General features: G+C 65.9%; 58 protein-coding genes. 24 read left to right on the top strand and 34 right to left on the bottom strand.

The window, feature by feature from the left end:
* Positions 1 to 64 precede the first annotated feature (64 nt).
* The 4 genes from BR07_RS0121765 to BR07_RS26000 form a co-directional block, all read right to left on the bottom strand.
* Positions 65 to 1,579, bottom strand: a complete 1,515-nt coding sequence (locus tag BR07_RS0121765) for a PucR family transcriptional regulator (protein WP_027507202.1) — start codon at positions 1,577 to 1,579, stop codon at positions 65 to 67.
* A 41-nt stretch (positions 1,580 to 1,620) separates the two neighbouring features.
* The gene (locus tag BR07_RS0121760) at positions 1,621 to 3,039 is read right to left on the bottom strand and encodes an aspartate ammonia-lyase (protein WP_027507201.1); all 1,419 of its coding nucleotides are present in this window, start codon (positions 3,037 to 3,039) and stop codon (positions 1,621 to 1,623) included.
* The gene (gene hisD / locus BR07_RS0121755) at positions 3,036 to 4,358 is read right to left on the bottom strand and encodes a histidinol dehydrogenase (RefSeq protein WP_027507200.1); all 1,323 of its coding nucleotides are present in this window, start codon (positions 4,356 to 4,358) and stop codon (positions 3,036 to 3,038) included. Before hisD ends, BR07_RS0121760 begins: the two co-directional genes overlap by 4 nt.
* A 187-nt stretch (positions 4,359 to 4,545) precedes the next feature.
* The gene (locus tag BR07_RS26000) at positions 4,546 to 5,190 is read right to left on the bottom strand and encodes a hypothetical protein (RefSeq protein WP_051613698.1); all 645 of its coding nucleotides are present in this window, start codon (positions 5,188 to 5,190) and stop codon (positions 4,546 to 4,548) included.
* 96 nt (positions 5,191 to 5,286) lie between these two features.
* On the opposite strand from BR07_RS26000, the gene BR07_RS25995 reads away from it, so the two are divergent.
* A complete protein-coding gene (locus tag BR07_RS25995; protein WP_051613697.1) occupies positions 5,287 to 6,492 on the top strand; it encodes an MFS transporter in 1,206 nt (401 codons plus the stop codon).
* 105 nt (positions 6,493 to 6,597) lie between these two features.
* Here the strand turns inward: BR07_RS25995 and BR07_RS25990 are convergent, their stop codons facing one another.
* Complete coding sequence (locus BR07_RS25990; RefSeq protein WP_037187357.1) at positions 6,598 to 7,554, bottom strand: LLM class flavin-dependent oxidoreductase; 957 nt, start codon at positions 7,552 to 7,554, stop codon at positions 6,598 to 6,600.
* A 229-nt stretch (positions 7,555 to 7,783) separates the two neighbouring features.
* Here BR07_RS25990 and BR07_RS27830 point away from each other — a divergent pair, with 229 nt between their 5' ends.
* On the top strand, positions 7,784 to 7,915 hold the full coding sequence (locus BR07_RS27830; RefSeq protein ID WP_269320112.1) for a hypothetical protein: 132 nt from the start codon (positions 7,784 to 7,786) through the stop codon (positions 7,913 to 7,915).
* 12 nt (positions 7,916 to 7,927) lie between these two features.
* Positions 7,928 to 8,734, top strand: coding sequence for a DeoR/GlpR family DNA-binding transcription regulator (locus BR07_RS25985; RefSeq protein WP_051613696.1), 807 nt, complete (start codon positions 7,928 to 7,930; stop codon positions 8,732 to 8,734).
* Positions 8,735 to 9,452: 718 nt separating this feature from the next.
* Here the strand turns inward: BR07_RS25985 and BR07_RS0121725 are convergent.
* Positions 9,453 to 9,689: a hypothetical protein gene (locus BR07_RS0121725; protein ID WP_027507198.1), complete on the bottom strand. Its 237-nt coding sequence runs from the start codon at positions 9,687 to 9,689 to the stop codon at positions 9,453 to 9,455.
* 223 nt (positions 9,690 to 9,912) lie between these two features.
* On the opposite strand from BR07_RS0121725, the gene BR07_RS0121720 reads away from it, so the two are divergent.
* Both BR07_RS0121720 and BR07_RS0121715 read left to right on the top strand, forming a co-directional pair.
* Positions 9,913 to 12,021, top strand: coding sequence for a site-specific DNA-methyltransferase (locus tag BR07_RS0121720; protein WP_027507197.1), 2,109 nt, complete (start codon positions 9,913 to 9,915; stop codon positions 12,019 to 12,021).
* The gene (locus BR07_RS0121715) at positions 12,021 to 14,576 is read left to right on the top strand and encodes a DEAD/DEAH box helicase (RefSeq protein WP_027507196.1); all 2,556 of its coding nucleotides are present in this window, start codon (positions 12,021 to 12,023) and stop codon (positions 14,574 to 14,576) included. Before BR07_RS0121720 ends, BR07_RS0121715 begins: the two co-directional genes overlap by 1 nt.
* Before the next feature lie 103 nt (positions 14,577 to 14,679).
* On the opposite strand, the gene BR07_RS27195 is transcribed toward BR07_RS0121715, so the two are convergent.
* Entirely contained in the window at positions 14,680 to 14,868 is a 189-nt protein-coding gene (locus BR07_RS27195) for a hypothetical protein (protein ID WP_155957164.1), read from the bottom strand.
* A 184-nt stretch (positions 14,869 to 15,052) separates the two neighbouring features.
* Here BR07_RS27195 and BR07_RS27190 point away from each other — a divergent pair, with 184 nt between their 5' ends.
* The 4 genes from BR07_RS27190 to BR07_RS25980 all read left to right on the top strand — a co-directional run bounded on the left by BR07_RS27190 (position 15,053) and on the right by BR07_RS25980 (position 20,089).
* Positions 15,053 to 16,051: a hypothetical protein gene (locus BR07_RS27190; RefSeq protein WP_155957163.1), complete on the top strand. Its 999-nt coding sequence runs from the start codon at positions 15,053 to 15,055 to the stop codon at positions 16,049 to 16,051.
* Between the two features lie 689 nt (positions 16,052 to 16,740).
* Positions 16,741 to 17,622: a hypothetical protein gene (locus BR07_RS0121705; RefSeq protein ID WP_155957162.1), complete on the top strand. Its 882-nt coding sequence runs from the start codon at positions 16,741 to 16,743 to the stop codon at positions 17,620 to 17,622.
* A complete protein-coding gene (locus BR07_RS0121700) occupies positions 17,622 to 19,601 on the top strand; it encodes a type IV secretory system conjugative DNA transfer family protein (protein ID WP_037187311.1) in 1,980 nt (659 codons plus the stop codon). Before BR07_RS0121705 ends, BR07_RS0121700 begins: the two co-directional genes overlap by 1 nt.
* Complete coding sequence (locus BR07_RS25980; protein WP_197027868.1) at positions 19,601 to 20,089, top strand: DUF4913 domain-containing protein; 489 nt, start codon at positions 19,601 to 19,603, stop codon at positions 20,087 to 20,089. The genes BR07_RS0121700 and BR07_RS25980 overlap by 1 nt, the downstream gene beginning before the upstream one ends.
* Before the next feature lie 6 nt (positions 20,090 to 20,095).
* On the opposite strand, the gene BR07_RS0121690 is transcribed toward BR07_RS25980, so the two are convergent.
* Positions 20,096 to 21,133 carry a hypothetical protein gene (locus BR07_RS0121690; protein ID WP_155957161.1) on the bottom strand — a complete coding sequence of 346 codons (1,038 nt, stop codon included), beginning with the start codon at positions 21,131 to 21,133 and terminating at the stop codon, positions 20,096 to 20,098.
* Positions 21,134 to 21,242: 109 nt separating this feature from the next.
* Positions 21,243 to 26,096: a MobF family relaxase gene (gene mobF, locus BR07_RS26440; protein WP_051613694.1), complete on the bottom strand. Its 4,854-nt coding sequence runs from the start codon at positions 26,094 to 26,096 to the stop codon at positions 21,243 to 21,245.
* 331 nt (positions 26,097 to 26,427) lie between these two features.
* On the opposite strand from mobF, the gene BR07_RS0121680 reads away from it, so the two are divergent.
* The 9 genes from BR07_RS0121680 (at position 26,428) to BR07_RS0121635 (ending at position 30,991) form a co-directional block, all read left to right on the top strand.
* Entirely contained in the window at positions 26,428 to 26,796 is a 369-nt protein-coding gene (locus BR07_RS0121680; RefSeq protein WP_155957160.1) for a hypothetical protein, read from the top strand.
* Between the two features lie 17 nt (positions 26,797 to 26,813).
* Positions 26,814 to 27,431 carry a hypothetical protein gene (locus BR07_RS27485; RefSeq protein ID WP_197027867.1) on the top strand — a complete coding sequence of 206 codons (618 nt, stop codon included), beginning with the start codon at positions 26,814 to 26,816 and terminating at the stop codon, positions 27,429 to 27,431.
* A gap of 286 nt (positions 27,432 to 27,717) precedes the next feature.
* Positions 27,718 to 27,993, top strand: coding sequence for a hypothetical protein (locus BR07_RS0121665; RefSeq protein ID WP_027507190.1), 276 nt, complete (start codon positions 27,718 to 27,720; stop codon positions 27,991 to 27,993).
* 192 nt (positions 27,994 to 28,185) lie between these two features.
* Positions 28,186 to 28,560, top strand: a complete 375-nt coding sequence (locus BR07_RS27720) for a hypothetical protein (RefSeq protein ID WP_037187308.1) — start codon at positions 28,186 to 28,188, stop codon at positions 28,558 to 28,560.
* On the top strand, positions 28,557 to 29,555 hold the full coding sequence (locus BR07_RS27715) for a hypothetical protein (protein WP_027507189.1): 999 nt from the start codon (positions 28,557 to 28,559) through the stop codon (positions 29,553 to 29,555). Before BR07_RS27720 ends, BR07_RS27715 begins: the two co-directional genes overlap by 4 nt.
* A 131-nt stretch (positions 29,556 to 29,686) precedes the next feature.
* On the top strand, positions 29,687 to 30,103 hold the full coding sequence (locus BR07_RS27710; protein WP_231476477.1) for a thermonuclease family protein: 417 nt from the start codon (positions 29,687 to 29,689) through the stop codon (positions 30,101 to 30,103).
* Between the two features lie 198 nt (positions 30,104 to 30,301).
* Complete coding sequence (locus tag BR07_RS25960; protein WP_027507187.1) at positions 30,302 to 30,487, top strand: hypothetical protein; 186 nt, start codon at positions 30,302 to 30,304, stop codon at positions 30,485 to 30,487.
* On the top strand, positions 30,484 to 30,675 hold the full coding sequence (locus tag BR07_RS0121640) for a hypothetical protein (RefSeq protein WP_027507186.1): 192 nt from the start codon (positions 30,484 to 30,486) through the stop codon (positions 30,673 to 30,675). The genes BR07_RS25960 and BR07_RS0121640 overlap by 4 nt, the downstream gene beginning before the upstream one ends.
* Positions 30,676 to 30,691: 16 nt before the next feature.
* Positions 30,692 to 30,991, top strand: a complete 300-nt coding sequence (locus tag BR07_RS0121635; RefSeq protein ID WP_027507185.1) for a hypothetical protein — start codon at positions 30,692 to 30,694, stop codon at positions 30,989 to 30,991.
* 14 nt (positions 30,992 to 31,005) lie between these two features.
* Here the strand turns inward: BR07_RS0121635 and BR07_RS27185 are convergent, their stop codons facing one another.
* Genes BR07_RS27185 through nrdH form a run of 4 tightly spaced genes read right to left on the bottom strand, consistent with a single transcriptional unit; the run spans position 31,006 to position 32,544 of the window.
* Positions 31,006 to 31,500 (bottom strand): hypothetical protein, encoded by a 495-nt coding sequence (locus BR07_RS27185; protein ID WP_155957159.1) that lies wholly within the window; start codon positions 31,498 to 31,500, stop codon positions 31,006 to 31,008.
* On the bottom strand, positions 31,497 to 32,093 hold the full coding sequence (locus BR07_RS25955; protein ID WP_081821479.1) for a DnaB-like helicase N-terminal domain-containing protein: 597 nt from the start codon (positions 32,091 to 32,093) through the stop codon (positions 31,497 to 31,499). The genes BR07_RS27185 and BR07_RS25955 overlap by 4 nt, the downstream gene beginning before the upstream one ends.
* A gap of 17 nt (positions 32,094 to 32,110) precedes the next feature.
* Positions 32,111 to 32,260 (bottom strand): hypothetical protein, encoded by a 150-nt coding sequence (locus tag BR07_RS27180; protein WP_155957158.1) that lies wholly within the window; start codon positions 32,258 to 32,260, stop codon positions 32,111 to 32,113.
* Positions 32,261 to 32,301: 41 nt separating this feature from the next.
* A complete protein-coding gene (gene nrdH / locus BR07_RS0121615; protein WP_027507183.1) occupies positions 32,302 to 32,544 on the bottom strand; it encodes a glutaredoxin-like protein NrdH in 243 nt (80 codons plus the stop codon).
* A 228-nt stretch (positions 32,545 to 32,772) separates the two neighbouring features.
* Between nrdH and BR07_RS0121610 the strand changes: the two genes are divergently transcribed.
* A complete protein-coding gene (locus BR07_RS0121610; RefSeq protein WP_155957157.1) occupies positions 32,773 to 32,952 on the top strand; it encodes a hypothetical protein in 180 nt (59 codons plus the stop codon).
* A 152-nt stretch (positions 32,953 to 33,104) separates the two neighbouring features.
* Here BR07_RS0121610 and BR07_RS0121605 read toward each other — a convergent pair whose 3' ends face one another.
* On the bottom strand, positions 33,105 to 34,061 hold the full coding sequence (locus BR07_RS0121605) for a DUF4192 family protein (protein ID WP_027507181.1): 957 nt from the start codon (positions 34,059 to 34,061) through the stop codon (positions 33,105 to 33,107).
* A 38-nt stretch (positions 34,062 to 34,099) separates the two neighbouring features.
* Positions 34,100 to 34,240, bottom strand: a complete 141-nt coding sequence (locus tag BR07_RS27175; RefSeq protein ID WP_155957156.1) for a hypothetical protein — start codon at positions 34,238 to 34,240, stop codon at positions 34,100 to 34,102.
* A gap of 543 nt (positions 34,241 to 34,783) precedes the next feature.
* On the opposite strand from BR07_RS27175, the gene BR07_RS0121595 reads away from it, so the two are divergent.
* Positions 34,784 to 35,890: a hypothetical protein gene (locus BR07_RS0121595; protein WP_027507180.1), complete on the top strand. Its 1,107-nt coding sequence runs from the start codon at positions 34,784 to 34,786 to the stop codon at positions 35,888 to 35,890.
* Between the two features lie 14 nt (positions 35,891 to 35,904).
* Here the strand turns inward: BR07_RS0121595 and BR07_RS0121590 are convergent, their stop codons facing one another.
* The gene (locus BR07_RS0121590; protein ID WP_027507179.1) at positions 35,905 to 36,222 is read right to left on the bottom strand and encodes a hypothetical protein; all 318 of its coding nucleotides are present in this window, start codon (positions 36,220 to 36,222) and stop codon (positions 35,905 to 35,907) included.
* 175 nt (positions 36,223 to 36,397) lie between these two features.
* Entirely contained in the window at positions 36,398 to 36,592 is a 195-nt protein-coding gene (locus tag BR07_RS27170; RefSeq protein ID WP_155957155.1) for a hypothetical protein, read from the bottom strand.
* Positions 36,593 to 36,745: 153 nt separating this feature from the next.
* On the opposite strand from BR07_RS27170, the gene BR07_RS0121580 reads away from it, so the two are divergent.
* Positions 36,746 to 37,120, top strand: a complete 375-nt coding sequence (locus tag BR07_RS0121580) for a histone-like nucleoid-structuring protein Lsr2 (RefSeq protein ID WP_027507177.1) — start codon at positions 36,746 to 36,748, stop codon at positions 37,118 to 37,120.
* 242 nt (positions 37,121 to 37,362) lie between these two features.
* Here BR07_RS0121580 and BR07_RS25950 read toward each other — a convergent pair whose 3' ends face one another.
* The 6 genes from BR07_RS25950 to BR07_RS0121550 form a co-directional block, all read right to left on the bottom strand.
* The gene (locus tag BR07_RS25950; RefSeq protein ID WP_051613693.1) at positions 37,363 to 39,033 is read right to left on the bottom strand and encodes a ParB/RepB/Spo0J family partition protein; all 1,671 of its coding nucleotides are present in this window, start codon (positions 39,031 to 39,033) and stop codon (positions 37,363 to 37,365) included.
* Between the two features lie 137 nt (positions 39,034 to 39,170).
* Positions 39,171 to 39,425, bottom strand: a complete 255-nt coding sequence (locus BR07_RS0121570; protein WP_155957154.1) for a hypothetical protein — start codon at positions 39,423 to 39,425, stop codon at positions 39,171 to 39,173.
* Positions 39,426 to 39,457: 32 nt separating this feature from the next.
* Positions 39,458 to 39,754 carry a hypothetical protein gene (locus tag BR07_RS0121565; RefSeq protein WP_037187298.1) on the bottom strand — a complete coding sequence of 99 codons (297 nt, stop codon included), beginning with the start codon at positions 39,752 to 39,754 and terminating at the stop codon, positions 39,458 to 39,460.
* 471 nt (positions 39,755 to 40,225) lie between these two features.
* Complete coding sequence (locus tag BR07_RS27165) at positions 40,226 to 40,399, bottom strand: hypothetical protein (protein ID WP_155957153.1); 174 nt, start codon at positions 40,397 to 40,399, stop codon at positions 40,226 to 40,228.
* A complete protein-coding gene (locus BR07_RS0121555) occupies positions 40,396 to 40,722 on the bottom strand; it encodes a hypothetical protein (RefSeq protein WP_027507174.1) in 327 nt (108 codons plus the stop codon). Before BR07_RS0121555 ends, BR07_RS27165 begins: the two co-directional genes overlap by 4 nt.
* Positions 40,723 to 40,773: 51 nt before the next feature.
* Entirely contained in the window at positions 40,774 to 41,265 is a 492-nt protein-coding gene (locus BR07_RS0121550; protein WP_027507173.1) for a hypothetical protein, read from the bottom strand.
* Positions 41,266 to 41,760: 495 nt separating this feature from the next.
* Between BR07_RS0121550 and BR07_RS0121545 the strand changes: the two genes are divergently transcribed.
* Positions 41,761 to 42,834, top strand: a complete 1,074-nt coding sequence (locus BR07_RS0121545; protein ID WP_155957152.1) for a hypothetical protein — start codon at positions 41,761 to 41,763, stop codon at positions 42,832 to 42,834.
* A gap of 38 nt (positions 42,835 to 42,872) precedes the next feature.
* Here BR07_RS0121545 and BR07_RS0121540 read toward each other — a convergent pair whose 3' ends face one another.
* Positions 42,873 to 43,427 (bottom strand): recombinase family protein, encoded by a 555-nt coding sequence (locus tag BR07_RS0121540; RefSeq protein ID WP_081821485.1) that lies wholly within the window; start codon positions 43,425 to 43,427, stop codon positions 42,873 to 42,875.
* Between the two features lie 369 nt (positions 43,428 to 43,796).
* On the opposite strand from BR07_RS0121540, the gene BR07_RS0121535 reads away from it, so the two are divergent.
* Entirely contained in the window at positions 43,797 to 44,168 is a 372-nt protein-coding gene (locus BR07_RS0121535; RefSeq protein WP_027507170.1) for a histone-like nucleoid-structuring protein Lsr2, read from the top strand.
* Positions 44,169 to 44,313: 145 nt separating this feature from the next.
* Here the strand turns inward: BR07_RS0121535 and BR07_RS0121530 are convergent, their stop codons facing one another.
* The 5 genes from BR07_RS0121530 to BR07_RS0121510 all read right to left on the bottom strand — a co-directional run bounded on the left by BR07_RS0121530 (position 44,314) and on the right by BR07_RS0121510 (position 48,428).
* On the bottom strand, positions 44,314 to 45,303 hold the full coding sequence (locus BR07_RS0121530; protein WP_027507169.1) for a hypothetical protein: 990 nt from the start codon (positions 45,301 to 45,303) through the stop codon (positions 44,314 to 44,316).
* A gap of 128 nt (positions 45,304 to 45,431) precedes the next feature.
* Positions 45,432 to 45,797, bottom strand: a complete 366-nt coding sequence (locus BR07_RS26435; protein ID WP_155957151.1) for a hypothetical protein — start codon at positions 45,795 to 45,797, stop codon at positions 45,432 to 45,434.
* A 69-nt stretch (positions 45,798 to 45,866) separates the two neighbouring features.
* The gene (locus BR07_RS0121520) at positions 45,867 to 46,034 is read right to left on the bottom strand and encodes a hypothetical protein (RefSeq protein ID WP_155957150.1); all 168 of its coding nucleotides are present in this window, start codon (positions 46,032 to 46,034) and stop codon (positions 45,867 to 45,869) included.
* Between the two features lie 89 nt (positions 46,035 to 46,123).
* Complete coding sequence (locus BR07_RS25940; RefSeq protein WP_155957149.1) at positions 46,124 to 47,200, bottom strand: GGDEF domain-containing protein; 1,077 nt, start codon at positions 47,198 to 47,200, stop codon at positions 46,124 to 46,126.
* Positions 47,201 to 47,765: 565 nt separating this feature from the next.
* The gene (locus BR07_RS0121510; protein ID WP_027507167.1) at positions 47,766 to 48,428 is read right to left on the bottom strand and encodes a hypothetical protein; all 663 of its coding nucleotides are present in this window, start codon (positions 48,426 to 48,428) and stop codon (positions 47,766 to 47,768) included.
* 312 nt (positions 48,429 to 48,740) lie between these two features.
* On the opposite strand from BR07_RS0121510, the gene BR07_RS26430 reads away from it, so the two are divergent.
* Positions 48,741 to 49,481 carry an ANTAR domain-containing protein gene (locus tag BR07_RS26430; RefSeq protein ID WP_051613690.1) on the top strand — a complete coding sequence of 247 codons (741 nt, stop codon included), beginning with the start codon at positions 48,741 to 48,743 and terminating at the stop codon, positions 49,479 to 49,481.
* Positions 49,482 to 49,947: 466 nt separating this feature from the next.
* Here the strand turns inward: BR07_RS26430 and BR07_RS25930 are convergent, their stop codons facing one another.
* From BR07_RS25930 to BR07_RS0121475, 5 genes are all read right to left on the bottom strand, one after another.
* Positions 49,948 to 50,787: an SMODS domain-containing nucleotidyltransferase gene (locus tag BR07_RS25930; RefSeq protein WP_231476476.1), complete on the bottom strand. Its 840-nt coding sequence runs from the start codon at positions 50,785 to 50,787 to the stop codon at positions 49,948 to 49,950.
* Positions 50,788 to 51,282: 495 nt separating this feature from the next.
* On the bottom strand, positions 51,283 to 52,644 hold the full coding sequence (locus tag BR07_RS0121490) for an MFS transporter (RefSeq protein ID WP_081821476.1): 1,362 nt from the start codon (positions 52,642 to 52,644) through the stop codon (positions 51,283 to 51,285).
* Between the two features lie 474 nt (positions 52,645 to 53,118).
* Positions 53,119 to 54,030, bottom strand: coding sequence for an SMP-30/gluconolactonase/LRE family protein (locus BR07_RS26820; RefSeq protein WP_197027866.1), 912 nt, complete (start codon positions 54,028 to 54,030; stop codon positions 53,119 to 53,121).
* Positions 54,027 to 55,631 (bottom strand): AMP-binding protein, encoded by a 1,605-nt coding sequence (locus BR07_RS26815; protein WP_081821475.1) that lies wholly within the window; start codon positions 55,629 to 55,631, stop codon positions 54,027 to 54,029. Before BR07_RS26815 ends, BR07_RS26820 begins: the two co-directional genes overlap by 4 nt.
* A gap of 937 nt (positions 55,632 to 56,568) precedes the next feature.
* A partial coding sequence (locus tag BR07_RS0121475; RefSeq protein WP_027507164.1) for an SDR family NAD(P)-dependent oxidoreductase occupies positions 56,569 to 56,914 on the bottom strand: 346 nt, incomplete at its 5' end.

The following is a 56,914-nucleotide window of genomic DNA, read 5'->3' as shown; positions in this document are numbered from 1 at the left end:
TTCCGGCGAGAACCGACACACCTCGGGAAGTGTTGGTCGGCGTGGTGTGACCGCCCGCGAGGCGTCACCGAGTGCGGGGCGTGGTTGCCCTCGGTGTGTTGTCGAGCAGGTCGAGTCCCTTGACTGCCAGCAGCAATCGTTGCCGGGTGGCGGGTTCGTCCAGGGAGCGGTGCAGGAGCGACGAGATGCGCTCGAGGCGGTTGTAGAGGGTGCGGCGCTGAATGTAGAGCGCGGCCGCGGCGTCGCTCTTGCGTCCGTCGCAGTCGAGGTAGGCCCGCAGGGTGGGCATCAGGGGGTTCGTTACCGAGGCGTCCCAGGCCAGGATCGGGCCCAGCTCGTCGTTGACGTAGTTGGCCAGTTCGGGACCGTCGGCGAGGGAGACGAGGACCCGTTCGACGCCGAGGTCGTCGAACCGGAGCACGGGTCGGTGGGTCAGTGAGCGTGCCACGGCGGCGGCGCTCTGTGCCTGTGTCACGGCCGCGGTGAGGTGCTCGGCCGTCGTCGATCTGCTCAGTCCGGCGCCCCCTGCAGCGGATTTCAGGAGTGTGGCGGCGTCGGAGCCGGTCGTGGCCACGTCGGGAACGACGGCGAGGATGTAGTCGCCGAGGTCGGCCGAGATGAAGGGGACGGAGATTTTGTCGTCGCCCGGGGCGGTGTTGACGACCATCACGGTCAGTGAACCCGAATCGAGTCGGTACCCGATCTCGCGGGCGCGGCGGGCGAAGTCGGTGCCGGTGATGTCGCCGAGCATCAGGCGGGTGATGAGGGTGGTGCTGCGCTGGTCGTCGGTTGCTTCCCTCGTGCGGTCGGTCAGCAGCGAGATGGCGATGGTGGTGGCGGCGCGTTCGACGGCGAAGTGGTCGAGGGCGCCCGCCTCGCGGTCGTCGGACCGCAGGAGGTGCAGCCATCCCCAGGGTTGTCCGCGCATCACCACGGGCCTGCGAAAGCAGTCGTCGTCGCGATGCAGTGATCGGGCGTGCTGGTCCCAGTTGTCGACGGTGTGATTGTCGTCGGCCGTCTTTCCGACGTAGGCGACGACGTGGTGCAGCAGGTTCTCGAGGACGACCGAGGTGCCGGTGTGCCGGGAGAGTTCCCGGACGATGGTGAGGTAGTCGGCTCCGTCGAGCAGCAGCGCCGAGAACGACTCCTCGATGGCCCGTTCGCGGGTCAGCTGGTCCACGCGGGCTTGTGTGAGCAGCTCGTGCACGGCGGCCGAGACCTGAGCGAACGGGACCTCGGTGGCGAGGGCGACGATGGGGAGGTCGAGCGCCGCCGCTTCGGCGACGGCGACCGCGGGAACGGCGTCGAAGGCCCGCCCCGATTCCTCGATGACCAGAGCCGCAGCGCCGGCGTGCGCGACGTCGCGGATGTAGGTGCGCTGCGAGTGCTCCGTCGTTCCCATGCCGAGTCCGGCGGTCAGGAGCAGTTCGCCGCCGGAGAGGAACTGGGCGATGTCGGGCAGTTCGGAGGCGTGCACCCAGCGAACCTCGCGGTCGAGCCGGTCGGGTGCCGACAGCACCCGTGCGCCGGCGCCGTCGAGGGGCGGCAAGGCCAGAACCGAGGCCACGGTGAGCTCCATGAATCGACCCTAGACAGCGTCGCCCGTCCCGTGGGGGAGGGTCACGCGCTGGGTATCACTTTGGACGGGGCGACGGTTTTGACCAGGTTGTGCGGCGCCAGAACCGTCGCGAGACGCTCGGGGGTCATCAGACCTCGTTCGATGACGAGCTCGGTGACCGTTCGGCCTGTGGCCAGGGCGCAGGCTGCGATCTCGCTGGCGGCGCGGTAGCCGATGTACGGGTTCAGGGCGGTCACCACGCCGATCGAGGAGTCGACCATCGAGGCCAGACGGGCGAGGTTGGGTTCGATGCCGTCGATGCAGCGGTCGGCCAGGAGGGAGCACGCTCGGCGCAGGATTTCGATCGAATCGAACAATGCATGAGCGATCACCGGTTCGAAGGCGTTGAGTTGCAGCTGCCCACTCTCGGCGGCCATCGTCACCGTCAGGTCGTTGCCGATGACGCGGTAGGCGACCTGGTTGACCATCTCGGGAATGACGGGGTTGACCTTGCCCGGCATGATCGACGATCCGGCTTGCAGGCTCGGCAGGGTGATTTCTCCGAAACCGGTCCGGGGACCGGAGGACAGCAGGCGCAGGTCGTTGCAGATCTTCGAGATCTTCACCGCTGTTCGCTTGAGGACGCCGGACAATTGGACGAAGACTCCGGCGTCCTGGGTGGCCTCGACGAGATCCTCGGCGGTGACCACCTCGAACCCGGTAATCGACCGCAGGTGCGCACACACGCGTTCGGCGTACCGCGGATGAGCATTGAGCCCGGTCCCGATCGCGGTGCCGCCGAGGTTTATCTCGGAGATCAATCCCGTCGAGTCCTTCAGCCGTGCGATGTCCTCGTTCAGCATCCCGGCCCACGCGCCGAATTCCTGACCCAGCGTCATCGGCACTGCGTCCTGCAGCTGCGTCCGGCCCATTTTGACGATGTCGTTGAAGTCGTCGCTCTTGCGCGCGAGCGAGGATACGAGCGCACTGAGGTCCGCTCGCAGTGCGACGATCGCCGACTGCAGGCCCACTTTGATCGCCGTGGGGTAGACGTCGTTGGTGCTCTGCCCGAGGTTCACGTGGTCGATCGGATGAATGCGGTCGTACTGCCCGCGGCCTGATCCGAGCAGTTCCAACGCGCGGTTGGCCACGACCTCGTTGGCGTTCATGTTCGTCGACGTGCCGGCTCCACCCTGGAGCACGTCGACGACGAAGTGGTCGTGCCACTGTCCTTTGCGAATCTCCTCGCACGCGCGGTCGATGGCGTCGGCGACGTCGGCCGGCAGCAGTCCGAGTTCGCGGTTCGCCCGCGCCGCGGCCTGTTTGACCGAGGCGAGGGCGGCGACGAGGTCGGGGTGCACGGAGATCGGTGTGCCGGTGACGGGGAAATTTTCCACGGCACGGTCGGTGTGAGCGCCGTAGAGGGCGTCGGCCCTGACCTGCCGATCACCGAGCATGTCGTGTTCGACGCGGTAGGTCATCCGATCGACGACCGCGTGGGCAGTTCGGCCCAGTCGAGCGGCGCCCCACCGAACTTCGCGGCCCGCAGGTCTCCGCTGCGGGCGTGCCCTTCGAAGCGCTCAAGGCGGGAGAGGCGGCCGCAGATTTCGCCGATGCGGGCGCTGGCAGCGGGATCGCGGACTTCCTGGTAAGTCAGCGTCTTGAGGAACTTGCCCACCCACAGTCCCCCGGTGTAGCGGGCCGCGCCGAGCGTGGGAAGAACGTGATTGGTCCCGATCACTTTGTCGCCGTACGGGACACAGGTCCCTTCGCCCAGGAAGAGGGCGCCGTAGTTCCGCATGGCGTCGAGCGCATCCCGCGGGGATTCGGTGAGGATCTGCACGTGCTCCGAGGCGAACCGGTCGGCGAGCGTGTAGGCCTCGGCGATGGTGTCGGTGACGTGCACCTCGCCGTGATCGCGCCAGGCCGGCCCGGCGATGGCGTTGGTCTGCAGACCGGGCAGCAGGTCCTCGATGTGGTCGAGCACCGCGCGCCCGAGCGCCTCGGAGGTGGTGATCAGCACGCAGGGGGAATCCGGCCCGTGCTCGGCCTGGCTGAGCAGGTCGACCGCGACGGTGAAGGGGTCGGCGGACTCGTCGGCCACGATCAGCGTTTCGGTGGGCCCGGCGAACAGGTCGATGCCGACTTCCCCGAACAGTTGCCTTTTCGCTTCGGCGACGTACGCGTTGCCGGGGCCGGTGAGAATGTCGACGGCTCCGATGGTTTCGGTTCCGAGCGCGAGGGCTGCGATGGCCTGGACCCCGCCGAGAACGTAGATCTCGTCGGCGCCGGCGAGGTGCATCGCGGCGACGCTCACCGGCGGCGGGGTGCCCTGATTGGGCGGGGTGGTGGCGGCGACGCGCTCGACTCCGGCGACTTTCGCGGTCAGTACCGTCATGTGGGCGGACGCGGTCAACGGGTACCGTCCCCCCGGCACGTAGGCGCCGGACGCGTTCACCGGCACGTTGCGCTGTCCGAGATACACACCGGGGAGGGTCTCGACCTCGAAGTCCTGGAGCGACTCGCGTTGGTGGCGGGCGAAATTCCCGATCTGCTTCTGCGCGAATCGGAGGTCGTCGAGCACCGTCTCGGGCACAGAGGACACGATCGCGGACACCTCGTCGTTCGAGAGGCGGAACTGCTCGGGCGACCACTTGTCGAACGCTTCGGAGTACCGACGCACCGCGGCATCGCCGGAGCTGCGGATGTCGGCGATGACGGCGGCCACCGTGTCCACGACGGCAGGGTCGCTGGTGCGGACGTGCTGCGTCCCGCCGGCAGCCTTGAGAACGAACGACATGACACTCTCCTCGAATCGTGGAACTCACCGAACCCGGTCTTGCGATGTGAGTTCCGACGACTGGGTCGGCCCCTTCACCGGGCGTGATCCCACGATCTCGCGTCGGCCAGTCCAGGCACAGATCCAAGAGGGGAACTCGGGGACCGGAAGAGGACACAAAGTGTGTACCGATCGAGTGGTGAGCCGTTCAATCCCGCATGCGGTAGACCACCGGACCGCCGTTTCGGCTCGACCGGCCGTCGACGATGACTGATGCCCGCTCCCACGGTCGGTCACGGTCGAGGAAAGCCCGCTCGGCCGACGCCCACGCCGCAACGAATGCAGGGTCCTCCGGCTGCCCGTCGCTTCCGCCGCGGGAGGCGACCCGTTGCGTCGAGGTCGGTTCATCCAGGTCGATCCACACGGAGCCGTCGAGAACGTCGGCGAATGCGAGTCGGCTCGATCCCACTCCTGCGATCAGAATCAGGCCCGCTTTGTTCGGAACGGTGATCGCGCCGGGCCTGCCATGCCTCTCCCACGCCGGCGGTCGGAACGTCACCGGGGTGCCCCGCTGGCGGATCGGGTCGAGCAGTCCGCTCCGTGCGATGGCTGCCCAATCGAAGAAGGATTCGTTCCAGGCAATGTCGTCGGTTTCCACGACGGAGACCGTTGCGGGGCCGCTGTTCGCCAGTCTCCTCGCCAGTGTCGATTTACCGGAACCGCTTCGGCCGTCGATGGCTACGACGGTCGGTTCTCCGCTCCCACGGCGCCGCAGCCGCTGCAGGGCACTCACCAGTGTCGACAGCGGATCAACCCTCCAGGGTTCGGCCGACGACGTGATCGCAGTGTGCATGATCGCTCCCCGGGGTTCTCGAGATGTGCATTGCGGGGTGCTGTCCGAACTCGCAGGATCGGACGTTTGCTCGCGACGAAAGGCTGCACCCATCCGATGACCGATTACCTGCCGACCCGACGGCCGACTCGCGTCGCCGCGGGCCTACTTGCGCTGGCCTTGGGCACCTTCGCCCTGGGTACGAGCGAGTTCGTCGTGATGGGGATGGTGTCGGTGCTGTCCGCATCCCTCGAGGTGAGCGTATCGGCGACCGGTGCGGTGGTGACGGCGTACGCGGTGGGGGTCGCCGTCGGAGCACCGTTGATGATTCTGGCGCTCAACCGAGTACAGCGGCAGCGGGCTCTGCTGATTCTGCTGGGGATATTCGTCGTCTCTCACGTGGCCGCAGCATGCGCTCCGACCTTCGAGTGGCTGGTTGTGCTGCGGTTCGTCGGTGGCCTGCCCCATGGCGCGTTCTTCGGATTGGCGGCCGTGGTGGCCACGTCCCTGGTGCCACCGTCTGCTCAGGGACGAGCCATTGCCGTGGTGATCGCCGGGTTGACGGTGGCGAACGTCGTGGGCGTGCCGGCTGCGACGGCCTTGGCGCAGCATGCCGGTTGGCGCGCCTCGTTCGGCGTCGTCGCCGCGCTGGGCGCTCTTGCGCTCGTCACAGTGGCTACGAGCGTGCCCGCCGACCTCGAGGTGCCGCTCCCGTCGATTCGTGACGAGTTCGGCGGGTTGTTCAATCGTCACAGCCTGCTGACCATTGCGACAGTCGCGGTGGGCTTTTCGGGCTTGTTCGCCGTATACGCCTACATCGACCCGCTGATGACGCAACACTTCGGGCTCGACGAGGCGCACCTGCCCTGGGTTCTTGCGGTCGTCGGAATCGGGTTCACGGTCGGAACGCTCATCGGAGGGTGGGCGACCGATCGCAGTGTCCGGTGGGCGCTGATCTGTGGACTCCTGGTCTTCGCGATAGCGCTGGCAGTGTTACCTCTGGTCGGGAGCGTCGCCGCCGCGGTAGCTCTACTTTTCGTCATCGGCGGGGCGTCGTTCGCGGCGGAGCCGCCGATTCAGAAGCGACTGATCGATCAGGCTCCGGACGCACCGACGGTGGCCTCGGCGACCAATCAGTCCGCGTTCAATGTGGCCAACGCTATCGGCGCCGCCGTCGGTGGCGTGATCATCGCCTCGGGTTCGAGCCCAGTGGTTCTCGGGCCCATCGGCGCAGCATTCGTCGTGGTCGGCCTCGTTCTTGCCATATTGTCGCTGGCCAGCGACCGCAACTCGCGCGACCGGAACGGTCTAGCTGCCCGATGAGGATGCCGCGTCACCCCGAGGCGCCGAATGGTCGACGCGCCCTCTCCCACGCCCGAATCGGGGCCCTCGAACGGTGGTCGTATGTCAGGGGACGGACGCGTCGATTCACGGTGCCCGCTCGGGTCGAACCAGAGCGCGTACCTCACCGAAACCGTCGAGAGCGCGCATCGGGTCCGCTCCCGGCGGCAGAACCAGAACGATGCTGTCCGCTCCCGCCGAGTGCAGCGCGTCGATGCGGCCGGCGACCGCGGTCCGATCCCCGACGAGGGCCAGACAATCGATCCACTCGTCGGGGAGTGCCGTGACGAACTCGGCGTCCGAGGCGCACCGACCTCGGAGATCTGCGACGTCGTCCGCGAACGGGAGGCCGGTCAGGTGAGCTCGGGAGCCGGGCCGTGCGATGTTCTTCAGGCCTGGTCGAACAGCGTTCCTCGCCGCGCTGACATCTGCGTCGACAGATGCGAAGTTGTATGCCACGACATGGTGTTCGTCGTTGCCGGTGTCCCGCGTGGCGGAGCGAATGTAGTGCTCGGTCGCAGGTTCGGCGAGAACGATGCCGTCCGCACATTCGCCGGCCAGCGCCAGCGATTTCGGCCCTCGTACGCCCGCGAGTACCAACGGCGGACGCGTCAACGGGTTCTCAAGGACCACGTCGGTCAGGTCGACATACCTACCGCGCGTGGTGACTGCGGTCTTGCTACCGAGGATCTCTCGGACGGCAGTCAGGTGTTCGCGCAGGAGTGCCAGCGGGCTCGACGGCCAGGTTCCCGCTTGCTCCATCCAGACCTGCATTCCATGCCCGAGCCCGAGGACGAATCGACCGGGATGCAGTTCTTCGAGGAACGAGGACTCCAGAGCAGTGGCCACCGGGTTACGGAGCGACGCCGGGGCGATTCCGATGCCCACCGTGATCGTGGCGGTGCGCGCCAGGGCTGCGGCCGCTTGCGTGAATCCCCCGCGGTAGAAGCAATCCTCGACGACCCACACCTGATCGAGCCCCACCGCTTCGGCCTTCTCGACGAACGGTGACCACAGCTCGATCGGAATGTCCCGGGGAAGCACGACGCCAACGGTCGGTCCGTGATCGCGCGACGCAGTACCTGCGTCCCCGCGCTCGATCGAGCTCATCTGGTTCTCCGTCCAGTCGTCGGATGCGACCGCCGCCGGTTCCAAGAGCATCGGTCCTCGAACCGCGACCACGCGTCGCGAACGATCATATTTGATGATCGAACAATCGTCACTTACGATCATATACCGGTATTTCTGCAGGCTCGATCGGAACGGGACCATCTTGACCACTCTCACCACGCTGATCATGATCAACGTGACCAGCATGTACATGCTCTTCGCGCTCGGAGCCGTCATAGCGACGCGATGCACCGCCCGTCCGCCGGACAGCGTCGATCACCGGCAGCAGTCGTAGGATCATCGTTCTGTGCGATACACGACCACTGCGGCACGCCAACAGGAGATGGTGTCCTATCTCCAGAGGCACGGTCGGACCGCCGTGGCGACCCTGGCGAACGAATTCGACGTCTCCGAGATCACCGTCCGTCGCGACCTGGCTGCGATGTCGAACCGAGGTCTGATCAAGCGAACCCACGGCGGCGCCGTGGGACTCGCGAGCCGAGGGGCGGAACTGCCGCTGGCCGCTCGCCGGCATCGAAACCAGCACGTCAAATCGATGATCGCGGCGGCAGCACTCGAACACGTTCTCGACGGCCACACGATCGCCCTCGACGGGGGAACGACGACGGGCGCTATTGCCGAACAGATGACGGGTCGGACCATCACCGTCATGCCGATGTCCGTACCCCTGATCGCGCCACTGTGCGTCGACGACGGCCCGACCGTGATCCTGCCCGGTGGCCTGGTGCGGCGATCCGAGGGCACACTCGTCGGACCACTTGCACTGGCGTCGTTGTCCCGCCTGCGCTTCGACGTCGGGATTCTCGGCACGTGCGCGGTCGACAGGGACGGCACCGTCCTCGCTCACGACCTCGACGACGCCGAAATCAAGCGGGCCATCGTGACGCTGTCGGATCGGGTGATTCTCGTCGGCGAGAGCTGGAAGTTCATGCGACGGGCGGCGGCCCCCGTGTGCGACCTCTCAGACATCGATGTGATCGTGACCGACGATCAGCTGACCGTGGAGTCTTCCGAGCTCATAGCGAATGGAGCACCCGACGCGCAGGTCATCCGGGTGCGGACCGAGGATACGGCCGACCCCGACGATCGGTAGCGCGGCTTGCATTCCTCGACAGACAGGTCAACGCGGCCACCCAGCATCGACACCCGTCAACGCGGACGTCGAGCGAGCGCCCGCCGCCCGAACTTCTTGTGCGCGGTGACACCGCACCGCAACGACAGACCCTGGCAACCCAGCAGCTCGACCAGCGGACTATGACCAATCAAAGATTTACTGCCGATAATTGAGATTATGACATACTCGCTGATCAGGCAGCATCTAGCCGCTGCGGCTCGCCGGATAGGTTGCCTGCGTCCGCGCGGTTAGCCACGCCTTGTTCGCCGCCCGGCGGACTTAGACGCCGCCACTTTCGCATGCCCTACTGGCTTCACCGGGAACTTGGCCGCAGCCTTCGATGCCAGCCTTTTTGCCGGAGCCTTTCGGGCTGTAGGTGCAGTCTTCGCCGGACCTGGCGCCGACACCAGTTCGCCGAGGGCCGGGCCGAAACGTTGCCTAGCCGCCTCGCCTGTTGTACCCAGAGCACCACCGATCGCGCGCCAGGCGACCTTAGCGCCGCGCGCGTTTGCTACCCACACCTCAACGTTCTTGCGTGCGTTCGCTTCTGTGACAACGGCCTTGCGGAGTCCGTCGAGCGGATCGGTCACGGTCGTACTGGTCGGCTCGAACGACGACTCGAACATTGCAGCAAGCTCGTCAGCGTGGCCGAGGATGTCTTCGGTACTACGTCGTGCCATGTGCGTCACCTCTCTGGTTATCGCAGGTACTTCGGTCGGGCAGGTCGAAAGGCGTGGATGATGAGCATCCGGTCATCGGTACTGAATACGTAGCCGACCTCGATGAGCACCGCATCGGTGGTGGGACCCACGACCATCGTGAACCCCTCATCGCCGACGTGCGTGATCATCACGTTTCGAACCGCATGCAGGATGTCGTCGTCACCCTCACCATGCTTGTAGGCACTGGGGGCGATGATCGGCAGCTGTTGCACGTTCACAAGTTACCTTGCTAAATCCTTGATGACAAGTAACCTTGCTACTAGCACGCCTTCCTCGGACTGCGGGCAGAGCGCCGTGCGAGTCGGCCAACGGCCAAGGAATCACCCCGCCTGGTCCGATCCCACACGCCCCGCGGTTAGAGTCCTGAAGAAGCGACTGGGGCGCCGCACAATAATGCCCTGTTCAGGACCATCTATGTAGAGCGTGAGGAAGAGGATGTCGAGACTGACGGATCTGCTGCGCGCCGTGAAGCAGATAGATCCTCAGCTTGGGTCAGACCTCGAGATCGAGGTCCAGCCACTCCAATCCCGACTACCGTTTGGACTCAACTTCGAACGGCACGCCCCTGAAGCCGTCGAGCTACCGGGCCACAAGGTCCGACGTGGCAGCAAGGTGCGGATCCTCCCACCGAGGGGTGCGGTCGAGCGAGGAGACCAGCGCCTGTGGCGCGTGGACAGCCTCACCGGAGACTCCGCCGTCGTCTCGCTCATGGAGTCTTCACGCGATGAAACGGTCACCGTTCTCCTGGAGGACCTCATCCTCGTCGCGGAGTTTCGCGAAAGGATCTACCCAGGTCTACGCGCAGACGGATCGGTAGAACGAGGCCACGACAAACCGTTCCACACGGTCATCAGCGGAGAAAATTTTCATGTGTTGGAACAGTTGTCCTTCACGCACGAGAATGCCATTGACGCTATATACATCGATCCGCCTTACAACACAGGCGCACGCGACTGGAAATACAACAATGACTATGTGGAGGGCGACGACCTCTACCGCCATTCTAAGTGGCTAGCATTCATGGAGCGACGGCTCCAAGTAGCTAAGCGGCTACTCAACCCGAACAGTTCTGTACTGATCGTAACCATAGACGAAAAGGAATATCTGCGGCTCGGCCTGCTACTGGAGCAAACATTCCCGCATGCACGAGTACAGATGGTAAGCGTAGTGATAAACCCGAACGGCGTGGCCCGTTCAGCCGAGCTAGCACGCGTGGAGGAGTACATCTACTTCTGCTTTCTCGGGGATGCTGCACCTGCCGCTTCGCTGGATTCGCTGCTAGATCAAGGAACGCGTCAGCGATCCACGGTTCGGTGGGAGTGGCTGATGCGTGGGGGCTCCAATTCTCGTCGCATCGACCGGCCGAATCTGTTCTACCCAATCTTCATCGACGAAGCCGGACAAGCAATCGCGGAGGTTGGCGAACCCATCCCTGTCACTGCCGATCCGCAGGACACCCCTGATAGGCCGGGCCTCCTCACACTGTGGCCGGAGCGCAGCAACGGCGAGCAGGCGAACTGGCGCACTTCACCCGAGTATTTGCGGGAGCTACTGGAGGCCGGCTACGCGCGCCTCGGAGAGAAAGACCGACGCACGGGGCGATGGTCCATTCTCTACCTGGGCAAAGCTCAGATAGCACGAATCGCCTCCGGTGAGATCAACGTGGTGGGTACAAACGCGCGAGGCTACGTCGAGCTCGAATCCGACCCGACTCAAGTCCGAAGGACCGTTAAGACGGTATGGAACCGGCCTCAACACTCAGCTGGAGAACACGGTTCTCGGATGCTGCGGAGCATGCTTCCTCAACGTAGCTTCCCGTTCCCGAAGAGCTTGTATGCCGTAGAGGACGCACTCAGAGTCGCCGTCGGCAACAAGCGTGACGCGACTGTCCTGGACTATTTCGCCGGGTCAGGAACGACCGCTCACGCCTTGATGCGACTGAATAAGCAAGACGGCGGCCACCGACGAGCGATTCTCGTCACCAACAACGAGGTGTCGGTGGACGAGCAGCGTGGATTGCGCGCAAAGGCCTTACGACCCGGCGATCCGGATTGGGAACAATGGGGCATCTGCGATTTCATAACCAAGCCGCGCATTCGAGCAGCAATTACTGGCGCCACCCCCGATTTCATACCAATCCAGGGTGATTACAGATTCACCGACATATTCCCCATGTCCGACGGATTCGAGGAGAACGCAGCGTTCTTCACGCTGACGTACGAGTCCCCCTGGCGGGTGAGTACGGATCGAGCGTTCGCCGCCATCGCACCGATGTTGTGGCTGCGCGCTGGAGCAGAAGGTCGCCGGATCGACGCGCTGGCCGACGGCTGGGATGTGGCAGACACCTACGCAATCATCCGGGACCTCGACCAGTCGAGTGACTTCATCGATGCGGTCCGATCCGCCGAGCGTGTCCGTCTCGCCTACATAGTCACCGACGACGACGGTCGCTACCAGCAGATTGCCAACGACCTCCCCGGCCTGGAGACGGTACGACTCTACGAGGATTACCTCCGCAACTGCGAGAGCACCGGGGACTTCTGATGCGCTTCACTCTGAAGGACTATCAAGCCGATGCTGTCGGGGACACCCTGCGCGAGCTCGCGTCGGCACATGACTTCTACCGAAGCGCGAGCAAACGCGTGTCCTCCGTCGCGCTGACCGCTACCACCGGCGCCGGGAAGACAGTCATGGCCGCTGCCGTTATCGAAGCACTGTTCTGGGGTAGCGATGATTTCGAGGTCGTTCCCGATCCGACAGCTGCGGTGCTGTGGTTCAGCGATGACCCGTCGCTCAATCAGCAAACTCGTTACCGTCTCGAGCAGGCGTCAGACCGACTACGCACTCGCTTGGTGACGGTCGAACATCCGTTCCGATACGCACGGCTCCAACCCGGCAAGGTCTACTTCCTCAACACCTCGAAGCTTTCTCGGAACAGCTTGCTCGTGCGGGGGCAGGAGGGCATCGACACCCTGCCCGGCCTGGATTCACATCCGGACCTTGTCCCGTACACGATCTGGGACACACTGCGGAATACCATCAACGACCCGAACATCACGCTTTACATGGTGTTGGACGAAGCTCACCGCGGGATGGGGCGCCGCGCGACCTCCGATACGCCCACAATCGTGAAGCGTCTCATCAACGGTCAGAGTGGTGTGCCACCGATGCCGATCGTGTGGGGGATCTCCGCCACCGTAAAGCGTTTCGAAGAGGCCATGCACGCTGCGGACGTGCACGACAACCGAGTTCACCTTGGAACAGTTGTCGTAGATCCTGTACGGATCCAGGACTCGGGTCTTTTGAAGGACGACATCGTCCTCGATTTCCCCTCGGAGACCGGAGACTTCGACACCGTGCTCCTGCGGCGTGGTGTGCGGAAGGTGAAGGCTATGTCGGCGGCGTGGTCGAGCTATGCCCTGGCGCAGCGCGATGACGCTGAAGTGAAACCGCTGCTTGTTCTACAGGTGCCCAACAAGCCATCCCCGTCTGAGGTCGCGTCGGCGATCGACGTCATCCGAGACGAATGGCCGGAACTCGTCGGCGAGTCCTTCGCCCATGTCTTCGGTGAGCACACCGCCCAGACGTTCGGGCGCTACAGCGTCGCCTACATCTCGCCTGAGCGAGTGCAGGACGCCGACCATGTCCGTGTTCTTCTCGCGAAGGATGCCATCAGCACCGGGTGGGATTGTCCCCGCGCGGAAGTCATGGTGTCTTTCCGCCCGGCGAAAGACGAGACGCACATCACGCAGCTGCTGGGACGGATGATTCGGACGCCGCTCGCGCGCCGCGTGGAGGGAGATGACCTCCTCAACAGCGTCGAGTGCATCCTCCCTCGCTTCAACAAGGCAACTGCCAGTCTGGTGCTCGAGAAGATCATGGGCAGCGACGTGCTCGACGGAGATGGTGACGTCGGGCCGAGGGTCTTGATCGACCCGCAACTCATGTCGGCGAACCTTTCGGTGCCGGCCGAGGTGTGGGAGTTATTCGGTGACCTTCCGACCGAGACACTGCCACGTAAGCATTCGAATCCGATCAAGCGACTGACCTCTCTTGCTCAAGCGCTATCGACAGACAAGCTGGTCCCCGATGCCGGCCACATCGCCCATGACCGGTTGCACGGGGTGCTAGACGGCCTTGGCGCCCAGTATCGGAGGGAACTGGCTGCCGCGAAGGCCGACGTGCTCACGGTGAAGGGTGGGACCGTCCATGGACACCGCGGCATGCGGAGCGACGGGTCCTGGACTGAGGAAGCCGATGACCGCGCCATTCAGGAGGCTTACCGGCACGGCGCTCGTATCATCACACCGGACCTCGCGCGCACGTACGTGGATCACCTGGCCGACGACTCCGACGACGAGGACGTACTACGGGACTCACACGTACAAGTTGCGAGCCTGGCGAAGCTGCCGCAAACCAGGTCTGCGCTCGACAGTGCTGCCGATGCACTGTCCGCGGAATGGTTGACCCAGCACCGGGTCGCCGTCAAGGCGTTGAGGGAGGCGCGCCAGAGCCTCTACGCCGAGATCACGGCGATGAGCACGGACCCCCAGCTCACCTCGATGATTCTGCCGAAGAACAGACACGAAGAGACCAAACACATGGTCGGCGACCTGGTGCAGAACTTCGAGGTGCGTCCTCTTCATCTCCTCGCAGATGACACTGGGTTGTTCCCGATCGGCAAACTCAACCCCGAGGAGATCAAGGTCCTCGACTCCGAGTTCGCGAACGGAGACCTCCTGGCGTGGTACCGCAATCCCACGGCGGGACGTGACTCCATGAGCATCTCCTACCAGGACAGGCACGGTGACTGGCGTACGTTGCGGCCGGATTTCCTCTTCTTCATCGACACCGCCAGCGGGGTCAAGGCAAACATCGTCGACCCACACGGCGCATGGTTACCGGACGCACTCCCCAAACTCCGAGGGATGGCCCGATTCGCTGAGGTACACGGCGAGCGCTTCCACCGCATCGAGTCCATTTCCCGGATCGACGGCCAACTACGGGTCCTCGATTTCCATCAGGCTGATGTGAAGGCTGCGGTCCTACAGGCTCCTGATGCCGAACACGCTTACCGGCAGGCATCGGTGGCGTACTGATGCCACATTCACCCTCGTCAGGCTCGTAGTGCCGTGGGCACCACGAGGCCGAGACACCAACAAGTATCCGCGCAGCCGTGGTGCTATGCACGTCGGCGGAGGCTCAGGCTTGAGGCCGACGCATCAGCAGGGCGTGTAGCACCCGGATCGCGACCGAACGGCGCGCATCGTCTTTCGAACCCAATGCGATTCCTACGGATGCAGCGATCAGGAGCTGGCGACCGATCACGAACGCCAGCAGCACAGGCATGCTGCCGACTACGTCAATTGCACTCAGTACAGAAGATGACATGTGAATTCCTTCGGTCGGCGATGAGCGGTACGACTCAGTTCTCACAGACCGGAGTCCATCCGGCGATAGCGTTGGGCCACTGTGGCGACATAGAGGGCGGTCAGAGCGGTGCACCGGAAATCCGGCCGCCGGAAATCCGGTGCCGGACAGTCCCCCAGCGACGTGGAGAACGAGAGGACCTTGCATGAAGGACGACCCGGTGGCCCACTTCGCGCAAGCCCTGTGTGAACTACGGGCCGAACATGGTGATCCCCCAGCTAGCACTCTGAACAGAAGGGCCAGAGAGCGCACGAATGGCCGCAATTCACTTCCCTCGTCGTCATTGAGTGACTGGTTTAGGGGAAAGTCTGTTCCGTCCAGCGTGGAGAAGTTCAAATTACTCGTTGCGGCAATTACGCAAAGCGGCGATATCCCGGCATCGCTCGTGCATCTTTACCGCCAAGCCAACAATGAAAAGTCGGCCCGCACGAAGGTCCGCGAACCAGCGCCTGAGATCTCAGATGCCATTGAAGAAACTCCCCAACCTAGTCGAGTTCCGGCCCTGTACATGTTGCATTACGCGAACATCCCTCGACTTTCGCAGTTGTTATTCAGCCACGGAATCGCCCTCACATTACCGCCGATACCGCACCCCGCAGAACGCGAAATGTTGTCGTTCTTACAGGTGATGCAAGAAATTACAGTCCACATGGCACAGATCGAATTACCGACACGGCGATTCACCCAAGACCTGAATCTTCGAACGTTGAAACCAGGTGATTTGCTCGTTTTCAACAGGCGTGTGCATACCTTGAACGGACCAGCGCCACACGAGAACCGGCCTCTCACCAATGATTTGACCAAAGATCCAGTGATTTACATAAAGAAAAGTGGAGTTCGTATTGTTATGCCGTACGACCCGCGGTATGTCACAACCGATACCGCCTACTCCGAATTTTCCGCTGGTGCCACTCAGATGGTCGGGCTGTGTGTCATAAAACGGCGTGCAAATAAAGAGGACCCACCACATGGTCCGAAATTACCTCGAGTGCAGTATGTAGCGACTCCACTATTGTTGGGAATTTCCATCTCCGACGAGAATAATTTGGACCTCACAGAGAAGATCGCTTATGAGGCCCACTTCCGCGACGGGTCATCCGCCTGGTTTGGGCCATGGAACGACAAGAGCGAGGAAGACAAATAAGGCGAAGTCTGCGGGGTTGCTTTCGCAGAATGCAGCGGGACGGCGGAAGGTGACCTACACCCTCCGTTGGTAGGTGCCGCCCGGCTCGGCCGATTCGCCCTGCCACCGACTCGGCTATCGCGGCCGATCCGATGGGGCACAGCGGTGCGTCAACTGGTGACAGGTCACCTGACAACCCCTTATCGGCGTTCCAAGCTCCGACAGTTGATCCACGCGCGGTGCGCGTAGGTGCGCTATCGTTTTGGGTGTTCGACCGTCGATGAGGGTCACGGTCGAGCGTCCATCACCAGTGCGTACGCGGTGTCGGCACCTGTATGTGTCGCACGATGCGCGTGTGTGCTGATTCGACGCTCCCGAAAGGCCCTCGCTCCCATGAAGTTTTGCTCGTTCCCCCTGCCGTCCTCGGTCGGTTCGTATTTGCCCGTTGTCGTGTCGGCCATGGGCGGAGCACAGTCGTGACCGGGCGTATGTCGTTCGTCGACGATGCTGTCCTGGACCGCTCTCTCCCGCCCGGTCTCGCCGATCAGGTGCGCGAAGCCGTGCAGCCACTCGGTGATTGTGCAATCTGCGGTACCGCACTCGGAGAGAGGCCTGTGCGGTTCGGTGTCACCCCGTTTCCGGGGTCGACCCATGTCGATGTCCGCCATGCCACCTGCGGGCCGGCCGATCCGGAAGCGTCGATACATGTGGTGACGCCGACGACGTATCGCATCGCGCCGATGCGGGTTCCGGTGACGTCCGGCGGCGAGGTGCGGAACGTGTCGGCGCTGTTGGTGAACCCGTCGATCGACGGGTGGCTGATCGCCGACGATGCACGGTCGTTGCTCGACGGGTACCACGAGCGTGGGTTCACCGCCGGCGACGAACAGGTGCTGCCCGTACCGTCCGACGAGGTGTCCTGGCGCATCGACGACGACGGCACGATCGTCGTCGCGGACGGTGTCGCCGCGCAGTACCGACTCACGGACCCCCCACCCGCGTTCGTCGAACGGATCATGCGCGAGGGCGGTTTCGCCCTGGTGGTGTCCTACACCGTCGGTGTCGAGGCGGCCTACGCCAACGGCGCTGTGCAGATCGGTGACCTGATCCGGGAGCCGGACCGGCTCGCCCAGGCGTGGGTGCCCGCCGATCCCGACACTAACGGTGACGACGGTGCGGTCCTCGCTCATCCAAGCGAGGCCAGGAGCGGCAAGACCGACCACGGCCCCGCCGCGAAGATCCCCGTCCTTCAGCGTTTGAACTGGACTGTGACCGCGGCGTGCGTGTTGGTGCTCGTGTCGGTGGCGGCGGCAATGGGAGTCGACTTCGGCGGTTGGTGGGTCGGTGACGTGCCGACCGATCGCGTCGCCGCGGTCGACGGCGTGCTGGTCGCCGGCAGGATCGGGGTGGTCCTCCTCGTCGTTCTTGCTGCGGTGACAACGGTGGTGGTGGTGGGCTGCAATCGCTTTGTGCATGGCCGGTTGAACGCACGAATGGCCTGGTCCTACGCCACACAGACGGCGGCGATGCTGCTGTTCGGATGGATCATGTGGGCGTTCTGCGCCGTCGGCGCGGCGTTCGGGGGGCAGTGATGACCGCCCGCACCACGAGTTCGGCCGGCTCGTCGATCGGTGAGACCATCGCACTGATCGTCCTCACCCTCGCGGTGGTCGGCGCGTTGATCACCCTGGGGGCGTGGTGGTTCGGCGCGGCGCTGACCGGCATCGACACCTCCCCCAACCCGCTCATCGGAGCTTTCGATGCTGTTCGTGGTCGACGACCGTGGCCGTGGCAGTCCACCGTCCTCGCCGCGTTTGCGGGGTCGGCGGTTCTCGTTCTGACGGTAGCTGCGGTGTGGCGGTGGGCGCGGGGACGCACTTCCGTGGACGCAGCGGCGAAGACGATGGTGCACCCGGGCAAGCTGTCCGGCGTTTCCCGATCGGCGTCGCAGAAGTTGGTGCCACAGTTCGACAAGAAGGATTCTCGCTCGTGGGGGTTCCTCATCGGCTACACCGTTCGCGGGAACGTACCGGTGTATCTGACGTGGGAGATGGTCATGGTGGCCATCGCCGGCATGCGGATGGGCAAGACCGTGGCGCTGGCGATCCGGGCGGTGCTCGCGGCGCCCGGTCCGGCGATCGTCAACTCGACGAAACCGGATCTGCACGCCGCGACCCGGTTGGGTCGGGAACGCCATGGGCAGGTGCACATGCTCGATCTGCAACGCATCTGCGGAACACGTGTGGTCACGTTCTGGTGGAACCCCCTCAAGCGGGTGCGTGAGATGGGTGACGCGCGCAGGGTGGCGTCGTTCTTCGTCTCCGGGTCATCCACCAAGGGGGCGACGACGAGCAACTACTTCGACGGCGGTTCCGCCGACCTGCTGGCGCTGTACCTGCTCGCCGCGGCCGCCGGCGGCGGCGACATGTTGCATGCGGTGCACTGGCTCGGCCGCGATCAGGACTCCACACCGGCGCAGATCCTCGACGCGACCGGTCATCCGGAGGCGGCGAACGCGATCCGTACGGCGTTGAGGATCAACCCTCGTCAGCGAGACGGCCTCTACGACATGGCCCGCAAGTGCTTGAACGTCCTGGTGGACAAGGACTACGCGGACGTCGTCACACCTCCGCGTCGCACCGTGATCGAAGCCAGGACGAACCCGGAGACCGGAGCTGCGGAGATCCGTCGACTCCGCGGCGCTGTCCACCACGATCGGCCCGAGTTCGACCCGCACAAGTTCGTGACCAGCACCGACACCCTGTACACACACTCCAACAAGGGAGCCGGACCGGCGACGCCCCTGGTCACTGCGCTGCTCGGTCAGATCTTCGATGCCGGCATCACGATCGCCGTGCGCAACCCCTCACGGAGCTACCCGGCGCAGATGCCCGGGTGGTGGCCACAGTCCTGGTGGCGTCCTTCCCACCGAGCACCGGAAGGGCGACTCGAGGTGCCACTGGTGGCAGTTCTGGACGAGGTGGCGAACACCGTTCTGCTCGAAGACCTGCCCGACCAGTACTCCTACTTCGGATCACACGGCATCATCCCCATCGCCATCTTGCAGAACCCGCAACAGGGCCAGAAGTCATGGGGCCGAGAGGAGTTCGACGGCATGATGTCCAACGCCGTGCACTTCTACGGCGGTGGAACGAAGGACCGCGCCTACGTCCAGGGCCTATCCGATGTGGTCGGCACCCACGAGGTGCAGACCACCAGCCACAGTCGCGGACGATCCGGGGTCAGCACCTCGCAGAGTTGGCAGGAGCGCCCCATCCTCCCGGTGCACACGCTCGCCGCCATGCCCAGCTCACGCGCATTGGTGACGATGCCCGGCAATCCTCCGGTTCTGATCAAGAAGCTGCCGTGGTGGGAGACCGACGACAAAGCTCTCATCGAGGAGTCCATCGGCCGCTACGCCGGATCGGAGAAACTCAGAGCCGCGCTGCTCACCGGACTCGACGACGACGATCTGCACCCCACGCAGGACGACCTCGAGGTCGATGCGGATCTCGCCGGGATGTCGTTCGACAAGGACGACGATGACACCGACGAACAGGGAGGATGGTGATGGACGATCACCGGTGGTCAGATCCGGACAGGGCCGATCCCGACACAGACGGGGTCGATCCGGACCGTGCCCTCGACATCACCGAGCAGTGGGACGACGCGGCGGAATCCCCTGAGGACGGGCCCGAACGTCGTTACCCGGACCTGGAAGCTTTCGTCGACGGGTTTTTCGCCCAGGTGGTGAACCGTCACCTGTCCGACCGCCCGGGGGACGGAGCGACGTGGGATCCACGGTGGTGGCGTCACAGGGAGGTCCGCGAGCGACTCCGGGCTCTGTGGGATGCCTACGAAGGAGCCCTGGTCGCGAGCGCGGAGGACGCGTCCGCGTTGTCACGGTGGTGGCTCACCGACCTCGACGGGCACCTGAAGGTGTTGCTCGACGGCCGAGGTGGGCCGATGAGCCACACCGACCCCGACGGGTCCTGGACCGGTCATCCACCGCTGCGCACTGTTCCGGTGCCGGACGGGTTCGACCTCGACGACGCATAGGAGCAGTCAGGCCGCCGCTTTGGTATGCATCTCGGCCAACGCCAGCATCAATCCCGTTGCGACCATGACAGCGATGATGGCGTTGGCCGGCGTGTAGTGATCACGGTGAGCGCGATGGATGGTCACGTGCCGGGACAGGGCCATCGGGCGCGGCTTGCCGCTCTTCGGATTCCATTCGGTCAGCAGATTCACTACCGGTGCCACACCCAGCTCTATCCGTAACTGGTCGGTCCAAAGTGCGTGGCCGAGGTCGCCGAGCCCGCACCAGTTCTTGGCCTTGCCGTGCCGCTCGTCGATGTGCTCACCGATGAGGGTGTCGCACACGTTGACTGCGAGAGCCTGTGCAGCATCCCCGTGACCATCACGTAGCGCGGTCACGGCGTTCTGGAGCAGACCGCGCTGACCTTCTACTTCGTCACCGAGAGTGTCGTGCAGGGCCTCGTCGCAGTCGTCGAGGATTGCCCGAGTGCGGTCGAGCAGGATGGCGACCCGCTCGTCACGGTCCGCGGCGTCAACCAGCTCGACCACGACGTTCGCCCTCGGCACGTATACCAACGGAATCCCCTCGTCCTCGACGATCTGGCAGACCAAGTCGAGATCGGGTCGCTCCTTGGGCCAGTTCGCTGGGAATCGGCGTGCCAAAACCCCGAGGATCTTGTCGAGGCCGGGCACACGGATGTCCGGCACGTGCACGCGTGGAACCATCAACTGAGGAAGCGACGGCTTCCAGGCTGCCGTCACCGCCAGAGGGGGTTTCCACGCGGTCGTCACCGCCACGGGCGGCTTCCAGGCAGTCGTCAGCGCCGTGGGCAGCATGAAACGGTCAGCGATGGCGATCGGCGGTTGCACCAGTTGCGCGTGGAACCGTTGCTGCCAGGCCGTCATCTCCCGCGCCATGACCGCGGCCGGACTGTGTTGCAGGTCCAGCGGTGGCACGATCGGGGGAATCGATACGAGCTTGTCGATCCCGCTCAACGCCGAGATCTTGCCCATGTCCGCGATCATGCGGCGGAAGTCCTCGTGAACCCACGGATGCTGCGTCACGCCGCCACAGTAGACACGCAACCCGACACCGCACCGGTCCACCAAGACCACTCGGGTCCGCCCGAGTCACCACTTCCCGCAGACCACGGCACTACCGGATCGAGCTGCCTCACAGTCCCGGTCCGACGTCACGACCCTGGTCGGCATCGCGGCCGACGGCCCGGCTTCTGAGGTGTTGTTCGGTGTCCTGCTTGCGGGTGGCCGCGTTCCGGACACGCTCTTCGGCGGCTCGGTCCGCCGGTGACAGTGCGGCGCGGCGGTCGAGTTCATCCCGATACGTCTGGCGGGTGCGCTCGCTGCGTGCGGCAGCCGCAGCACCCGCGGGCGCACGGGCGACGGCGGCGACCCGCAGACGTCGCCTGAGTTCCGCGGTCGGTATCCGATCTACCGCGGCGTCCTTGGCACGGGTGGTCTCGGCTGCGGTCGGTCGTTGCGGCGGGCGGAGTGTGTTCTCGACTGTGGCTTCGTCGGTGGTCAGGGCGGTGCGCCGGTGCTGTTCCGCGGTGACGGCCGTGGCTCGGGAGCGCAGGCGGTCACGTTCGGATCCGGCTGTGGTGATGGTGCCGGCGGCAGTGGTCGCGGCACGCTGATCGGCCGATCGCGCCGCGGTCAGCCTGGCGTCGAGATTCTCGTCGGCACGCTGGGCGTCTGCCACGATCCGGTCCCACATCTGACGCGGCGGTGCGGCGGCCAATGCGGCCTCAGCGTCCGCTCTCGTGGTTCGAACGCGTTCGGACCACAGTGCGGTGTCCGCTGCGGCAGCGGTGACACGGTCCTGGTCGACGGTGCGTCGACCGAAACGGCCTACCTGGGGTTCGCGGGCGGCGCGTTCGTTCTCTTTCGCTGCGGCGAGACGGGCCTGTGCCCGCTCGGCACGTGCTCGCGCGTCGACAGCGACCTGTACGGACTTCGCCGCAGCGGTGGTCTGTGCGTGCTCGGCGCGGACTGCTGCCACGGACTGTCCGCCCAGTGCTGCTGCCCTGGCGACGCCCGCGAGGCGGATGTCGCGATCGAGTGCGGCCAGACGGGTGCGGGCCTGCGCGGCGGCGGCGTCGAGCTGGTCGTCGGTCAGTGCTCGGATAGGTGCTCGCCGCATCTGCTCGGCGGCCGCGGCGGCGTCCGTGCTCGCGTGCGCGGGAGTGCGCACCGCGTCGGGGCGTTCGTCCAGTGTGCGCCGCGGTGCCCGGTCGGACGCCGGTGCTTGGTCGTGTGTGGTCGCTGGTTCGTCCGTGGTGAGTGCGCCCGCCGGTTCGGTCGAACGGTCGCTCATGTGGAGGTAGGAGCGCAGTTCGTCGGTGTAGGCGGTGAGATCCGGGTCGAGGTCGGTGACGGTTTCCGCGGCGGCCGTGACGACTGCTCGGATCGCGGTGCGTTCTGGGTTGTCGAACCGGGTCAGGTGCAGATCGAGAGCGGCGGTGTCGGCGCCGAGCGCGGTGTCGACGACACGTCGGGCCAACTCGGTCCACTCGCGGTCGGTGAGGGTGTCGGCGACGCGAGCGGGAAGCGCACGTTGCAGGGCAGTGTCGGTGTCGATGTCGATCAGCGCCCGCACCGCGTTCCGGTACGCCTTCTGCTGCGGGTGGGTGTAGTCGAGGTCCGTCGCCCACACCGCGTCGGGGCCGTGCGGGTCGATGATCGCCGCGACCATCGCGGTGGCGAAGGTGCGTAATTCCGTGTCCGCGCCGTGGTGCTGCGGGGGCAGCACGGGCACCGTCGACGCGACCGCCGGCGCCTGCACGTTCTTGAGGCGGGCGAGGATCGCGACGGGGATGTTGCCGGCGCTGTGCAACCCACGGTCGCTGAGGATGTCGATGACGGAGTCGACGTCGGCGCCGCGGGCGATGGCGTCGCGGACACCGGCGACGGCGGCGTCCCACCCGCGCTGCGCTCGGGCGGTGGTGTGGATCGCGGCCGGGAGTACCGAGTCGAGCAGGTGGCGTGCGTGGGCGTCGCCGAGTTTGGTGGCGGCGGTGTCGTAGTAGTCGCGGAACCTGCGCGGGTCCGATGCGCGGGCCAACCCCTCGCGCAGGTGCTCCACGGCGGCGCGTTCCTCGCCGTCGCGCGCAAGGATGCCGGCGAACACCGTTGTCGGTGTCGCCTCGGGTTGGGGGGCGTGGTCGAGGTCCGGGTCGGGGAGCTGGTCGGTGACGAGGTAGGCGTAGTTACCGGTCTTGCCTCGGGTCATCGCCACGTACGCGGTCTGTCGGTCCACGGCGTTGGAGAGCAGTGCGCGGCCGATGTCGACGGTGAGGCCCTGGGCTCGGTGGATTGTGTGGGCATAGCCGAGTTCGGTGTGCCCTCGGGCGTACCAGGCGGGCAGGACCGTGTGTGCGCCGTGCCGGTTGCCGGTGACAGCGATACTGCCGTCCTCACCGACGCCGGTGACGGTCCACAGGTCACCGTTCTGCACGGAGAAGCGGCGACCGTGGTTGTCGGTGGCGCGCAGTTCGGCGCGGTTGCGCCTGGTGACCACGACGTCGCCGACGTGTGCGCGGGCGGTGTCCGACAGCGCCGCGGAGATCCCGTTGCCGGTGCCGGCTTCGGTGTGGTGGATCGCCTGGGCGGCGGTGTTGAGGTGGCGGACCTGCTCGTTGGTGGGGGCGAGCATCACCGACGACAGGCCGGCGCGGGTGTCGGCGAGGTGATCGTCGAGCAGACGCACCAGCAGCTCGTCGTCGGTGCCGCCGATCATCCGGTCGTGTGTGCGGTAGAACTCGATCACCGTGTCGTCGCCGGTGCGCAACCCGAGTGACGCGGTCGCCTCCGCGGGGTTGCGGAAGCGCACCACGTCGACGAGCTCCGGCGCGCTCGTCTCTCGGGCGAGCATGCCGAGCGCGCCGCCCGCATCGACGGCGCCCAGCTGTGCGGAGTCGCCGATCATGCGCACCACCGCGCCGCGCTCGGCGGCCAGGGCCACGAGCTGGTCGAGGTCGCGGGTCGAGGCCATGCCCGCTTCGTCGACGAGGATCAGAGTGCCGCGGTCGATGCCGGTGTCGGATCCGGTGGCGTGCCGGTGCAGGACGGAGGCGATGGTGCGTCCGGGCACACCGACGTCCTCGCCGAGCACTGTCGCAGCGGCGGCGGACGGTCCCAGCGCGAGGACGGTGCGTCCTTGTTCGTGCCAGGAGTCGACGAGCAGTTTCATCGAGGCGGTCTTGCCGGTGCCGGCCGGGCCGATGCCCACCGACACCAGCGTTTCTGCGGTCGCGAGGCGGCGTGCCATGTCGAGCTGTCCGTCATTGAAGACGAACGGTGTGCCGGTGCGGGTGGTCTCGAGTGCTTCGCGGCGTGCGCGGGCACCGTCGAATGCCTCCGCCGAGACGGTGAACACCGTCTGGGTGTGGGCGGCGGCGATGAGGCGCTGTTCGGCGTCGAGGACTGCTGCGGAGGAGTAGCGGGACGCGCCGTGGTCGGTGAACACCGACTCCCCCGACGACCGGGTCAGCGCGGGCGGGAGGTCGTCGAGGGTGATGTCGAGGAGCAGTGAGTCGCGGTGCAGGGCGGCGTGGGTGACCTGTTCGACGGCGCGGCGGGCGTGGGCCGGGTCGGCGAACCGGATGCGGGAAAGCTCGTCCTCGACGACGGTGCGCACGTTCGCCTCCGTCCACGTCGACCGGGCGGTGGACACGCGGTCGATGACGCGCTGCGCCCACTCGTCTGCGTCGATGTCGGTGACGACGTCGAACGTGGCGGTCGGCGATTGCACCGATGCGAGGAGGGCGTCCACCCCGCCGTTGGCGCCGCGCTCGGCGAGGAAGGTCTCGGCGCGTTCACGCCACTGACCGCGCATCACCGACAGCGACACCGGCGGCGCTTTCCCCGACCGGGTGTCGAGCGTCGCCTGCTGCACGAGTCGGATCTGCTGCGCCTTCGACGGGGTACGTCCGTGCTCGGTGCGGTACTCCTCGGTCAGCTCGCGGGCGCGGTCCATGATCGCGTCGCGGCGGGAGAACTCCGACAACAGTTCCGGGTCGAACCCGACGATCTCGCGCACCGGACGTTTGCCGTCGGCGCGGGCGCGGTCCTCGAACTGCACGCCGGCGTAGCGGGCGGTCTTGTCCGCGACGAGGGAGTTGTAGCGGGCGGCTGCGGCGACCGCGGCGCGGTGCAGTGGACGCGCATCGAGGGCGCGCCACTTACCGTCGACGGTGGTGCGGACCTTGTTCGACACCGCGCAGTGCGTGTGCAGGTTCGGGTCCCCCGTGCGGTTGTCGTAGTGCACGAACTGGGCGATGACCAACCCGTCCGTCTCGACCTGCTCGGTCGATCCCTTACCGCGGCGGGTGAACCCGGCCTCGGCCTGTATCCACTCCAACGTCTCGTTGACTGCTTCGGTGTGGGCGCGCTCGACTGCTTCCTTGGCGGCGGCGTCGCCAAGTCCCCACAGGGCGCTGATCGACTTCTGCGGGGTGAACACCAGGTCGTATCCGGCGACGGGGTGACGCACCTTCGACTCCTGGGCGCGGATGAACTCGGTGAGTTCCTTCGGCAGTCCGTCGCGTCCGTGCGCGTCGCGGAAGAACGACTGCGCGACGTCCAGGCGGACACGCTGGCGCTCCCCCGCCGACAATGCCTTACCGGTCTCCTTCGCCGCGGCGCTCGTCGCGTCCTTGACGGCGGCGAGGTAGGGCACCTTGTTCTCGAAGCTGGGGAACGGGCGACCGAGCTGCTGCGCGGCGGCGGTGCGGTCGACGTTCTCCCCTATCGCTGCGGCGCGGGCGATGTTCGCCTCCGCGTCCGGGTGCAGCCCTTCACCGAACAGTGCCTTCATCTGCGTCTCGGACACCACACCGTCGACACCGAGTGCGGTCGCCCCGCGGCCGGCCCACAGTCCGGGAGGGGCGCCCTCGGCGGTGTAATAGTCGGCGATGTTCTCCCCGCGCGTGACGGTGTGATCGCACGCCGCGACCTGCCGGGTGAGGTAGGTGTATCCGTCGCCCGCGTGCAGGCGGTGCAGCGTCATCACCGCACACCACCGCCCCTGACACCCGTGATCGGCGCCGTTGCGGGCCGTCCTGGCGGGGTGCGAACTGGCCGCTCAGCCGCCCGTTTAGGGCGCGTCAGACCGCCCGTGAGGGGGTCGGACGACCGGGAGTGCACAGTCCGATGGTGCCGCAGGCGCTCTGTAAGAGCAACTGGTGTGTGGAGTTCGTGGTGGGCGAGGAACGAGGTGTCGTGTGACGACGGAGGAGGAACAGTGGTTTCGGGGTCGACAGCGGAGCGGAACGTCGACACGGGTGGGGGTTGTGTTAGGAATCGGCGGGTAGGCGATGATTGCGGCTAGGGTGGCCGGCATGGCGTCCACCTCGGCCCGCGTCGCGGCGCGCACCCGCGCACGCGACGCGCAACGCAAAGTCCTCGCTGCCCGCGCCGAACGCGACAAGGCGAACATGGACTCGCTCACTGAGTTCTTCACCGCCGCGGAGGAAATCGAGGCTGCCCGCCGCCGCCAGGCCGGCGCCCTCGCCGCGATCCGTCAGCGGGAGGGAACGCTCACTGCGGCCGCTGCGCTGGCCGGCCTCACCCTCGGCGAAGCGCGCACGCTGCTCGCCGTGCTCACCGCGCCGGACCCGGCGCTCGACGACGGCACCTCGGTGTCGTCGAGCACTGATTCTGTTCCGCACACCGCCGACGCTTCCGACTCGTCCGAGTCGGCGGTCTAGCACCACTGCGGGTGCAAATGTCTCCCCCCGATCCGGCGTTGCACGACCCGGTGCCCGGTCAACTCGCGCTGCCCGGTCTGCCACCTGTCGACGGGCAACTTCTCCTGCCCGGCTTCGCCGGCGTCGCCGCGCCGCCGGCGCGCACCTCTCACCGCGGCACCCCGCTGGCCGCTCCCCCGTCGGCGGCGACGATCGAACGGTTCCGTTCCAAAGTGGTGCGCACTCCGGGGTGTCACTTCTTCGTCGGGGCGGTGTCGAACCCGGACGGGTACGGGCGTATCAACTTCCTCGACGGCGGTGTTCAGCGCACCATCGGTGCGCATCGGTTCGCGTTGATCCTCGTGCACGGTGATCTCGGCCCCGACGTCGTCGGGGAACACGAGTGCAACGAGACGTTGTGCGTTCGTGTCGGAGACGGGCACCTCAAGCTCGGCACGCAAGCGGGCAACCTCGCCTACGCCGTCGCCACCGGCCGGCACCTCGGACCGATACCGGCCTACGCGGACCCGCGCGGCCGCTACGGTCGCGCACTCGCCATCCGCGACGCACTCGCGCACGGGTACAACGCGAACCGGTTATCTGCCGCCCTGAGCGGGACGGACACCGCGGGTCAGGACGCTCCGAGGCTGTTCTGAAGGGGCGTCGGATTCAGCCGGTGAGGTGCTCGACCGCTCGCGCCGCGCGACGATCATCCGCACCGCCTCCACCACCAGCAACGTCGGCACACAGACCACGAGAACGATCAGTGACGCGACGAGTGCAGGGATCAACACCGAGTACATGCATCAGCTCTTACCCACCGATCGGTAAGGAACAACAGAGAACACAGATGCCGGCCCTGTCGCACCCCCGGTGTAGACAGCAGGTCACGACACGTGCGCCGCACCCGGGTGGTGCACTTCCCGACCGGGAGGACTCACCATGCTCACACCACTCGCCCTGGTCGGCGGCGGACTGCTCATCCTGGGCATCAAGTACGTCGCCGAACATCGCACCGGCCCGCTTGCGTGGGTCGCCGGTGCGATCATCTGGCTCGGCACCATCGCCGTCGTCGGTGCCGTCATCGCCGCGCTTGTCGCGGGCGCTGCGGTGTTCGCGCTCATCGCTGTGGTGTTCGCGTTCATGATCCCGCTTGCATTGCTCGGCGGATCGGTTGGCAACGGCAGCCGTGGGGTCTACCCGCGCCGCTACTACTGACCCGGCGGACATGTGTGCGGCGCGGCCGTGCACATGTCGGGGCCATGATTTAGAGTCGTCCGTGTTCGACCGTCGATGAGGGTCACGGTCGAGCGTCCATCACCACCGGCCGCCACCACCGCACGACAGTCCGACCAGTCGTGTGCGTTCGGTTGCGTATGCCGGTCGACGCTCCCATCTTGAAAGGCCCTCATGTCTGCCATCACCACGCTCGACAAGTCCGCTGTCCTCGCTCGCGCTCGCGAGGCGATCGACACCCGCACCCGGTTCGTCGAGACGCTGTTCGACGCCGCCACCGATGCCGCAGCCGCGCACTCCGCGGTCGCCGACGCCCGCGACGCCGCCGCGACCGCGGACACTGCGTTCGAGAAGGCGTACCGCGACGCGCTCGCCGCCGGATGGGCCGCCGCGGAGCTCAAGGCCGCCGGCCTCCCCACCCCGGCCGCACCACGCCGGTCCGGCCGCCGCAGCACCCCCCGGCGCAGCAAGGCAGCAACTCCGGTGTCAGCACCGGTGGACACCGCACCGGGCGGCGGCGCGGCCGTCGACGAGCAGGCGACGGCATGACCGGGGCGACCACGGCTGTCGAAGCAACGGTGTGGCGGCGCACCCCCGCCGGCGAACCCGGCCGCACACCACTCGCGCACGGAGTGTTCGTCGACGACGCCGGGGCACACGAGTTCATCGCGCACCAGATGCGCACCCTCCCCACCAGAGGGGTCGACGACGTGATGATCCAACTCGTCACCGTCACCGTCGCCGGCGACGGACCGTCCCGGCCGACCCGCAACATCGTCGGCAGCACCTCGTCGGTGCTCGCCGATCTCGACCACCCCGACCAGGCGGCGCACGCGATCTCCTCCGTCCTCACCCGCACCGCACAGACCCGCAGCGTGGACGTCGCCGCGGTGTTGGAGCTCGCGGCCGCGTCGGCGGCCGCGAACGTCGGCGGTACCGACACGTTGTTGGCGGCGTCGCCGCAGTCCGAGTCGGCGCAGCACGTCGCCGCACTGGCGGCGTTCGGGACCGACCCGCAGTTGCCGTTGGCGAAGCGGACGGCGCCGGTGGTGCTCTATCTCGAGACCCGCGACCAACAGCTCTCCGACTACGGGATCCAGGAACTGTGGCACCGGGACCGGGCGAGTATCCGGGCGGCGATGCGGCCGGCAGACCTACCGTCCTCGGTGGTGACCGAGCTGGGCGCGGAGCTGGTCGCCGTCGACCGGCTCTATGCCGCGGACACCGACGCCTACGTTGCCGCGTGGACCGCGGCGGCGACGGAGAAGGCGCGGCGGATGGGCCTGCGGGAGTCGGTGCCGGTGGTGGTCTCGACGGAGGAAACGGAGTTCTTCGACGACGGGGATCTCGAACCGATCTACGACCACGCGTTCGCCCTCACACCGCTGCCAGGGTGCGGGTACATCCCGGAGACGTTTCCGCACCGAACGTCGGACGGCGGTATCGACGTCGAGGCGTTCATCGCCGCCGAACACGCCGCGCGCCGCGGTTACCGCGACCGCGCACGCGGCCAGGGCGGCACCGGCGAACAGGTGGCGTCGTGACGCGGCGTCGCCGGGTCGGCGGGGTGGTGGCCGGCGCGCTGTCGGTCTGCACAGCGGTTGCCGGGTGCTCACCGATCACCGTTGCCGTGCCGGGTTCGGGACCACCGGCGACGACAGGTGAGGAGGTGACGGTGACGAACATCGTGGACGGGGACACCGTCGACGTCACCACCACCAGCGGGGACACCGTGCGGGTGCGGTTGATCGGCATCGACACACCGGAAACGGTCGAGCCAGGAGCGGCGGTGCAGTGTTGGGGACCCGAGGCCACCGCGTACGCCGACATGTACCTCGATGGTCAGACGGTCACGATGAATGCGGACCCCACCGGTGACGATGTCGACGACTACGGGCGACTGCTGCGGTACCTGACCCTGGCCGACGGGGCGGACTACTCCGTCATCGCCGCCGACGCCGGCATGGCGCGGGCGTACATCTTCGACGAGTCCCACCCACCGGTCATGGCGTCGCAAATCGCCAACGGCGAATACCAGGCGCGCGTGACCGGACGCGGCCTGTGGGGTCCGCCCTGCAACGGCGACACCTGACCGTCACCGCCGCAGCACTCCGCTCCCGGCCGCGTCACTCGACGAGTGACGCGGCCGGGCATGTTCGGTAGTGGGCGACGAACGTCATGGGCGCGCGCCGTCCACCTACCCGACCGGGCAGTCCGGGTGTCTGTTTCAATGCTGAACGTGACCCGTGATACCGGAAGTAACACCAACTTCGAGCCGTCCGTCCATGACGTGGTCACAGTGACGGTGTCGGAGCATCCGGAGCGGGGGCGGATCGTCGAGGACTTCGGCGACAGTGTTCTGCCGGCCGAGCGCACGGGGCGGACGTGGGCGCAGGCTCGTCGGTGGGCGATCGCGCTGGACTCGGGGCGGTTGGTGTTCGCCGACACCGGGGATCTCGCGCCAGCTCGTTCGTGACCGCGAGGGCCGCGCTCGTCGCCGGGTCGGCCGCGTTGTATGTCGGTGCGGCGATCCTGCTGGTTGTCGATCAGTGGCTGCGCCGGGCAGCGCGCGGCGACTGTGATGCCAGTCGGGACCGCCTGGATGCGGCGATCGTGTGCGCGGTGCTGGCGTCGGTGTTCGCCGTCGCCGCCGCAGAGACGTGAACGGCCCCCACAGGGCATGACCAGAACCACCGACGGGATCGCCATCGTGCTCTCCATCGCTTTCGCGGCCGCCTTCACCGCCGTCGCCTACTGGGCTGCGGCAAACGCGTGGCGGCATCTGAGGCAGCCGAGCGACATCAGGCCGGGCATCGTGCACGCCGCCGGATGGCTCTCCGCGGCTGCGGTGCTGGCACTGGTGTTCGTCGCCGCGTGGGCGAACGAGAGTGCGCACCTGACCGTCGGGTTCTGCATCGGAGGACTCGCCGCTCCGCTGTCGGCGCGACTGTTCGCCTCGCGCGGTGTTCGGCACCGCTGACGCCTGTGACGGCTCTACCGCGGCCGGTTCGAGGATGCGGTGGTGACCACCGCATCGTGCGGCCCGTTGCCGGCGTGGGTCCGGCTCCGGGTCGGGACCCAGGTGCCGGTGTGCCCGTCGAAGACGTGGCCGTCGGCGGTGACGTGGCGGGTGTCGCGTTGGGTGATCGGTCCAATGCGGGTGTCGGGTGTGAGGTCGACGCGGACGCCGTCGCGGTCGTAGATGTCACCGGCCCACACCATTCCCGCCAGTTCCGGAACCCCCGCTCGTCGCCCGCGGTACCCGCCACGCAGGTCTTCCACGCGGGTACGGCAGGCGTCGAGCACCGGGCACCTTGTCAGGCATTCCCGTGCTGCGACGCGGAGTCCGTCGACGTCGGTGCGGTCCACGTCCCACCGGGCGGGAGCGTGCTGGCACGGAGTGCGCGGGCGGGTGCCACCGGCGGACCCCTCCTGGCCGGGGAGGTCGAACCATCCCGGAGGTAGCGGAGTGGGACGGTAGTTCGTCACGGAGTTTCCGCCGGGGTGCTGCGGAAGGTGTTGAGCCGCCTCCACGCTGCCCGCTGGGCGGTGCCGAGTTCGACCATGTAGTCGAACAGTTCGTCCTCGGGGCCTTGTTCAGCGGCCTGGATGAGTCGCTGCCCGGTGATGTGAAAGGACCGCCGGTAGGACTGCGAGAGCACTATGTCGGCGTAGTGCGCCACCGAGACTGCGGGGGCGTCGGCGGTGACGACGTCCGCCAATGCTCGGCGCAGCGGTGCGTCCTTCTGCCCTCCCCCGGCTCGGTGCAGGACAGCGGCGACGGAGGCGGGGTCGTGGGGCTGTCCGCTGGTGACGAGGTCGGCGATGACGGTGAACAGTTCCGCGTAGGCGGGGGTCGCGAAGTCGGCCGGCACCAGGGCGTCGGTGACGCGGACGGCGGCGGCGGGGTCGGTGCTCCACAGGAGCGCGCAGAGAGTCAGCGATTCCGGGTCGGTCCGCGGGTCGAGGCCAGCACCGGTGTCGGCGGCGGGATCCTCGACAGCGTCGGGTGCGAGATCGAGGACCGCATCGACGATTGCCGGGTTCTGTTCGGGTTCGGGGACTGCCCGCAGTGCGCTCATGACGGTGTGACCTGCCCTTACCGGGTGTCGCCGGTGTCGGCGGACGGGTGGACGTTCCAGGGGCCGGGGATGACGACGGCGCTGGTGGTCTCGGCGGCGAGGTCCGCTTCGATCTGTGCGGCGATGAAGTCGTGGTCGGGCCGGTAGTCGAACGCGAGGTGCGCCATGACGGGGTCTCCTTCGGTCGGTGGTGGGTTGCGATGTGCGGTCAGGCGGCGGACGCGGCGGCGAGCTCGGCGAGGCGGTCGTCCCGGTATCCGCCCCAGTGGGTGTCGGCGTCGACGACGACGACGGGTGCAGCGAGGTAGCCGAGCGCCATGACGTAGTCACGGGCTTCGGTGTCGACGCTGATGTCGACGGCGGTGTAGTCGAGGCCGGCCTTGTCCAGTGCCCGGAACGTCGACCGGCACTGCTGGCAATTGGGCTTGGTGTAGACGGTGATTCCGGACATGGCTCGCGCCTTTCGACTATTCGGTGGAGTGGTTCTATCCTATTTCACTGGTGGGTTTTCATCCACCGCTGGATGGTATTCGTTCCGTAACGATGCGGTGCTTATCGCGTTGCGCTGCAACCGTTATGACCGACTTGTGAATTGTATTCGGTCTGGTCTCGGCGGGTTTTGTATTGCGATTTCCTCGCGCTGTCGGAGTTTTTCGCGGCGAGAGTCTACGATTACGGGATGACGTATTCGCGTGTGGAGTCGGAACTGGTGGCGAGGGCGTTGGATCGGAGTGCACCGTCGGATCTCGCGGTCGAGGCAATGGTGTCGGGGGTGCCGGTCGAGGAGACCCTGCCCCGTTCCGCAGACCCCGGCGCTGTGGATGTGGTGTGGGTGCCGGAGGACATGCCCGACCTGTGATCGCGATGGCCGGCCCCGGTTGGTGACGATAGGTCCGCTCGGTGGTGGGTGCGTCCGGGGTCGGCGTGAGGGCTCGATGCCCGATCGCCGGCTACCCCCCGCCGGTGGCCGGGCGTCCCCCGCTCGCTGCGGGAGCCGCCCGGCCCCGTGTCTCATTCCCGGTCGGGTGCCCCGGGGAGGTGCGCCCCGGTGGTGGCACGGACGGTCTCGGCGTCGACGTCGAGGGTCCGGATCTCGGAGGGGCTCATGGCGGCGTCGAGTGCCTGCCGGAGCAGTCGGAGCATGTGGGGGGCGTGTATGCCTGCGCTGTTCGCTTCGGCTTCTGCCGCGTCGTAGGCGATGTTGGCCGCCGCTCCGTCTCCGGCGCGGTGGCAGAGCCACCCGGCGATGCTGAGGGCCTGGACTCGGGCTTCTCCTCGGGTGTGGCGGGCGATGGTGGCCATGACGGTGTGCGCGGACGTGCTGCCGTAAAGCGGGAGTCGGAACATCGCGTCGCGGACGGGCAGGCTGCTGATGACGGCGGCCGTGCGGGCGATGAGGCCACTGTCGGGCAGCTCGTCGGCGTAGACGACGGCGGCCAGCTCCTCGAGCACCTGCGCGGGGTCGGCGTGCTCGGCCGGGTGGACCTGCATGGTGTGGGCGTAGCGGTTCCCGATCGCGGTGCGATTGGCTTCGATGACCGTTCCGGCGAGGGCGGTGGTGGCGGCGAGTTCGGAGACGATGGGGTCGACGTCGAACACGGCGAGGGTGTCGAGGTCCTGGGCGGCGGCCGGTCCGGCGAGGGTGGGGACCCAATAGGTGCCGATCACGTCGACGGCGGTGGCGAGGATTCCGGCGATGACCAGGTTCTCGACGGCGGCCGCTTTCTTGCCGGGGCGCTCTGCGATGGTGACGACGACGACCGACTCGACGCCGTGGCGACGCAATACGTCGGTCATCTTGTGCGCCTGGGTGACGACCTCGACGCGGTCGAACCTGGCGGCGAAGGTGAGAATCTTGCCGGTGAACGCGAGCACGACGATGGACTCGGTGGGGACGTGCCGCAGGGCTGCGGGGATTGCGGCAATGACCTGGGCTGCGCCGGTGAGGGTGATGCGGGGTTGCGTCATGGGAGTGGAACCTTTCGAGTGGTGTGGCTGGGGGACGGTCAGGATCGGAGTGCGCGGCGTGCGCTGCGGCGGTCGTAGCGGGCGCTGGCTCGTTTGACGGTGCGGCGGATCTTCGGTGCGCCGCGTCGATGGACCAGGTGGTCGATCTCGTCTGCGGTGGACGGGTGCTGTGCGCGCATGACTGGTGCTTCCCTTCGGAACTTGTGTGGCTCGGGTCCTTGCCCTCACCACGTTCTTTCGCCGTCATCTGGCGTGGCGAAGAGGAGGCGGCGCACGGGAACGGCGTCCTGCACCAGAGACGAAAAGTTCTCAGCCGGAGGCGTTCTGAGAAGTTTTCGGACCCCGCAGGGGCCGCAGCGCAGCGGAGGTCGGGTGTGGGTAAGACGGGCACGGGTGACGCAGCATCGGAGTAGCCAGATGTGCCGAAAGAACGAAGCCCTTCGACGGTGCGGAGCGCAGCGGAGCTCCACTAGGCGGACGCCCGCAGGGTGGCCCACCGCCCGGCCGACCACGGCCGGCCTGCGACCAGGAACCGCCGCCCACTCCCCCCGAGCTGCCACCTTCCACTGGTGCGGGCGGATGGCGATTGTGCGGGAGCGACGGGAATCGACCACGTCCCGCGAGTCGCGGTAGCTCCTGCCCATCTCGCGTGGACCCTGCCTGCACTGGGCGATCCGCCGACTACAGTTCATCCACGCTCGCCGACAGGTGAGCTGGCAACGATGGAGTACGAAACATTGAATGTGTACGGCGCGAACGTCGTCGAAGGAAGCTACTCGGCGGATTACAACAGCGGCTGGACCTTGAGGTACCGAAACCCGAGCTTGCTGAAGCCGACTGTCGTCGCCAAGTTGGACAGACAACAGGAGCCGCTGCCGGCTGACCCGTCGAATGAGCTACCCGCGAAACAGGATGACGACTTACTCTTAACCGCGATTGTTGTTCCGCCATTCGTGGGCATGGTTGTCGGATACCTGGTGGGAGTAGCCTCGGAGAACAGCGATGCGGGTGCGGTCACCGGCGCTGTTCTGTGCGGTGGTATATGGGTTGTCTTGCTTATCGCCGCGATTGTTGAGGCAATGCCTAATAAGAAGAAGGCGCGCGCCGAGCTGAAGGAACGGACCTTTACTCGCGACGAAAGTCTCGAACTGCGCGAAGCCATCGTCGAGGTGTCCATCCCCAACCCGTCGCACGGCAGGTGGGGACACAAGTTCGAGCCCGTACTGACCTCTGAGACGAAGACGCCCCGTAGCAGGAACGACCCGTTGGACGTACTCAAGCGCCTCGCCGCCGAGACCCATCAGCTAACACGAGACATCCGGGCTTCCGACTCCTGGCGCGACCCCCTCTTACTTGCAGCTCATCACAATCAGTTCAATCCGAAAGTCGAAGAACAGAGGATTCTCGATCACATCGCAGGCCTCTACCGTGCGTTCACCAAATTGGGCGACAAACCACGCGGGTCGACCGCAGGGGCGGTGACTGCCTCGGAGGCTTACACCGCGGCGGCGACACCTCTGGAGAGTGTGCTCGACACTGTTATCGCCCGTGTGACCGCTCTTCGTCGTTACCGACGTGATCTCAGGGCGCTCGATACCGAACTGGAGCATGCGCGAACTGCCAGGCGCGTGTTGGAGCTGGACGAGGACACCGTCGAGCTGTTTGCCAATGCGGTGGGGAACGAATTCGCAACACGTCATCTGGATTCGCTCAGTGAACAAACCCGCGTGATGGGCGCCGCAATCAATGAGTTGGTGGAGTCGTTGAACGGGAACCTTCGGACCCTGGCTGCATTCGCCCAATCGCCCGACACGTCGACGCGGCGCTGACGTCGTCTGCTCGGCTATCTCCGCTGCGGCGTGATGGCCCCGGACGGGCACCACTGGTGGGTGCGGAGGGTGCCGTGGCCGTTTCCGCTGTGCAGTTCGACCTCGCACAGTCCGATCCAGTCGCCGGAGGTGGTGCGCACCCACGCCCGCAGTAGTCCGCGGGCGGTGCCGGTGAGGTGGAGTCCTTCGGCTTTGACGCGCAGTGCGAGTCCGCGGTGGGCGGGCCGCGAGGTGCGGGCGAACGCGCGGCCGAGGTCGATGACAACCGGTATCGGTGGGTCGTAGATCCGTCGGGGTGCGGGGGTGAACGTGACGGGCCAGTCCTCGAACACGACCTGGTCATTCCCCGGTGCGGGTGGACGCCGTTGGGTTCGTCATGGGCGCTCCGTCTCCGCTGTTCCCGGGTGGTGTTGCGGAGCCGGGTGCTTCCCGTGACGTCCGGTTTCGGTCCGTTCGCCAACCACTCGGCCCCGCAGGTCCGAGATTAGCAACTATCGAACATGTGTTCTAGTCCGGGTCGGGTGTTCCGGGGAGCCTGGTGAGGGCGGTGGTGCGGTACCAGTCGCGGAGCGGTCCGGGTTCGGTGGTGAGGTGGCGGTGCGCTCGGAGGATGTCGGTGACGTGCGCGTGCGCTGCCAGAAGTTCCAGGTCGTCGGGGTCGTGCCCGTCGAGGACGAGGGCGGCGCGTTCGTCGTGGTCCATGACGAGTTGGATGCAGCCGGCGGTCGGGCGGTTCCCGCCGGCGACCGGGTGTGCCGACACACCGACCGGGTCGCGGGGCCGGTACGCGTGGTTGTGGGACGGTGAGCGGGCATTTGTCGACCGTTGAACCGAGTAGGACGGGTACATCGCACTGTGGCCAAGAATCTGATCGTCGAGCTGACCGATGACATCGACGGCTCCGTCATCGCCGACGGCACCGGGGAGTCGATCGAGTTCTCCGTCGACGGCGTCGACTACGCGATCGACCTGAAGGCCAAGAACGCGGAGAAGTTCCGGAAGACGCTCGGCTACTACATCGAACACGCGGCGAAGGTCGGTGGCCGTAAACGCGGTGGGCATACCTCCGCTGTCCGCGCCGCCGCCAAGGCCGCCACGGGGAAATCGGCGAAGCGGGATCCTGAGCAGACGCGGGCGATTCGCGAGTGGGCGAACGGCAACGGGTACGAGGTGAGCGATCGGGGCCGGATCCCGACCGCGGTCGTTGAGGCGTTCGACGCCGCCCACTGACTCGCTCCGCCCCACCGACTTGCTCCGCCCGCGCGTGCCGCACTGCATGGGGCTGGCGCGCTCCTCGGGGGGAGCGCGAGGGGGAGCTCCCCCTCGCCCGGCCGGGGACGGTCGTGACCGGACGCTTCGATTCGCAGCCGTCCGGTCCCTGGCCTCCCCCGGGTCGGGGGTCGGGCGTTCCCCACCCACTGGGGACGATGCGGGTGCCCCGTGGTGTGGGGGCACCCGCACCGGTCACCGGGTCACTTGCCGCCGCTGCTGGTGACGGTGATCTCGGTGTAGGCGTCCTCGGCGGTGTGCTCGCCGGTGACGACCTTCTCGACCGGGCCGGTGGTGTAGCCGTGCTCGGTCAGGAACGCCAGGTACCGGGCGGCTCCTCGGGGGAGGCCGTCGCGGGTCCAGCGGGTCTGCGGGCTGGCCCTCCACCACGACTTGTCCGCTCCGGCCATGCGGGCCTCCAGCGCGGCGAGCACGAGCGCGAGGGTGAGCACCTGGGCGCGGGCGTCGGTGGCCTTGTCGATAAGGTCCGCGATTCCGGTGATGGGGTCGGCACCGGACACCACCTCCCGCAGCACCTCCCCGGCTTTGCCTTCAGTGAGCAGATCGGGCGACGCGGCGAGGGTCGCGGCGACCCATCCGGCGCTGCCCTTCGGCGCGGTCTTGCGCGCCAGGAGCGCCTTGATGTGCTCGCGGCGCAGCGTGGTCTCGGCGAGACCTGCGGCGTTGAGCGCCTTCACCCGACGCCGTTCGGCCCGATCGGCCTCGGCGGCGTCGACGGCGTGGCGTGCCGCGTCGTCGGGGTCCACCCCGGCCGCACCGGCGGCGACGGCGCTTCCGTGGGCCACGGGGGTTGCCTGCGGCACCTGGTAGCCATGCTGCTGCGCGTCGTCGGCGCTGATCCAGTACGACGGCTCCCACACCCACCCCTCCGACACCGTCTTCGGGTGGCGCTTGCCCTCTGCGGGTGCGTCGTCGGGGCCTTCTGCGTCCCAGTCGACGCTGTCCTCCTTCACCTGCTCGCCGGTCTCGACGTCGATCCATGCCTCGACGCGGTCGGCCCACACCGACCACCGCTCGGGGTGCTCGGCCGGGTCGACCGGCTCCCCCTCGGCGGTGCGGATCTCCCCGGCGTAGTACCACCGCTCGTCCCCCGACTCGGGGTCGACGGTCAGCACCGGGTGACCGGGCTCGCCGAACGGCACCAGCGCTGTGGCCCGGTCGCGGGCGTTCTTGCGGTCCTCGGTCAACCGCCGCGCCACGTGCCCGAAGTTGTACGGGCGGTGCTCGGCGGCGTCGAGCAGCTGCGCGACGGCGTTGTCGTCGCCCATCTTCTCGAACGAGGCGATGACCGACGCCTGCTCGAGATCGAGTTGCCCGGCGTCGATCGCCGCCCTCGCGGCGTCGGAGCCGCCGACGCGTCCGGCGACCTTCGCGGCCTTCTGAGTGACCGACAGGGCTTGCGCGACCTCCTTGACGGAGACACCGAGGTCGAGCAACTGGGCGACTCCGGCGGCGCGCTGGCCGTCGGTGAGGCCCGTGCGCTGGTCGTTGGAGACGATCTGCTCCACGATGCGGGTGGTGTCGGCGGCAATTTGGTCGCCGTCCTGGGTGCGGATGAGCACCGGGACGACGGGGGTGTCGGTGGCGATCGCGGCGAGGGTGCGGCGTTGGCCGTCGATGACGGCGAGGGTGCCGTCGTCGCGGCGGACGGTGAGGATGGGGTGCAGGACTCCGTGCTCGCGGATCGAGGCGACGAACTCCGGTGCCGCGTCGAGGTCGACGCTGTCGCGGACGTTGGCGGCGACGTCGAGGGTGGTCGGGTCCACCATCGCGAACTCCGTTCCCAGCACGCCGGGGGCGGCGGTGGTGGTGGGTTCGTTTGTCGCGGTGGGGTTGTCGATGGTTGCGGTCATGATGGCGTCTCTCCCTGATATGGTTTCGGTGAGACACCGGGCAGGTAACAGCTGTCCGGTGTTTTTCTGTTCTGGTGGTGTTGGTCGGGTGGTCGCTCCCCGGGTCGGTGGTCCCCGGCTCCGAACCGTGTCGGTGTTCATGCGGTGCCCTGCGCCGTTCCGGCTGCTCCGGCGGCGTCGATCTGAGCCTCGGTGGCTCCGGCTTCGCGGGCGGTGCACGCCCAGTAGGCGGCGCGTTCGCGGTGCGCGGCTTCGGTGGACGCTTCGGGGTTCGCTGCTGCCGTAACCGCCTTGGCGGTGTAGGCAGTGATCTGGCGCAGTGCGTGGGCGCGGATGGTCAGCACCGCCTCCCCCACTGCGCCCGTGGTGGCGGTCTGGAAACTGCTGGTCATGGCTGCGTGCTCCTCGGTGGGTGTGGGGGTGATCAAAGTGGGCGTTCGACGCCGTGGACGAGGTCGCCTTCGATGAAGGTGAACCCGTCACCTGCGCTGTCGCGCATGGCGAAGTAGTAGTCGGCGCGCATCCAGACGAGCGTGAAATGTCCGGCGTCGGTGAGTGTTCCGAGGAGGTCGCGGTCGGCTCCGTTGGGGAAGAACGCCACCCCGGAGGACGGAGCGAAGTGCCGGTTGAGTGCGGCGATCAGTTCGGTGGTGGTGGTCGCTCCGGCAGCGTCGTCGAGCGCGTTGTCGTAGGTGGTCCAGTAGGTATCGGTGCTGCTCATGGTGGTGGCCCCTGCCAACTCGGGCGGTGCGGACCTGGTGGCCCTCCCCGCGTTCTTTCGCCGTCATCTGGCGTAGCGCAGATCAGGCGGTGCGAGTGACCGATGCCAGCATCCGATCCGAAAAGTTCTCAGCCGGAGGCGTTCTGAGAAGTTTTCGGACCCCGCAGGGGCCGGAGCGCAGCGGAGGTCGGGTGTTGGCGGTGAGGGAGGGAGTGCCGCAGGATCGAAGAGAGCCAGATGTGTCGAAGAACGACGCTTTTTCACAGGACGGAGCGCAGCGGAGTTCCGATCAGGGCACGCCCGCAGGGTGGGCTACGCCCGGCCCGCGGCCGGCCAACGCGCCAGCACCGCCGGCCGCCGAACCGATCGGCCGGCGACACCCGACGTCGGCGCACTGCCGAGCCTGGCCCCGGACACGAGGAAGGCCCGCACCCCCTCGGTGGGGGTACGGGCCTCGTCGGTCCTGTCGGGTCAGCTGTGGGCGTCGGCCTTGGAGATGGGTTTGCCGGCGGCGACGTCGCGGAGCCACTGCGGAACCTCATCTCCGTCGCGTTCGCGCATGGCGATCGACGCGCGAGCGGCGGCGGCGGCGACACGGCTTCGTTCGTCGGGTGTCCAGGCCTTGCGGGGTTCGGTGGTCGTCATCGCGGGTCCTCCTGCTCGTTCTGGCTCTCAGTGTGCTCGGTTTCCGTCGTGCGCGCCAGGTCGCGTGCGGATCGGTCGGCCACGACCTTGAGCACACCTTTCTCAGTGCTGGTGATGAGCGGGGAATCGGTGACGGTGGTGTAGATGTCCCAGCCGAGTTCGGCCTCGTCCGGATCGTCCCCGACAGTGTGGTCGAGGCACCAGGTGATGCGTTGCCACGCTTGGGTGCGTTTGTCGGCGATGGTGCGTTGGCGGACAGTCAGGGCGACCCCGACGACGGCGAGGACGCCGACGATCAGGGTCACCCACGCTTGTGCAGGCATTCGGTGTGTTCCTTCCGGTGGTGGGGCGCTCAGGCGGTAGGACGGGCCCCGTCAGGTCCAGGCGTCGGCGTCGAACTCGGCGTCGGTGTAGCCGTCGCAGTCGTAGGGCTTGCAGCCACAGGGTCGGCACGGTTCGGAGTCGTCGAAGTCCGCCTCACGCCATCTGCTGCTGCGGGCGATGGCGAGGTCCTCGGCAGTGGCCCCGAGCGCTTCGGCGCCCATGAGGTTCGCCTCGGCCGCCGACTCCCACCGGTCCGTCTCGAGCGGGCGGTAGTCCGCGTGGGCCATTGCCTCGAAACGGCGGTGTGCGCCGTACTGCACGGTCACCGTGCGGATCGCCTCGTCCGGCCGGTCTGCGGGGTGATCGGCCCGTTCTGCGTCGGCGATGTCGGCGATGGTGGCTCCGAGGGAGATCGCCCACACGCGCCAGTCGTCGGCCCGGGTGGCCCCATCAGGCGCACCTCGTGCTCGCTGTCGTCGTTCTCGGGTCGACGTGCGCTGCACGTCGGCGATGTAGTCCTCGATGGCCTGCTGTGCGTTCATACCGGTGAACCACTTCTCCCCTAGTCGTTCTTTCGTCGTCATCTGGCGTGGCGCAGAGGAGGCGGTGCGAGCGGCCGGCACCAGCATCCGAGCCGGAAAGTTCTCACCGTAGGGCTTTGAGAAGTTTTCGGACCCCGCAGGGGCCGGAGCGCAAGCGGAGGTCGGGTGTTGGTGGTCGAGGCCGCGAGTGCCGCAGCATCGGAGTAGCCAGATGTATCGAAAGAACAACGCTCTTGACAGGACGGAGCGCAGCGCAGTTGCGATCAGAGGACGCCCGCAAGGTGGCCTACCGCCCCGGCCGACCACGGCCTGGCCTACGACGGAGAACCGCCGACCACTCCCACTCGGTTGCCACCTCCCACCTGTTCGGCTGGGAAGCGATTGTGCGAAAGCGACGGAGCACAACCATGTTTCCGTGGTCCTCGGTAGAGCGTTTGAGAGCTGTGTGTGACCGTCAGCCTCTTTGGGCGGTGACCTGCGGGTATCATGTTTACGATGCCCTTACCGCCCGATGCCGCGCTGTATGAGAGAAGAGTCGAACCGGCTGTGCGGGTGTTGACCGGTTTCACGGAGCGGTTGGTCGAGGAACTCGACGTTGATGCTGGTGGATTCAACTGGTGGTCCGGGTTCAGTGACTGGAAAACGCTCACTCTGTTATCGGACTACCTGATTCAGCTAGTGATGGGCGTTAGAGAGTCAATACTTTCCGCGTCGCTGGCGGCCACAACGCACTCAGAAAAAGTAACCGCCGAGCACTTTGCGTTGAAGACAAAAGGCGAGTCCTACTTCCCACTTGATGCAGTCGGCAGGCAACGGGCTATGACAATCAGAGAGTCAGCTCATTCCTGCTTTTTTCATCTCGGTCAAGCATTAGATCGCGCCGCTGTAGCGATCTACATCGTCGGCGGTATAGTGGTGCGTGACGCGGTGGGGTTGGACTGGACCTCGTTAGAAAAAAACTCCCGGCAGATCTTGAGTTCTTCTGAAAAGAACATGTTCGAGCCGGTTGGGTCACCCGGTCGAGAGGTTCAGGAGGCCCTACTCGCAACGGTCCTCGACTGGGAACCGTTCGGCCCTGAAGACTGGTTACCGTGGATGCGCGACACCCGCAACGGCATGGCCCACCGTGCTGGCGGGACAAGCGTGACCGTGTCGACGTCGGATCGGCAGTTCGCCACCTTGTTTCATCGTCATCCGAAGTGGAGCGAGTTGCAGTCTCTCGCCTTCGGTGGCGGGCAGGGTCGACGCAGCTCCATGCTGGACGCGTACGTGATGTCGTCTTCGCCAGCAGTGCTTAACGGGTTGTGCGATTCTGTAGCGCGCTTCCTCGAACAACTGACCAATGCGATGACGACCTGCTGGGACGAACGCCAGGCAATGCCGACGCTGATCGTTCAACACGGTCGGCAATGGAAAGCCATTGAGCCGGCCGATGGGGGCTCGAAGTTCCCCGGTTACGACACCGTCGAACTGATGAAGCGGTCGAACATGCTCATTCACCCCAGTACGAGCCGACGCTGGCAGGCTGGCCGCGTCATGGATGACCGCCGAGCCGACTGGCAACGGTAGTTCTGCCAGCTCATTCGGCCCGGCCTTTTGTGGGTTGTTCAGCGGGCCGAGAAATGACGGTAGAGGGTGCGTTTGCTGACGCCGAGCACGTCGGCGATGTCACCGACGGTGCTGCCCTGGTTGCGCATTCGGGTGGCTTCGCGTTTCTTGGAAGGTGTGAGAGCTGGTGGTCGGCCGCCGACCTTGCCGCGTTCGCGGGCGGCGGCGAGGCCGGCGTTGGTGCGTTCTCGGAGGAGTTGACGTTCGAAGGCGGCGAGGGCGCCGAAGATGTGGAAGATGAGTTCGCCGTTGGCGGTGCTGGTGTCGATCTGTTCGGTGACGGAGGCGAAGGCCACTCCCCTGGCTTTGAGTCCGTCGACGAGCTCGATCAGATGTGGGAGGTTGCGGCCGAGTCGGTCTAACCGCCACACGCAGAGGGTGTCGCCGGGCAGGAGTGTGGCGAGGAGTTCGTTAAGGGCCGGCCGGGTGGTGGTGGATCCGCTGACGGTGTCGACGAAGAGTCGTTCGCACCCGAACGCTGTCAGAGCGTCGCTCTGCAAGGCGGGAGTCTGTTCGGTGGTCGAGACCCTGGCGTAGCCGTATTTGTGTCCCACAGGGCCGAAGACTGCCACAACTCACCGACACGGCCAGTTCTGACACGATCGGTTTAGCTCACGTTTCTGGCACACCGTCGTGGCTGGTGGGTCCGCAGGCCGATCTCGGCCGCGGACCTGCGACAGAAACGTTCTTTTATGTCAGCTCGAATAGTCACGCGAGGTCTACCCTTGCCCTACTGCCAACCCGGCGGACCTTTCGCGCTCCGCGTCTCATATCTGCGTCTGCGAGCGCTCTGACGTCCGCGACGCGGTCGGTGATGTCGCGGATGCTTATCTAGAAACCTAACATGTAGTGCGGTTTTGACAATGAATCGTTGTGGCAGGATCGTAAAGGCAGCGATCAGTACCGACAGCGAGGAATGCGCCGTGGCGAAGCAGTTGATCACCCAGTTGACCGATGACATCGACGGCACCGCAATCGACGACGGTTCCGGGGAATCGATCGAGTTCTCCGTCAACGGCGTTGCCTACGCCATCGACCTGAAATCGAAGAATGCGACCGAGTTCCACCGCAAGCTCGACTACTACATCAGCCACGCCGAACGCATCGGCGGCCGCAAGCGCCGCACGACGAAGGCGAGTGGCGCGTCCACCACCGGATCCGCTGCCGCGCCGGCGAAGCGGGACCGGGAGCAGACCAAGGCAATCCGCGAGTGGGCGAACAGCAACGGGTACGAGCTCAGCGGCCGTGGCCGCATCCCCGAGCACGTCATCGAGGCGTTCGACAACGCCCACTGAACCGGCGTCTCACCCACCGGGTGCCCATGCAGCATTGCAAGCTGCGCTGTCACCGGTGTGTCGCCCCGACGTTGGGCGTGCGCCTTCGCGCACGGGCGCTCTCCCCGGGGACATCGCCTAACCGACGTACCGGCAGGAATGCCGGTCAGAGCTCGTCGAGCAGCTCGAGGGTGCGGCGCAGCAGTTTCTCGGCGCGGTCCTCCACCTCGTCGAGAACGTCCCCCACGTCGGCGAGGGCGGTGTGCGCCGCCGCCCGGGCCGCGACACCCGCCGCGTACGTGTCGGACAGCACCGCGGCGGGATCGCCGAACAGTGCGGGCGGCTCCGCCGCCGACCTCGACGGTGCGGGCCGTTCGGGTATGCGTCGGTGTCGTGCCGGCGTCCCCGCCAGGTGGCTGGTCACCACCGATGCGATCGCCGCCGGTGCCATCGACACCAGCGGGAGCGGGACCGCGCCCCACCGGTTGATCGGCACCACCACCGGACCCGACCCACCGCGGTAGTCGCTGTTATCGGGGAAGACGCCTGTCCGTAGGTGCTGTTCGAGCACCCGCGTCGACGGGTGCTCCTGCACCACCCGCAGCACCTGCTCCCACCGCCGCCACACCGCCGCGTACTCGATCACCACCCCACCACCGCCGCCGTCGGTGTCGGGATGCAGATGCAGGTGCAGCTGGTGGCGACCACCGATCCGCACACCTTCTCCGGCCACGGTGATGTCCCGCCGGTCGAGGCGGGCGATGTCGACCGCACGCAACCCTGCCCCGTGGAGGGCGAGGATGACGGCGTCGCGGCGCCCGAACATCCCGGTCGGCCACCCCACCACCGGCAACGCACTGATAATCGGTGCGACCCGGCTGCGTAGCACCGTCGCCCGGGCGGTGCGGGCCCGGTCGAGTTGCAGACGGATCGCCGTCACCGTCCCCGGCGCCGGGTGCCCGGCCGCGGTGTGGACGTGATTGACGACCGCCACCAGTCGGCGTCGGGCAGCATCCCCGGCTGGGTTCTCGGCCAAGAACTGCGCCAGCGTCAACGCTGATGCCGGCAGGGCGCTCGCATCGGCGGCGGCGCACCAGTCGGCGAACAGTGCCCACTCGTACCGGTACCCGACCGGCACACCCGCCCCCTCGACCATGACCGTCGACGCTAGCGCCACGCCCCGACACCCTCGACCCACCGTCGGGGCGCATTCACAACGAACCAGGTCGACACCATCGCGTGCAACCGTGATCGCAGCACCACCGAGGAGACGGCGTGGCGAAGTCAGAACATCGACAGTTGCGCCGGATCCGGTCGCGGCCGCCGCCGGCGCGGTGACACCGCCCCCGAGGTGGGCCGGTGGCGCACCGGGGCGGGCGCAGCGGGGTCGACGACCCCGGCGCGGGCTGCGATCATCGCCCGCACCGCGGTGCGGTCCTGTGCCCGCACAGCGGTAGTGAGCGCGCCGGGGGTACCGTACCGGGTCCGCCAGGACGCCGAACCCGGTGTGGGAGCCCCCATCACCGAATCGGTCAACCGATCCAGCATGACATCGAGGCGGTCGTGCAACACCCGCACCGCGTCGTCGACCGCAGCACTGGACACGCCGGGTGTCGTCGAGTCGCGGTTCTGGTCAACGGGTGTCGCCATGACGGTCACCGTACGCCGCTCTCTCGCGAACACAGCGGATCACACTGGGGACGGGACCGGCGGTTCGGATCAGCCTCGTCGGTTCTGTGTCGGCTGGACCGTCGGTCCGCAGACATGGCGACGAGGGGGCGCCTCATCCAAACCCTCGGGGATGCTGTGCGACAGCAGGATCGCGCGCACGGTGTCGATGACGAGCTCGTGCGGCAGGGGCGGTCCGGCGAGGGTGCGAATGCGCATGGACCTCATCGTGCCGCCGGGGTCCGACACGATCGGCAACTGGAGCAGGCCACTCCCTGGCAGACGGCGCGGCGGGGTCCGGGTGAGGGTCAGGAACCGTCGGTCGCGAACCAGGACACCGGCGCCGCGGTGGCGTAGGCGGCCTGGTCGCGGCCGTACGACTTCGCCGCATACAGCGCCCGGTCGGCGGCGGCGGTGATCGTGTCCAGCGCCGCACCGACATCGGATCCGCCGTCCGCACTAGCGACGACGGTGCAGCGTGCCACTCCGATGCTGACGGTCACACCACCCGACTCCCGCAGCACCCGCAGGATCGTGCTCTCCACACCCGCCATGGCCGGAACGAGCCCGAGGACCAGGAACTCCTCCCCACCCAACCGCGCCACCAGGGCGGCCGGTGCGGCCGCGGCGCGCAGGGTCTGCGCGACGCCGACGAGCACCCGGTCACCGACCGTGTGACCGAACTGGTCGTTGACGGACTTGAAGTGATCGATGTCGACCAGACACCCCGTCACCGAGGTCCCGGACGTGCAGGCCGCATCCAACAGGGCCGTCGTCCCCGCGGTCAGACCACGGCGGTTCAGTAACCCCGTCAACGGGTCCGTGACCGCCTGCGCCTCGAGGCGTGTGCTCGCCGCCGCGACAGAGGACCGTAGCGAAGCCATCAGCACCGTCGGCACCAGCACCACGGTGATCGCCGCACCCACCGCCACGAGCCGGACCGCACCGTCGGTACCGTCGACGCACACCACCACAGCCAACACGAGCGCCGCCGCCGTCAACGACGCCGTGATCGCCCGTGAGGGCCCCGACGCGGCGATCGCCGGGACCACCCCGAGCATCGCGCCGACCGCCGTCGTCGCGGCCGGGTCGGCGATGGCGAACGCCGACACCGCCATGCCCACCATCCCCCCGGACCCCAACACCATGAACTGCCGGTCGTTCAGCACGCCCACCCGCACCGTCACCACCACCGCGACCGCGCTGGACACGGTGACCACCGCCAACACCCACAGCCAGTTCGGCCGTACCAGCGACGGCACGAGCAGCGCGATCACCAGAGCCGGGACCGCGCCCGACGCCGCACATATCAACGCCCACGACCGCATGTCGAACCGGCCGGCGACCAGAGCAGCACCACCGACCCCGGTCACATGTCCGACCACGCGCACTCCCTCCCAGTCCGATGTTGCACATGTCATCCCGTCGACCACAAGTCTCAGCGAGAGGTGCGCGACACGCAGACAAGCGTGCGTGAGTGCAGCCGAGATCATTTCGGTGCCGACCACCGCGAGGATCGCTCGTGACCCGTGGGAACTCACCTGTGCACCCGATTCGCCCCGACGTGTCTTGTCGTGTCCGCACTGCATCGGCTCGGGCGCGGCGAACTCGGGTACGGTTCGCACAACGGCTGATCCGGGGGACGGAACGTCCCCAGCTCATCGATGCGCGTGAGCCACACGCATCCTGTCGTCGATCGGGTGTGACATGGTCGGTCACAGCGCGAACCGATGCCCACCCGTCCCGATCCTGGCCCACGCCGATCTGTAGGGCTCGAATAAACTTGCATTACTCTGTGGTGGAATGAATTTCGGTCGATCTCGTCGGCGCCGCCGTCGGGTGGACCGTGTCCCTCGCTGGACACCCGGCGACCACCGTCACGGTGCGTTCCCCCGGCCCGTGATGTCGCCTATCGACACGGGGGACTATTCGATACGGGACGCAGTGGTGTCAGGCGTTCGGGGTGGTCGAGTCGACGATCCGACACGCCTCGGTCAGAGTCGACGTGCCGCGCGCGTACGCGGCGGCGCGCAACCGCGCCGACGCCGACCGCGCGTCGATGTCGTCTCGCGCCATCAGCACCCCGACCGCCACGCTGCGCAGGTCGGACCCTCCGGCCCCGCCCACACCGACCGGATCGAGTCCGAGCACGAGATGCCCGATCAGGGTGGCCGACGGGCCGATCAACCCGGCCGTCTCGGTGTGTCGCCGAGAGGGCGCGACGGTTCGATACAGCACCAGCACTCCCACCGAGGACCCACCGGGGGCCATCGGGGCCACGTCCACCGAATGCACACCCATCGCCTCGAGGTCGGACGTCAGGAGCGGCCACCGACGGCAGTGTGAGGGATCGCCGACCGCAACGATCGACACCGGCGCGTCCGGGTCGCCGGACTCGAGGTGCCAACCGTGGATGTAGAACAGATCGGCGACGCGGTCGGCGACCGCGTCGGTGACGTACACGACCCGATGGGCCTGCTCCGCACCGGCGATCGCGCCCACGATCACCGCGCCCCCGGCGGCGCCGACCACGCCAGCGCAGACACTCACCCACTCCGCCACCATCGACCGGTCGTCGTGCTCACCGCCGCCCTCGGCCGCCTGATCGGACACCGAACCCCGTTCCTTTGCCGTCCGCGTGACACGGCCGAACTCGCGAGAATGTTCCTCCGGGCCGATGCCTGACGCTGGCGGTTTCAACGACGGGCACCGGTCGGGGTGCAGCGGGGCACCGCTCTGTCTGTGCCACCACCACCCGGCCGCCAAACCTGCCGAGCACCCTCGATCCCCATGAGGCGACCCGGAGGAACACGCGCGGGACCCGGTACGCTGAGTGACCGATTCCGCGGGTGGAGCCCACGCTCCGGGATCGGTTCTTCCGATGCCGGGCCGTCTGGCCCCGTACCCCACGAGGACACCACCACCTTGATCACCGACGATCACGGCGGCGACACGGGCGCGCCGCACCCGGACCGACTGATCACCCGCATCGCCGACATGGCCCGCGCACTACGCGGAGTGGACGAGAGCGGAACACGGTCGTTCTCCGCCGTCGCCGCCGCCGCCGCCGCTCAGACCGTCGCCCTCGTGCCCGGGGTCGACCACGCCTCGGTCATCGTCGTCCCGGTCGAGCACCGCGGCACCAGCGAGGGCGACCTGCGCCACGCCACCGACACCGTCGCGGCGGACCTGGCCCGCGTCCAGCTCGAGCTCGGACTGCACCCGATACCGCGAACGGTCCGCGACGTCACCGTCACCGACCTCACCGACCCCGCCCACGGCGCCCTCACCGACACCGCCGCCCGCGCCGGTGTCACGGCGATGATGACGCTGCCCCTCTTCGTCGGGGAACGATCGGTCGGTGTGCTCACCGCCTACGCCGACACCGCCGACACCTTCGACGACGACGCCGCGGCCACCGGCGCCGCCATCGCCACCCACGTCGCCCTCGCCGCGCTCGCGCTCGGGGAGGACACCTCGATGCGCACCGCCCTGGCCAGCCGCGACCTCATCGGCCAAGCCAAAGGAATACTCATGGAACGCTACGACGTCGACGCCGCAGCAGCGTTCGAGCTCCTCGCCCGCATCTCCCAGGAAGACAACCGCCGACTCGTCACCGTCGCCGCCGACGTCGTCGGAACCCGCACCACCGATCAGACGAGGTGATGGTGCCCGGACACGCCCGACGGGGCATACGGATCGAACTGCGGGACCCACCACAGTAGGTCGACGGTCATCGGTGTGACGGCAGGACGCGCCTCATCAACGACCGTGCCGCCGACACGACCAGTCGATGCGACCGACTATCTGTCGTTGTGGCAGGCGGCCGCACACGAGATGATGCTGCGCCTCGGACTCGACGAGTCGATCCCCGTGACGGTCACGTCCGAGCCCGCCGACTTCATCGCCGACGGCACTCCCGAGGCCGCTTATGACTACGCCTTGGCCGTCACCCCTCTCCCGGGCTGCGGGTACATCCCGGAAACCTTTCCGTACCGGGACGCGGGCGGGGATGTCACCATCGAGGCGTACGTGGTGGGTGAACGGGCTGCGGGCCGCGACTTTCGCAGCAGGGTCCGATCAGGTTTGGACGCAGCGAAGCCTGTGCGCACAACTTCCCTGGCCATCACGGCTAGCGGCGTGTCGCTGCGAGACTCGTCCGGCGGCCCACCACAACGTCCTGATGTTCGGTTGGGTTGGTTCGAGGTCGTGACAAAGCAGACGGTGTCGCTCGCCTAGAGGTGTGAACTTTTCCAGTGTGAACATGAATGCGGTCACGGAAGTAGCTGTAGGTGGACTGCTCCCACCGATGGTCGAAGGTAACACCGGATCCGGACGGGTCTGGAATGGAGGGCTTGGTCGGGCGTGCCTGGAGCCAGCCGTCGAGGTCCTTCGCGAGGTGCAGGAGGGTCGTAGGGACGTCGCTGTAGTAGCCGGGGTCGAGCATCGTGCGCAGTTCGGTGACCTGCTCGCCGAGCAGTGTCGTCAGGAGAATGGACCGCGTGCCGGTGAAGGAGTTCTTGTGGTCGCGCAGGTACTTCATCAGTCGGATGACTTTGCGGAGGTTGCCCTTCGCAAGCGCGTCCTTGCTCTTCATCCAGTCCGTAAACCCCTGGGGGTCGGTCGACTCCCAGTCGTTGTCGTCGCGGTTGACGATGACTTCGCGACCATCGGCGAGGTTGAGGTGCGGCACGATGTCGAGGTGCATGGAGTTCGCGTAGACGAGTCGGACGCAACGGCACTTGCGTGAGTGCGGCATGTTGCGGTAGGTGCTGTGGCGGTGCAGAGCCGCGTAGACCTCCTCGATGTACTTCTTGGGGTCGTCGGACCAGTCCGTGTTCTCGCTCATGTCGAGCATGAAGTCCGCGTCGAACTCGTTGCTGCCCAGCGGGTTGATGATGGTCTTGTGCGCCCAGGAGCCCTGGGGTGTCTTGCCGAGGACCAGGTGCCCGATCTGCTTGTCTGCCTTCAACGCTTTCTAGACCGTATCCACGCGAGCCTCAAGCGAGTCGAGCTTCACCTGGCCGAGGTTGACGGGGCTGCGGCGTCGCGGATCCCGGGGCGGTAACGGACAACCCGGCATCAACGGCTGACAACAGCGGGCTCGCGCGACCCAGGGACGTCCCAGCATCCCCGAGGTCGTGCGAAACCGACTGCGACAGAATGTGATCGACCCAATGTCTACACCGGGGCGTGACCACACCACCACGTTCGAGACGCCACCCAGTCGAGGACGAGGTGACGGCATCGATCAACGAAACTGCCCGGCGCCGCGCGCGCACGCCCGCCAACGTAGCCTCAGGGCCTGAAGCACTTGCCCGATTCGCGGATTCGAACTCAAAGTGGTGAGGAAGACTGCGCAGCAATTTGAGCAGTCGATATCAGCGACGGCGCCAGCACCACAGACGCAGAAGGAACGGCGGCTTCCCAAACGTGGCACCTTCCACCGGGTCGCCGGCCGCTTACGTCATTGGCGGACAGATCGAAGCGGCGCACGATACGTCTCTTTGAGAAGCACCAACGCGACCATGGCGACAACAGCCTCTACTCCGAAGAAGATGACGTAAGCCCATGTGTTTCCGCCAAACGCAGCAGCCAAGCTTGAAGCTATGAGGGGCGATAGCCCAGCTCCGAGCAGTGTGCCGAATTGTTTGGCAATAGAAAAACCCGAGAAACGGACATTGGTTGAATAATTTTCGGCGATCAAAGCACCCTCGACACCGTACATGAGTGCCTGCGCCACACCAATCGCAACCACCATGCCAAGACCAACCAAGTAAATGTTACCCGACGGCAGAAGGTATCGGAAATAAACCGTGACCACCACCATGGCGAGTGGAATCGCGACGTAGTAATTGCGCTTACGGCCGATGGAATCGGACAAGCGCCCGCTCAACGGGATGGTCACTAGTGCGACTAGACTGGCGATCATTGTCGCAACGGTCAGGCCCGTGACAGACAGCTCGTAATTTCGCGGACCGATTGAAAGCGCATAGGTCGCCACGAGATGGTACAAGGTTGATGCAATCATTGCCAACGCAATGCCGGCCAGAGTCGGCCTCCAGGCCGTCTTCAAAACCTCGACTGCTGGGACCTTGACCTCGGTCCTCTTTCGTTCGAATGCGGGGGATTCGGTGATGTTGCGTCGAATGTACGCGCCGATCGCCACCAAGACAATACTTCCGAGGAACGGGACACGCCATCCCCAAGCGAGTAGATCCTCTCGGGGCAGCAAGCTGATCAGAGCAACCGATCCCACGGCCAAAACAACTCCGACATTGGCTGTGGCCATCACCATTGACCCGTACAATCCGCGTCGGTTATCCGGGGCGGTTTCAAGCGTCAGCAACGTTCCTGCACCGGTCTCACCTCCGACACCAATTCCCTGACAGAATCGAAGCGCCACAAGCAGGATAGGCGCCCAGATGCCAATCGAATCATAGGTGGGCAGCAAACCAATGCCAACGGTCGAAACACCCATCAAAACCAGGGTGACCATAAAAATCTTCTTGCGGCCTATTTTGTCTCCGAAATGCCCGAAAACAAGACCCCCGAGGGGGCGGGCACCGTACCCGACGGCCAGCGTGGAAAAAACTATAATGGTGCCGACCACCGGGTCAAAATCCGGAAAAAACAACTCATTGAAGACAATCGGGGCCAGAAACCCGTAGAGCAGAAAGTCGTACCATTCGATGGTTGTCCCCATTGCACTGGACACCAGCGTTCTACGGCGATTTGCAGTAACTGAAGTTGCCACAGGATTTTCTCCGGTGCGCTTGACGCCGTCTGTACGAGTATTGTTCATGATGTCCTTGACGTAGGTCGGCAAAGCCGAATCAAAGGGGAGACCGCGCTGTCCACCGTCCCGATCAGCGAGGAGGATGATGTAACCGGCTGTGTTGTGTTTTCTCTACAGCGAACTATGACGGACTCGGCGCCAAAGGTGGCCTCACCCCGACGGACACCGTCGCCCTCGGCCTCGACTGCCACATGCGCTGAATCCGTGTTCGCGACATCGTCGGCGTGTCCGCCGTGACCAGCGGACGGCCAACCCTCACGCCCTGCCACCAGCACTCGATTCTGTAGCTGAGCGTGAAAGACTGCTCCGGCTTCATTCGAGTCGGTCCGTCACTTCGAGGTGCGCGCTTCGGCGACACATGCGGAACGGTCCTGCTCATGAGAGGAGTGCTTTCAGAAAGCACATCGACCGACAACGATCTTCCGGTCGGTCGAGATTCCGCTTTCTTGCGATGCATTTTGCTGCATCCGTCCACCTCACGGGCAATACGAAGAGCTGGGATTGTCACTGTTGTACCACCGGCGGCGTGACGCTTGGGGGCATCTGCTCAGGCCGAATTGAGCACTGTGCTTGGAAAGGAACCAACCCCGGTACGGTACTTGTCATTCTGTATACGCTGCCAATGCGTTCAGACGGGTTCAATGATCCCGTCGTGATGTATACCTCGTCCATCCGAGAACCACCGAAGCACACATTGGTCACGATAGATTCCGGCACGTCAATGGAATGCTGGTGGTGACCAGCACTATCTACTACTGCAACCCGGCCGGCGAAAGCATTGGCGATCCACACCGAACCGTCAGATGCCACCGCCAGACCATCCGGTATACCCTCGGGCATCTCGGTGAACAACCGCGGGTGGCCCACCTGTCCGAGGTCCGTGTCGTAATCGTAAGCAAACACGGAACGTTTTGCAGAATCGGCGTAGTAGAGCACCTGATTGTCGGGTGAAAACGCCAGACCATTCGTGTGCAGAACCTTAGGCGCCTCAATGATGCAACGGGCCGACCCATCCAGCTCTATAAGCCACAAGCTTCCGTGTTCTGACAAGTGTTTCGATTCCGTGGGACGCGAACCTAGCATCCCCGCCAGCAATCGACCGGCCGGATCTGCGCACATGTCGCTGAAACCGACCAACCCACTCGTGGCGTAGTCGTTGTCCAGCAACACTACCGTCGACCCAGGTTCTTGAGCCTTGAGAGCGACGTTTCGTCCGGAAACAATGAGCCCACCGGAACTATGACGAACCATGCCCCCGATGCCACGACGGTGCGCAACTACGCAAGTGGTGCCCTCTTCGTTCAGTGCGTACACACCGCCGTTCTGTGCGTCGGCGAACAGAATTCCGATTTCTGAATCCCATACCGGTCCCTCAAGCAGACCAAACCCGCCCGCAATCTTATCCAATGTAGTCACCGTCGATTCACCTCGACCCCTTCCTTCACTCGATCCCACAGCGAGTCCAGGTTGTTCTGGGCGTGGCTTCTGAGCCAATGTTTTTGAAGTTTCCCGCTCGCAGTTCGAGGCATCTCGTCGCGCAACTCGACAAACCGCGGCACCATGAAATAGGACATGCGTCCTTCACACCACGAGACAAGCGCGGCCGGCTCCAAATCCCGCCCTGGTTTGATGATGAGTGACGCACCCACCTCCTGATCTCCACTGATATCGACCGCGTACACGCACGCTTCTGCAATTGATTCGTGGTCCATCAATACCTGTTCGACCTCGAACGCCGAGATATTCTCGCCGCGACGTCGAATCGCATCTTTTTTGCGGTCTTTGAAATAGAGGAACCCATCTACGTCTACGACTCCGAGGTCTCCACTGTGAAACCATTGATTGCGGACGCTATTAAGCGTTTCCGATGGCATTTTATAATATCCCGAGGCGGTGTGCCACGGGTTTCGCGACCGCATCACGATCTCGCCCAGTTGGCCCGCCGGCAGCTCGAAGTCGTCGTCGTCGACAACCTTGACTTCGAAATTCGCCGACACCTTACCGCATGAACCGTATTTCTCGGGTGGATCGTTTACGGAGGAAAAATTGGAGACACCGTAATCCGTGAGACCAAAACATGAAACAAGTTCGACTCCCCACCGTTGTTCCATTTGGCGTCCCCGGTCGGGTATTGGCGCGGCCAGAATTTGCCGAAGCGAGTTGTCCGTTTCAAAATCTGATGGTTCCAGATTCCACAGGATGTCGCCCATCGAACCCAACAGATTGGTGAGCGTCGCTTCGTACATCTTGACATCCCGCCAGAAGTTTGACGCAGAAAATCGTGCCGCTACTGCCACTGTGGCACCCACGAGCATGCCTGCATAAGTGGCTGCGTGAAGTCCGTTACTGTGGAACAGAGGCATAGAAACGTACATGATGTCGGTCGACTGGTAGCCGTACGAATCGGCAAATCCGCCGGCCCAAGTAAGGGCGTATGCATGTGTGTAGACCACTGCTTTGGGGGGGCCAGTCGTACCTGACGTGAACATCAAGAATGCGCAATCCTTGAACTCGACCGTACATGCGGGCGGGTCCATATTGTCGGTGATCAGATCGTTGATCTCAATCACCGTGATGCCACTCGGTAAGTCATCGCTCGCGTCAAGCCTCCCCACGGTCACGATTCGTTGGAGAGCTGGTGTGAGGTGAATGATAGCTGTGACGTGCGGTAAGAGGCTCGCGTCAACGATCAGCGTGGTTGCGTCCGAATGAGTTAGATTGTACGCGAGCCCTTTTCCTCGCACCGATGTGTTCAATGGCACGGACACTGACCCAATTTTGCCGAGGGCAAATATAGATAACAGTATTTCGGGGCAATTGCCCAACATGATGGCCGTATGATCGCCGTGTTCGATACCGAGATTGATCAGGCCATGAGCAATCTTGTTGGTCTCCCGATCGACTTCTGCGTAGCTGTAGCGGCAATCGTCGAAAATCAGGAATGGTTTGCAACCGAAAGATGCGGCTTGAGACTCAAGAACGTGTCCGATTGTCAGGTCCTTGGTTGCGAACTGCATGACACCTCATTCAGTGGTACGCGTGGGATCCAATGCTTACGCCTAGCGCCTCAACTGTGACCCAACGAACAACTGAAGTCAACAAGATCCCTGGCCGAGTTCGCGAACAGCCAGGTCATGGCGGTCTCGGCACATGTACACATGGCGAGATTCCGGACATCTAGTGGACTGACCGGTGAGGTTTTGATCCGGGGGCACATGCGGCCGAGCGGGCAGTGGCAGTCACCTGCCGAGGCGGTCGCAGCTTCCGTGATCCCGCATTCGCGAGCGGGCAGTGCGGGCACTGGGTATGAATGTTCGCATCTTTATCTCAAAGTGGAAATTGGTCTTTCGGTCGATGCCGAGGCAGGAGGCAATTTGGCGGAAATCGAGACGGGTGGTCTCCATATTTCGATAAACGAATTGCCCTCAGGGAACTCTTGCCGACAACAGCAGAATCCTGACGCTGATGCGTAGCCTTTGCATTCGTGCCCATCGAAGTAAATCCCAATGCGTCAGAAAGCTGACCGCAGCGTTCATCCGCTTGAATTGGACACGCGGGAGTTGTTGCTCGCGGCGTCTGGCACATACGGCGAATGAATCCGAGTGGATGTCGCTTCGTCGACGCTGGCGGGAAGGGGGCTTCGGCGCCGCCGAAAATAGTCTCAGGACGCACATGACATTCTTACCGCGCTGGCGCAGTCGTGCCTCGCATGCCTTTGACGTCATTTTGGCAACTACCCGTCATGCGACAATTCTCAACAAGATGTTCGTTGTTTCGCGAGTCAGAGGGTCACGATGACACATTGCAGCCATCGCATGGCGGGTCGTCGACTCGCCTCTGCGTATAGAGACCTAAATGAGTTCGGTCGTCGCGTGGAGCGTACTTGCCCGGCCGGGCCTCGATGCTTTCCCGCCCTGTCAGCGGAGGCGGCCGAGAATCGAGGGTGCCGAGCAGTTACCGCGGTGCCATCCGGAGTGCGCCGTCCATGCGGATGGTCTCGCCGTTGAGGTAGTCGTGCTCGACGATCATCTGTGCGAGCTGCGCGTACTCGGTGGGCTGAGCGAGTCGGGACGGGAACGGGACGCCTGCCTCGAGGCCGGCGCGGTACTCCGGGGTGACGCCGGCGAGCATCGGGGTGTCGACGATGCCGGGGGCGATGGTGTTGACGCGGATGCCCACCTGGGCGAGGTCGCGCGCCGCGGGGACGGTCATGCCGTGCACGCCGCCCTTGGAGGCGGAGTAGGCGATCTGACCGATCTGGCCTTCGAACGCGGCCACCGACGCGGTGTTGATGATGACG

Source organism: Rhodococcus sp. UNC23MFCrub1.1, from assembly GCF_000686025.1.
Lineage (GTDB): Bacteria > Actinomycetota > Actinomycetes > Mycobacteriales > Mycobacteriaceae > Rhodococcoides.
Note: the sequence above shows the minus strand (reverse complement) of the source record. Positions and strands in the feature narration are given on the sequence as shown.

Coding starts and splice junctions, on each gene's coding strand:
- BR07_RS0121765 (WP_027507202.1), bottom strand. CDS start 1,579: ATGGAGCTCACCGTGGCCTCGGTTCTGGCCTTGCCGCCCCTCGACGGC.
- BR07_RS0121760 (WP_027507201.1), bottom strand. CDS start 3,039: ATGACCTACCGCGTCGAACACGACATGCTCGGTGATCGGCAGGTCAGG.
- hisD (WP_027507200.1), bottom strand. CDS start 4,358: ATGTCGTTCGTTCTCAAGGCTGCCGGCGGGACGCAGCACGTCCGCACC.
- BR07_RS26000 (WP_051613698.1), bottom strand. CDS start 5,190: ATGCACACTGCGATCACGTCGTCGGCCGAACCCTGGAGGGTTGATCCG.
- BR07_RS25995 (WP_051613697.1), top strand. CDS start 5,287: ATGACCGATTACCTGCCGACCCGACGGCCGACTCGCGTCGCCGCGGGC.
- BR07_RS0121720 (WP_027507197.1), top strand. CDS start 9,913: ATGTCGAGACTGACGGATCTGCTGCGCGCCGTGAAGCAGATAGATCCT.
- BR07_RS0121715 (WP_027507196.1), top strand. CDS start 12,021: ATGCGCTTCACTCTGAAGGACTATCAAGCCGATGCTGTCGGGGACACC.
- BR07_RS27195 (WP_155957164.1), bottom strand. CDS start 14,868: ATGTCATCTTCTGTACTGAGTGCAATTGACGTAGTCGGCAGCATGCCT.
- BR07_RS27190 (WP_155957163.1), top strand. CDS start 15,053: ATGAAGGACGACCCGGTGGCCCACTTCGCGCAAGCCCTGTGTGAACTA.
- BR07_RS0121700 (WP_037187311.1), top strand. CDS start 17,622: ATGACCGCCCGCACCACGAGTTCGGCCGGCTCGTCGATCGGTGAGACC.
- BR07_RS25980 (WP_197027868.1), top strand. CDS start 19,601: ATGGACGATCACCGGTGGTCAGATCCGGACAGGGCCGATCCCGACACA.
- mobF (WP_051613694.1), bottom strand. CDS start 26,096: ATGACGCTGCACCGCCTGCACGCGGGCGACGGATACACCTACCTCACC.
- BR07_RS0121680 (WP_155957160.1), top strand. CDS start 26,428: ATGGCGTCCACCTCGGCCCGCGTCGCGGCGCGCACCCGCGCACGCGAC.
- BR07_RS27485 (WP_197027867.1), top strand. CDS start 26,814: ATGTCTCCCCCCGATCCGGCGTTGCACGACCCGGTGCCCGGTCAACTC.
- BR07_RS0121665 (WP_027507190.1), top strand. CDS start 27,718: ATGCTCACACCACTCGCCCTGGTCGGCGGCGGACTGCTCATCCTGGGC.
- BR07_RS27720 (WP_037187308.1), top strand. CDS start 28,186: ATGTCTGCCATCACCACGCTCGACAAGTCCGCTGTCCTCGCTCGCGCT.
- BR07_RS27715 (WP_027507189.1), top strand. CDS start 28,557: ATGACCGGGGCGACCACGGCTGTCGAAGCAACGGTGTGGCGGCGCACC.
- BR07_RS0121635 (WP_027507185.1), top strand. CDS start 30,692: ATGACCAGAACCACCGACGGGATCGCCATCGTGCTCTCCATCGCTTTC.
- BR07_RS25955 (WP_081821479.1), bottom strand. CDS start 32,093: ATGAGCGCACTGCGGGCAGTCCCCGAACCCGAACAGAACCCGGCAATC.
- BR07_RS27180 (WP_155957158.1), bottom strand. CDS start 32,260: ATGGCGCACCTCGCGTTCGACTACCGGCCCGACCACGACTTCATCGCC.
- nrdH (WP_027507183.1), bottom strand. CDS start 32,544: ATGTCCGGAATCACCGTCTACACCAAGCCCAATTGCCAGCAGTGCCGG.
- BR07_RS0121610 (WP_155957157.1), top strand. CDS start 32,773: ATGACGTATTCGCGTGTGGAGTCGGAACTGGTGGCGAGGGCGTTGGAT.
- BR07_RS0121605 (WP_027507181.1), bottom strand. CDS start 34,061: ATGACGCAACCCCGCATCACCCTCACCGGCGCAGCCCAGGTCATTGCC.
- BR07_RS27175 (WP_155957156.1), bottom strand. CDS start 34,240: ATGCGCGCACAGCACCCGTCCACCGCAGACGAGATCGACCACCTGGTC.
- BR07_RS0121595 (WP_027507180.1), top strand. CDS start 34,784: ATGGAGTACGAAACATTGAATGTGTACGGCGCGAACGTCGTCGAAGGA.
- BR07_RS27170 (WP_155957155.1), bottom strand. CDS start 36,592: ATGGACCACGACGAACGCGCCGCCCTCGTCCTCGACGGGCACGACCCC.
- BR07_RS25950 (WP_051613693.1), bottom strand. CDS start 39,033: ATGACCGCAACCATCGACAACCCCACCGCGACAAACGAACCCACCACC.
- BR07_RS0121570 (WP_155957154.1), bottom strand. CDS start 39,425: ATGACCAGCAGTTTCCAGACCGCCACCACGGGCGCAGTGGGGGAGGCG.
- BR07_RS0121565 (WP_037187298.1), bottom strand. CDS start 39,754: ATGAGCAGCACCGATACCTACTGGACCACCTACGACAACGCGCTCGAC.
- BR07_RS27165 (WP_155957153.1), bottom strand. CDS start 40,399: ATGACGACCACCGAACCCCGCAAGGCCTGGACACCCGACGAACGAAGC.
- BR07_RS0121555 (WP_027507174.1), bottom strand. CDS start 40,722: ATGCCTGCACAAGCGTGGGTGACCCTGATCGTCGGCGTCCTCGCCGTC.
- BR07_RS0121550 (WP_027507173.1), bottom strand. CDS start 41,265: ATGAACGCACAGCAGGCCATCGAGGACTACATCGCCGACGTGCAGCGC.
- BR07_RS0121545 (WP_155957152.1), top strand. CDS start 41,761: ATGCCCTTACCGCCCGATGCCGCGCTGTATGAGAGAAGAGTCGAACCG.
- BR07_RS0121530 (WP_027507169.1), bottom strand. CDS start 45,303: ATGGTCGAGGGGGCGGGTGTGCCGGTCGGGTACCGGTACGAGTGGGCA.
- BR07_RS26435 (WP_155957151.1), bottom strand. CDS start 45,797: ATGGCGACACCCGTTGACCAGAACCGCGACTCGACGACACCCGGCGTG.
- BR07_RS0121520 (WP_155957150.1), bottom strand. CDS start 46,034: ATGCGCATTCGCACCCTCGCCGGACCGCCCCTGCCGCACGAGCTCGTC.
- BR07_RS26815 (WP_081821475.1), bottom strand. CDS start 55,631: ATGCAGTTCGCAACCAAGGACCTGACAATCGGACACGTTCTTGAGTCT.